We start from the raw sequence: 57,671 nt of genomic DNA, 5'->3' as shown, positions 1-57,671 counted from the left end.
GCAGCCGAAGGACGACGACGGCACCAAGGTCGAGAAGCTCAAGGACGCCGCCAACGGCGACAACGACGGCGAGCACTGGCGCGTCACCACCCCGGACGGCACCCGATACTACTTCGGCCTGAACCACCTGCCCGGCTGGAGCAGCGGCAAGCCGGAGACCAACTCCACCTGGACGGTGCCGGTCTTCGGCAACGACGACGGCGAGCCGTGCCACCAGGGCACCTTCTCCGACTCCTGGTGCAAACAGGCCTGGCGGTGGAACCTCGACTACGTCGTGGACCCGCACGGCACGGTCAGCACCTTCTGGTACACCAAGGAGACCAACCACTACCGGCGTGACGTCACCACGCTGACCGACGGCGTCCCGAACGGCACCCCGACGGCCTACGACCGCGGCGGCTACCTCGACCGCATCGACTACGGGCAGCGCTCGGACGCCGTCTACTCCTCCTCCGCGCCCGCCCGGGTCGTCTTCGACACCAAGGAACGCTGCGTCCCGACGTCGAGCTTCGACTGCGCGGCGAGCAAGTTCACCAAGGACAACGCCAAGTACTGGCCCGACGTCCCGTACGACCAGAACTGCGACGCCGGCGAGAAGTGCATCGACATCTACGCGCCGACCTTCTGGACGCGCAAGCGGCTCGGCGCCGTCACCACCCAGGTCCTGACCTCCGGCAGCACCTACAAGGACGTCGACACCTGGACGCTCGACCAGGAGATGCGCGACCCCGGCGACGGCACGGCGGCCACGGTGTGGCTGGCCGGCATCCGGCACACCGGCAAGGTCGGCGGATCCGCTTCGCTGCCGTCCGTGCGGTTCGCGGGCGTACAGAAACCCAACCGCGTCGACGCGCTCGAAGGACGCCCGCCGCTCACCAAGTGGCGCGTTTCTGCGATCGACAACGAGACCGGCGGGTCCCTGTCGGTGGCCTACTCCGACGAGGACTGCGTAGCGGCCGACAAGCCGGATATCGGCACCAACACCCGCCGCTGCTATCCGCAGTACTGGTCGCCCGAGGGCGCGACCACGCCGAAGCTCGACTGGTTCCACAAGTACGTCGTCACCCAGGTGAGGGCGATCGACCGCACCGGCGGCGCGCCCGACGAGGTGACCAGCTACGAGTACCTCGGGGGCGGCGCCTGGCACCACGATGACGACGACGGTCTGACCAAGGAGAAGTACAAGACCTGGTCGCAGTGGCGCGGCTACGGCAAGGTGCGGGTCATTCACGGCGAGGCGCCCGAGCAGCGTTCGCAGTCCGAGTACACCTACTTCCGCGGCATGGACGGCGACGAGCTGCCCGGCGGCGGCATCCGCCAGGTGAAGGTCACCGACTCCGACGGCACGGCGCTGGACGACTCCGAGGCCTTGCAGGGGCGGCCCCGCGAGGAGATCCACTACGACGGCCCCGGCGGCCCCGCCATGAGCGGCACCGTCACCGGCTACTGGACCAGGCAGACCGCCAAGCGGGTGCGCTCCTGGGGGACGACCACCGCGCACCTCGTCGAGGTCGACAAGGTGCGCACCCGCACCGCCCTGGCGTCCGGCGGATGGCGGTACACCACGACCGACACCGACTACAACGCCGACGGCCTGCCCACCCAGGTCGACGACCTCGGCGACGAGTCGACCGCGAGCGACGACCAGTGCGTGCGCACCACCTACGCCCGCGACGACGCCAAATGGATGATCTCGTACGTATCCCGGGTGGAGACGGTCACCAAGGCGTGCGCGGCCACGCCCAACCGGCCGGACGACGTGGCCTCCGACGTGCGCAAGTCCTACGACAACCAGGCCTGGGGAGTCGCGCCGACCAAGGGAGACGTCACCAGGACGGAGAAGCTCGGCTCCTGGGACGGCGGGCCGAAGTACGTCACCGTCGGCACCACCACCTTCGACGTGTACGGCAGGCCGCAGGTCGTGACCGACGCCTCGGGCGGCAGGACCACGACCAAGTACCTTCCCGCGACCGGCCTGGTCACCGGCACGGAGGCGACCAACCCGGCAGGCCACGTCACGAAGACCGAGGTCGAGACGGCGTGGGGACTCCCCGTCGCCACTGTCGACGTCAACGGCAAACGCACCGACCTGGCCTACGACCCGCTCGGCCGGCTGACCGGCGTGTGGCTTCCAGGACGGGCCAGGACGACGTACGGCTCCGCACCGAACATGAAGTTCGGCTACCAGGTCCGCGCGGACGGGCCGACCACGGTGTCCACCTCCACGATCCGCAACGACGGGACGAACTACACCACCGGATACGCCCTCTACGACGGCCTGCTGCGCGCCCGCCAGACCCAGCAGCCGGCCCCCGGCGGAGGCCGCGTCGTCAACGACACGCTCTACGACACGCGCGGCCTGGCCGCCAAGGACAACCAGGAGTACTACGCCGAAGGGTCACCCGGCTCCACACTGTGGACTCCCGCCAGTGACGACGACGTCCCAGGCCAGAACGTCACTGTCTTCAACGGCATGGAGTGGCCGACCGCGCAGATCTTCCGCAAGCGCGGGACCGAGCAGTGGCGCACGAGCACCACCTACGGCGGCGACCGCATCAGCGTCGACCCGCCCGCCGGGTCCACGCCGATAACGAAGATCACGAACGCCCGTGGCCAGCTGGTCGAGGTCAGGCAGTACAAGGGTGACGGCCCGAGCGGGGACTACGACGCCACCGCCTACACCTACACGCCCACCGGGCAGCCCGCGTCCATCAAGGACGCCGACGGCAACGCGTGGACGTACAAATATGACCTGCGCGGCCGGGTCGTCCAGGTCGACGACCCCGACAAGGGCACCTCGAAGCTCACCTACGACGACAAGACCGACCGGCTGCTGACCACCACCGACGCGCGCGGCAAGAGCATCTTCCTCACCTACGACGTGCTCGGCCGCAAGACCGCGGAGTACGAGGGCACTTCGGCGAGCGGCACCAAGCTCGCCGAGTGGAGATACGACGCCCTGCTCGACGGCACCGTCGTCAAGGGACAGCCGACCGCCTCGACCCGGTACGTCAAGAACGCCACCACCGGCGCCATGGACGCCTACACCAGCGCGGTCACCCGCCTCGACGACGTCTACCGGCCCCTCGAGACGCAGACCGTCATCCCGTCCGCCGAGGGCGCCCTGGCAGGCACCTACACCACGAGCACCGAGTACAACCTCGACGGCACCGTACGCCGCGCCGTGCTCCCGGCCGCCGGGGGACTGCTCGGCGAGACGATGCTCTACGACTACGACGAGCTCGGCAATCCCACCAGCACGCGTGGCCTGACCCCGTACGTCACCTCCAGTACGTACTCCAAGCTCGGCCAACTGCTCGACATCACGCTGTCGACCGGCGGCAAGCGGGTCAAGGAGACCAACTTCTACGAGGAGGGCACCAACCGGCTCACCCGCTCCCTGTACGAGCGTGAGACCGCGCCCATCTCCGTCGCCGACACCAACTACAGCTACGACGCGTCCGGCAACATCACCAAGATCGCGGACACGCCGTCCGGGCAGACGCCCGACGTGCAGTGCTTCCGGCAGGACTACCTGCAACGTCTGACGGAGGCCTGGACGGCCACCGACGGCTGCGCCGCCGAACCTTCGCCGAGCATCGTCGGCGGAGCAGCGCCGTACTGGCAGTCCTTCAGCTACGACAAGGTCGGCAACCGCACCAAGGAGGTCGACCACCAGGCGGCGGGCGACGTCACCAAGACCTACACCTACGCGGGAGCCGGCAAGCCGCAGCCGCACACGCTGACCTCCGTCGGCTACCAGGGCGGGGACCGCGACGGCCAGATCGACTCCTACACCTACGACGCCGCCGGCGACACCACCGAGCGCGGCTCCGGCCGGACCCTGGAATGGGACGTCGAAGGCCGTCTCGCCAAGTCGACCGACCCCTCAGGCGTCAGCACGTACGTCTACGACGCCAACGGCGAACGGCTGATCCGCCGCGACCCCACTGCCACCACCCTGTACGTGGCGGGCATGGAGATCCGGCTCGACAAGGCCACCAACGCCAAGTCGGCGACCCGTTACTACAGCCACGGCGGGCAACTCGTCGCCGCCCGTACCAGCAAGGGCGTGACCTGGCTCGCCTCCGACAACCACGGCACCACCGACGCCTCCGTCACCGACGACGACGCGCAGACGCCCACCCGCCGCCGCTTCACCCCCTTCGGGCAATTACGCGGCTCGCCACCGGTGTACTGGCCGGGGGAGAAGGGCTTCGTCGGCGGCACCATCGACGCCAGCACCGCGCTGACGAACCTCGGCGCTCGCGAGTACGACGCCGAGACCGGCCGGTTCATCTCCGTCGACCCCGTCTTCGACGCCGCCGACCCGCAGAGCTGGAACGGCTACGCCTACGCCGGCAACAACCCGGTGAACTCTTCCGACCCGACGGGCCTGACACGCGACGGCGGGCAGTGCGGCATCATCCCGAGCAACCCCTGCAACTCCTCCGGCCCGAGTAACAGCGGTGGAGGCGGGAACTCCAATTCCTCCCCGCCTCCACCGATCAACAGGCCGCACTGCGGGACCTGGGACTTCGGCTGCAAGGCCAGGAATTTCTGGAACCAGCACAAGGCCACCATCGTCAACGTCACCGTCTCGATCGTGGTGACCGTCGGATGCGAGGCGGCCACAGCCGGCGCCGGGAGTATCGGCTGCGCCGCCGCCGGTGGAGCCGCGGGCAACCTCGCGGGCTACCTGGTCTCGACACCACGCGACCAGTGGAGCTTAGGGGGCGCCTTCAACGCGGCGGCAGTCGGAGCGGTATCCGGCGCGGCGGGCGGAGTCCTGGGCAAGTTCGCCGCCGCGGCCCTCGGCAAGGTCGCCACCACGGCCGCGGGCAAGGCCGTCACCAGCGCCATCGGCAAGGCGGCCGGCAAGGCGAGAGCCGCACTCGGCAAACTCGGCGGCGGCGCCGCGGAGGACGCGGCAGCCGCAAGCGAAGGCGCGGCCGCCAAGGCGGCGGCGAGGCCCCGGGCCTCCTCGGGAGCGCGCTCCGGCTGCAACAGCTTCGCGGCCGGCACCAAGGTCAAGATGGCCGACGGCACCTACAAGTCCATCGAGAAGATCAAGCCGGGTGACAAGGTCATCGCCACCGACCCGGTGACCGGTAAGACGGACCCGAAGCTGGTCCTGGCCGCCTTCTCGGGGGTCGGCTACCTCAGCCTCGTCCAGATCACGGTCGACACCGACGGCAAGAAGGGCGACGCCACCGGCGCCATCCTCGCCACCGAACACCACCTCTTCTGGGACGCCGAGGACCACTCCTGGGTCCGCGCCGACCACCTCACCAACGCCGATCACCTCCGCACCCCCGACGGCGCCACCGTCCAGGTCGTCGGCACCACGGCGAAGCAGGACCACCCCACCGTCTACGACCTCACCGTCGCCGATGCCCACACCTTCTACGCGTCGGCCGGATCCGTCCCGGTGCTGGTTCACAACTGCGGCGAGGAGCTTGATTTCGCTCACGGAACGACAGCTGCCCATGCCGCTAACATCGAGGCCCATGGACTGAGCCCCGAGGCCGCGCGAGCGGCTACACACCGTGGGCAGCTTGCACAGCCTGGAAAACTGTTTACATATCGCGTTTCCGGTAGCGGAGATCCGAACCTCGGCGATGCCGCACAATGGGGTGTCGACAGAAACGGGGGAGTGAGGAATGGGGCAGCAATTTCCATCTTCCGGATGTGCAGATGCACTTATGATCGTCTCGTGGAAGAGGGGCACATCATCACTCGAACAACGGGTGAAGGCATGCCGGAAGAGGTGATCTTCGGGCCCGGGGCGATGCCCTTCCTGCGGCACTTGGACACCTTGCATCTCTGATTTCGAGTTCTAGGGTGGTCAGGATATGTCGATGAGCTCTGGCGGGAAGAACTACGGCAACGTACGAATCGCCGTCACGTCCTGGCCACCTGTAGAACGTGTCGGTTCCGGACTGGTTCGAACACGGTGGAATATCGAGACTCTAGGCGAGATGTCCGAGGATGGTTTGCGCCGGCTTGCGAGCATGAGCCTCGATCGGATCTCCGGAGAGACGTCCCTCAGTGTTGAGGTCTCAGGACCTCGGTCTATTTCCATGACGTCTGTCTGTGACGAGAGTGTTCCAGTTCCACTGAGGTTCGGTACGGCGTCCATGGTCTGGCGACTTATCGATGAGACAGTATGTCGGATTTGGATGATCGAAGGCGAGCCAAGAGTGTTGTATCCCGAGTTCATGCGCCAGAGGCGACGCCTGGTGGAGCGCCTGAGCGTACCCCGTCGCCGGTTGTGGATGTGGCTCTCCTTGGTTCGCGCTACGCCGATATTGGCCACGATGGTGGGTGAGTCGGACAGGGTGGAGCTAATCTTCTCGGCTCTGTCGCAGTCGCGCACGAATGAAGCGGCTCTGAGGAGCATCTTCATTGGCCTGTCAAAGCGCATTGGTGCGGGTACGGTGGAGCGTGTCGCCGGAGATCTGGAGCTGAAAGACATAGGGTGGCTCTGGGCGCAGGCGGTGGAATCCGCGGTCTGTGGGTCCCGAGCCGATTCCATAGACTCGATGTCATATGCGACCGAGCGGATATTCGACGGCCTGCTCGTGGTGGACACCGCATTTGGTGTGCCCTTGGTCGATGGCTTGGCGATGGCTGAAGACATTGCTTGGTTCGAAGACTCTGTTCAGTTTGCGGAGTTGGGCGACGAGGCTCGAGTGCTGGCTCTCGACCGTTGCCGCGCCGGCTTCAACTCGGTGATGGACCTCTGTGCTCGATCTGAGGTACGGCTGGCGTTGGAGAATGCTGTGCAAACTCGATGAACCCAACGCGCCCGCGCCGTCTTAGCGGCATGACATTTTTCGTGAACTTCTTCGCGACTCTCGTAGTCAATTATATCGAGACACCAACGAAGGAGGATGGAATGCAGAAGCTCCTGATCGCCACCGCTGTCGCCGGGCTGGCGTTTACTACGGTCGGCGCCAGCACTGCTTGGGCCGCTACCGCGTCCAACACACCCGAGGCCTATCTCACCGACGAGAATGGCGGCACCCTGGCCGAGGTCGCGTTGGAGGGCGGCAACAGGATTCTGATCTGCGACCGCAGCACCGACCACCGTTACGCGATGGCCAGGGTTCATCACAACGGCCACTGGTACCAGTACATGAATTTCTACAAGAACCAGGACTGTGTCGAACAGAAGACCAGGGATATGTCCGCCGGCAAAATCGAGTTCTGGGCCTGCGTGAGCAAGCCGTACAAGCTCAAGTTCGACTACTGCGGGGACAAGCAGACCGTGTACCGGCCCTAGTCGGGGCTTGAGTCTCCAGTAAGGGGAGACGCGAGAGCGGGGGCATGAACGGCGGCACGCTCTATTCGATCGGTGATCTGGCCAGGCGGACCGGGCTGACGGGCAAGGCCATCAGGTTCTACTCCGATCTCGGGATCGTGTCGCCGGTCGACCGCAGCCCGGCGCCGGCTACCGCCGCTACGACATCGACGCCGTGGCCCGCCTGGATCTCGTGCGGACGCTGCGTGACCTGGGGCTGGATCTCGCGACGATCAGGCAGATCGTGGACAGGGAGATCTCGCTGCCCGAGGTCGCCGCGGCGCACGCTGAAGCACTGGCGGTGCCGATCCGCACGCTGCGCCTGCGGCGGGCGGTGCTGACGGCGGTGGCCAGGCGCGGGTCCACCCCTGAGGAGATGGATCTCATGCACAAGCCGGCCGAGCTTTCTGGGGAGGAGCGTCGCCGGCTGATCGGCGACTTCCTGGACGACGCCTTCGGCGGTCTCGACCTGGAGGGCTTCAAGAGCTCGATGACCCCTGAACTGCCCGACGACCCCGACCCCGAGCAGATCGAGGCGTGGGTGGAGCTGGCCGAATTGTCCCAGGACCCGGACTTCCGTACCGGCGTGAGGCGGCTGGCCGGGCAGCACGAGGCCGGGGGATGGGGGCGGTCTTTGCGAGGGTGCCTATGAAACCGCGCAATGCAGGTCATAGACGGAGGGGGTCTCGTTGCCGTTGGCGAAGTTGTGTTCGTTGGTCCACATGTATTCGGGGCGGCAGGTGTCCATCCACACCGACGCGCTGGCGGAAAACCACTTCTTGGTCTGGTCGGGAGCCACGTCAATGCTCAGCGACCCCGTGGAGACCTTCGAGCCGTCAGAGGGCGCAGAGCGGGCGACCGCGCCGTCCGACCACCGCTCGATAATGGCGGTGACCTCGTGCAGGACGGGATAGATGTTCGCGCCGTCGGCGGTGAAGTCGGCGCGGACCGTGCGCGCGCCGTAGCAGTACACCATCGACAGATAGCCGACGTAGACGCTCCCGTAGTAAAGGCGGGAAGGCTTCCCGACATTGATGCAGGTGTCGGAGGCGCGCGCGGCGGTCATCGGATCGGCGACCACGGCGCCGAGGGCGGCGATCGTGGAGATCGCGACGGCGGCCGTTGTTCTGCGGGCGAGAGTTGGGAAGTGCACAGGACCGGACCTCTCTGGTCGGTGGGCGCAGCGAGCAGGTCCGATCATGGAAGGCGCGGCGCCCGGAAGCCAAGAGATTCGACCACGTTCGATGCGATACATCGCATCCTCGAGAGGGCGGCCGGACCGGCGCCACGCATGAGGTATACGCGTAGCACTCCCGGCCGGTGGTTCAGCGTCGCTGGTATCGGACCTCGAGCGAGTGACGGGTGCGCTGGAGGAGGCCGGCGCGGTGCAGGATCTGCAGGTGATAGGAGACGGTCGAGGGGCTGAGGTGCAGCCGGCGGGCGACTTCGCCGGTGGTGCTCGGCCGGCCGAGCTCGGCCAGGATGCGGCTCCTGGTGTCGCCGATCAGCTCGCCTGTCAGCGAAGCGGAGGCGCCGATGGACGCCGGATAGATGATCACTGGGACCCGGGGGGCCGGAGCCTCCCCGAACTCGTCGGCGCAGATGCTCACCCGGCGAGTAAACGGGCTTGGGACGAAGACCACGGTGTCGGCGTCGATCTTCCGCTCGCGGGTAGGCGAGATGAACGGCAGCTCGAGACCGCCGTCGCGCCAGTACAGGCTCGGGCCGAGCCGGTCGAAGGTGCCGATCGCGCCGTGCCTGGCCAGGGTGGTGCCGCGAGCCTCCACATCGCCGTACAGGTCGGCCTCCAGCCGTGGCCACTGCCGCGCCAGGACCTCCCGCCAGAACTTGTCGAGCTGGTCGGCCGCCCGGCGCGCGAGCCGGTCCTCCCCCTGCCGGAGCGTCTCCTGCAGGAGCCGGGCGCCCGGGTCGACGCGCAGTGGATCCCAGGAGCGGCCGCCGAGCGCGCCGGTAACCTCGTAACGGACCCGCTCGGCCGGGGTGGTGGCGACCTGGTGCAGTTCCGCATCCAGGGTGGGATCGAAGGTGAGCGGTACCGGCCGCACGAAATCAGGCGCGTACCCGTACGGCCCGCCGCCGCCCAGCACCGCGAGCAGTTCGAGCCCGTGCTCGCGCAGCGCTTCCCTGGCCCGGGCCCGCCACGCGACCTCGACCGACCGAGGGTCGTACACCAGTGCGTGCAGCAGGTTGGCCGCGACCATGAGCGGCGACACCGCCAGCCGCGCTCGCCCCAGCCCTTCCGGTCCCAACTCGATCCGGATCACGCCGCCCCCCATGATCGTCGTCGAGGCTCATCGAATCACTCGACGTGTGCGCTGTCAGCCCCCAAGATCCAGATGCACGGACGTCAGGGCGCCGCTGACTGCAACGGCAAACCCTCCCTCCGCTCACGATCGAAGCCGCAAATTCGAGAGACAGGGAGCACAGCAGTTCGGGTCAGGAAATGCGGTCCCTTAGGAGGCGAATGGCCATCCGACTGACAGCTCTCATCCTTGGACTGGCGGGCGGCGTCGCCGTTCTGACGGCGTCCGCCCATGCCCAGGTTGCCGGCAGACCGTCGGAGCCATCAAGACCGTCAAAGAATGATGATCAGCACGGAGTCGCCCTGACCCACGTTGAGCTGGTGTATCTCCAAACGCGCGCTCGGCATCGGCTGCCTCTCGCCCCTGGTGATCGTTTGGTTCACCGTACGTCGGTCGTCAGAACCTGGCCAGACGGAACCCGTGTGACAGGGTGATGCCCCGCTGCCTGGATCTGACGGCTGTCCGTCTGTGCGATGTCGACGAGCTCGTGAAGGTCCGCGGCCTGCTCCTGAACGGCCGCGACCGTGAGCAGCAGCCCGGCGACAGCGAGGGCGATTTCGGGCCGCCTCCTGTGCGGCGGTGGCTTCAGCAGTGCCTGGACCCGGCGCGGGACCGGGCCGGGCCGTTTGCGGCCCCAGGAGCCGAATCCCAGAGCGGCGGGGTAAGCCCTGTCGAAGCGACCGGCGATGGCGGCCTTGGCGATGGCGTGGGCGACGCAGTGCCGGTCCCCGACCGTCGACGCGGCGCGTTCATCGGCCCACCGTTCGCTGGCGAAGACCACCGCAGGCCGCAGCGGCCACAGCAGGGGGTTGGCCGCCGACGCCACCCGCACCGCCGCGCGGAACAGATGGTGACGGCAGTCCAGATGCGCCCGTTCATGAGCGATCAGCGCCTCACGCTCCCTCTGCTCAAGTACGGCCAGCATCCCCGCGGAGACCACGATCCGGCCCGGACGGCCAGGCAGCGCGAAGGCGTCGATCGTCTCGTCGTCCTCGATCAGCGAAACCAGGCCGGAGCCGGGCAGCTCATCGGCGGTGCGAGCCGCCGCGCGCAGTGCGAGCACCTGCCGCACCAGCACGTACACCGCCCCGCACACCGAGGCCACCAGGACCGCCCCGGCCGCCTCCGCCACGCTCTCGGGCGGCTGCATCCTGCGGAGAAATCGGACCGACACATGCGCCAGTGCCGCGACCCTCGGCGACTCGAGGACGCCGCCGGTCGCCAGCAGTGCCAGCGTCGCCATGCCCGTCGTGGCGAGCACCACACCGGCGATGGTGATCGTCCAGGTGGCCGCGCGAGGCGGCAGCCGTCGCGACAAGGGCGCAGCCGCGCCGGCCGCGACGATGGATGCGGCCAATGAGACGCAGGCGTCGATGTTCATCCCGGCATTGCCCCCGATATCCGCGCTCAGTCGTCGCGGCCGTCCAGCAGGTCGCGCAGTAGCCGCTCGTCGTGGTCCGACAGCGAATCGACGAACCGGGCGAGCAGGCTGCGCCGGTCCGATTCACCCGCCATCACCTGGTGCATGCGCCGCGCTGCCAGCCCCGGTTCATCGCTCACCGGGGCGTAGCAGAAGGCGCGACCCGACTTGACCCGCGTGAGCAACCCCTTGCCGTGCATCCGCGACAGGATCGTCACCACCGTGGTGTACGCCAGGTCGTCGCCCAACCGATCCCGTACCTGCATGGTGTTCAACGGGCCGTCCGCCCGTTGCAGCACCGCCATGACCTCCGCCTCCAGCGCGCCCGCGGCGCGACGCTCGCCACCGCCCACCAGACCGGCCCTTTCGACTTCCGCAAATCGATGGAAGCAAGTCTGCCACGCGTCAGTATGAACGGACGGCCGTCGGTGACGCTGGGAGACATTCCGATCGCGTAGCGCGACTCGCCGATGCCGCCGACTCCCCACATCCAACATCTACAGGCATGTAGATTTTGGCCTGGCCGCGCGGGGGACGGCTGTTCACCGATCACATGAGGGGGCCAGCAGTGACAAAACGCGACGTCGTCACCGAGGCGGACATCGCCGGCGCAGGCAGGTACGTGATGAAGAAGCTGCCTGAGGTCACGCTGGCCTTCTGGATCATGAAGGTCGCCGCCACCACGCTCGGCGAGACCGCCGGCGACCTGTTCGCCCAGACGATGAAGCTCGGCTACTTCCTCACCACGATCGGGCTGTTCCTGATCTTCGTTGTCACCTTGGTGATCCAGCTCGCCGCCAAGCGGTACAACCCGTTCTTCTACTGGACGGTCATCCTGTCGACCAGCATGGCCGGCACCACGATGTCGGACTTCATGAACCGCGACGCCAGCGCCGAATACCTCTCCGGTGGGGCGACGTCGCTGGGCTGGGGTCCGCAGGGTCTCGGCCTGGGCTATCCCGTCGGCGCGTCGATCCTGATCTCGATCCTGATCGCCATCTTCGTCATCTGGAAGTTCACCGGGCTGACCTTCGCGATCGGCGACATCGACACCTTCCGCGGCGAAACCCTCTTCTGGTCGGCGATCCTCGTCTCCAACACGCTCGGCACCTCCATGGGCGACTTCCTCTCCGACAGCTCAGGCCTCGGCTACGGCGGAGGGGTGGCACTCGTCACCGCTCTGCTGGTCCTGCTCCTGGCCCTGAAGTACGTCCCCGCCGTGCCCAACGTGCTGCTGTTCTGGCTCGCGTTCGTCCTGACGCGGCCCTTCGGCGCCACCGCCGGTGACCTCCTCACCAAGCCGACCGCCAAGGGCGGCCTCGACCTTGGCACCGCCGGCTCCTCCGCTGTCCTGCTCGCCGTCCTGTTCGGCCTCATGGGCTGGGCCCACCTCCGGGAACGCCGCAACAACCTCCAGCCAACCGCGGTACGCATCCCCTGACCCGCACACGCCCGCCGTACGCAGAGCACGCACGAGCGCGGCCGCGTCGGCGTCGAGCCTGGACACCACATCTGCCGCGTGGCAGATGTGGTGGGCGCCGCGATCCGGTTAGACCCTAAGGTCCCCGACCACAGCCCTTGATCGGGGTTGTCACACAGGCACTTCGCCGGACCTGCCCGTGCCCCCGACATTCGCGTCCGTCGGGGGCACGGGCAGAGGAGGTCGCTATTCGGCGGGCAGGTCGTCGGTCCATTCGGTGTCGATGGTCACGTTGCCGTCGCTGGACATGATTCCTCCGGTAAGTGGCACCCAGGACGACGTGTTGTGGACATGCGCGGTGTTCGGGTCGACGACTATGGTGTCGGTGCCGTCGGTGACCTGCACCTGCAGGCGTCGTCCGCCGTCGGCATCGCCGAGGTCCTGGACGCCCGGTCGTGCGGCAAGCGCCCGGTAGGCACCGGCACGGACCTCGGGGGATACGGGCGCCTCACTGATCAACGAGATCAGCGTTTCCGTGGCGGCGCCGTCCTCTTGGGCGTCGCTCAGCGGGCCCGCGCTCGTGCGCAGGTGGCTGTCGGCGACCGCCGAGCGCAGCTGGGTATACAGGGCGTTCTCGTCTGCGGGCAACTGCCGTAGTTCGTCGAACGTCATCCGCAGCGGCCCGATGGCGAACGGCTCAGGCTTGCTGATGAGCTTGGTGAGCTTGCCCTCACCCTTCAGCCCTTCGCCCTTGATCCACAACTGACCGTCACGCTGGTACCAGTATTCCTCGCGCTGCTGTCCATTCTGAGTGACGGTGACGTGCCAGTACTTTCCCGGCTCTTCGTGAGTGCGTGCCGCGGTGGTGGCGGCGACCAGCAGGACGTCGCGGGCGCTCGTCATCGGTGGTGGGGCGTTCCCGAACCGGCCGGGCGCGATCACCAGGCCGGCGGCAACGGCCGCGACCGCGGCAGGGACCAGGATCCACGGGGCCTTTCGCCGGAAAGGACGCTGCCCCATGCTGTTGCGGAGCTGCCGGCGGCGCCGGGTGACGACGTCGGGCGACGGCGCCGGCTTGGCGAGCAAGGTACGGATCTCGTCCAGGTCATTCATGCCTGTTGTCCCATCATCTCGTGGATCTTCTTGCGCGCGCGGCTCAGGCGGGAGCCGACGGTGCCATAGGAGATGCCGAGCGCCTCGGCCACCTCTTGGTGGGTCAGGTCGGCCAGGCTGACCAGTGTCACCACGTCGCGCTCGCCCTGGTTTAGCGCGGCCAGGGCACTGGCCAACCCGGGGCGCATGCCGCGCGCCGCCACCACGTCGACCACCCTGCCCTCGTGGCTGTCGGCAGGCGGCTCGGCGCCCGCCCTGGCCAGCGCCCGATAGTGGCGCGCCTCCTTGCGCCGGTGGCGGGCCACCAGGTTCGTCGCGATCCCGAACAACCACGGCCGCAGCCCGCCACGGGCGGGGTCGAAGCGGTCACGGTCGCGGAAGGCCAGGCAGAACGTCTCCGCCGCGATGTCTTCGCCCGCCTGAACGTCCAGCCGTCCGGCCGCGTACGTGTACACCTGCTGGAAGTAGCGGTCGTAGACGGCCGTGAACTCCTCCGCATCCAGCCGGAATCGGGCGACGAGCTCGTGATCACCCGCCTGTCCGCGCGTCTCGGTCGTCACGTTTGGTCACCTTCCTGCGATCGGCCTTTGTCCGTCCTTCGCCGCATCCGCGCTGAGCTTTCCCGCCCTTGGGGTGTACGGCAGGCACTGTCCCTTGTCTCTGGTTCACGCACGGGGCTGCTTCTTGGTCGCGTATGGACAGGTGAGCAGCGCCTGAGTCCACAGCGGCCGCAGACCAGTCGAGCAGCCACCGGCTTCGTGGCGTGCGACCGGCGCTGACCGAGCGACTGTTCCGGGGGTGTGCACCCTGCGGTTCTACCTACCTCCTGCACCGGTCCGCAGGTGCGGGAGCGGCGAGCCGACGAGCGCGATGAGGACGCGGTCGTTCCCCCGCCGGGGGAACGGCGCCCACGCCGCAGAGTTGGAGGGCCGTCTCGCCCAGTGGTCCGGCCGTACGGGGGATCGCCGTTGAGACCTGGGCGCTTCTCATAGGAGATGCCGTACTTGCCGTCTTCGATGAAGCACTGCTCAACGTCGAGCGCCACAGCAGTGCGGACACCGTTACGGCAGTGATCCCCGTCCGACCACCGGGCACGTGAGATCCGGAGTGATCCGGGTGTTGAAGAGGGTGCGTTCCGCGGCGTTGCGGGTGAGGCGGGCAGCCTCGGCGAACGCTTCGCGCGCCTCGTCCCGCCGTCCGAGCTTCTCCAGCAGATCACCCTGTACGGCGGGCAACTGCGGATACCCCTTCAACGCCCCGCTCCCGGCCAGGAGGTCGACCAGTTCCAGGCCCTTGGCCGGGCCGTACGCCATGGCGACCGCGACCGCCCGGTTCAGCTCCACCACCGGGGACGGTGCGATCTCCACGAGCACCTGATAGAGCGCCGCGATCCTGGGCCAGTCGGTCTCGTCGTAGCGGCGTGCGCGAGCGTGGCAGGAGGCGATGGCGGCCTGGACCGCGTACGGGCCGACGGCCTCGACCCGGTCGAGCGCGGCCAGGCCGCGGCGGACCAGGAGCCGGTCCCACCGCCTGCGGTCCTGCTCGGCAAGGAGAACGGGCTCGCCGGCGGGGCCGGTCCTGGCCCTGATCCTGGAGGCCTGGATCTCCATGAGCGCGGCCAGGCCGTGCACTTCGGACTCACCCGGCATGAGCCCTTGCAGGATCCGTCCCAGCCGCAACGCCTCCTCACACAGCGGCGGCCGGATCCAGTCCTCGCCGGCGGTGGCCGAGTAGCCCTCGTTGAAGATCAGATAGATGACCTCGAGCACGGACGCCAGCTGTACCCGCATCTCGCCCGGGACAGGGAGCTCGATCGGCACGCCGGCCAGTGACCGCTTCGCCCGCACGATCCGCTGGGCCACGGCCGGCTCGGCGGCCAGGAACGCCCGCGCGATCTCGGCCGTCGTCAGGCCGCCGAACAGCCGCAGCGTGAGCGCCACGCACGACTCGGTGGACAGCACAGGATGGCAGGCCATGAAGATCAGGCGGAGCAGGTCGTCGCCGATGCGGTCGTCGAGCTCCGCGTCCAGATCCGGCTCGGGCCTGGTCTCCAGCTCGCGGCCGACCTGGGCGAGCTTGCGCTCATAGGTGGTACGGCGGCGCAGCAGGTCGACGGCGCGGTGCTTGGCGGTCAGCATGAGCCACCCGCCGGGGTTGTCCGGCACGCCGTCGCGCGGCCACTGCTCGAGCGCGGCCACCAGGGCGTCCTGGGCGAGCTCCTCGGCGGTGCCGACGTCGCCGACCATCCTGGTGAGCCCGGCGACGATCCATGCCGACTCGATCCGCCACACCGCCTCCACCACACGGGTCGGATCGGTGGCGGCCACGGGTATCAAGCGGTGAAGATCTGCAGGACCTCACCTTCACCTTCCCACTCGGGCCACAGGTCCCTGTGCAGCTTCATGAACCGCGACGACCACTCCACCACCTCCTCCTTGGACCGGACCTCGTAGATCGCATAGCTGATCATTTCCTTGGTCTCGGTGAACGGGCCATCGGTGACCGTGAGCTTGCCTTCGGTGACGGCCATCCGCGCGCCGTACTCGCTCGGCGCCAGGCCACCGGTGTCCAGCAGGACGCCCGCCTCGGCGGCCTGCTCACCCAGCTTCATGATCTCCTTCATGAGCTCGGGCGGCGGTGGAGTGGTGGCGCGCCGGGACTTGAGCAGTGACAGGTAACGCATCGTGATCTCCCATCGGGTCGAGGTTTTCTACCGCGTGCGATACAGGTGCAGCGCCAGGGCGGACATCCAGGTCCAGGCGAGCAGGATCGCCGCGGTGAACCCCAGGTTCAGCGCGACGCTCCCACTGCCGGAGGCGATCCCCGCGAACCCGGCGAGGAAGGCGATCCCGGTGACGAGCGAGAAGACCGTCCATCCCCGCCGGCCTCCGCGCCCGAACCGTCGCGCGACCACCAAGCAGGCCGCGACGAGGCTCAGGAACCCGATTCCACCGGTCACCATGTGCAGCACGCCATGCCACGAAAGCGACCCTTCGGGAGTCCCCATGGGGAACCCCAGTCGCGGATCGGCCACGAAGATCCCCGCCGCGACCATCCCCACTCCGTACGCGCCGAGGAAGGCCGGCCCCCAGGTGGCCGCCCAGGCCCGCCGTACTCCGATCGCGAAGGCGACGACCATCGCCCCAGTGAGCGCGAGGTTGCCCGTCTGGATCCACCCGAGATCCCCGTTGGCGAGCAGGCTCCACTCGTGCCGAGCCAGGTCGAACCCCTTCCGGGTCAGCGCCTGCGTGAGCGACAACACCACATAGAACGGCCCGGCGACCACTCCCCACACCAGCAACTTCTTGGTGGTCATGACCATCTCCCTTCGTTCCGCCCTCTCAGCACCTCCTCGAATGACCCCCGCCGCTTTCGACATCCGCCGGAAGAAATTTCCCGTACGGCATGCCTCATCCCTGTGAGTAGTCCTTTCTCCCCTGCCGCCAGGCGAGTACGGCCAGGTAGGTGAAGCCGGTCAGCATGGCCAGGCGCTGGAACAGCCCGGCGGGCGCGGGTGACCATACCCCCGCGTAGTCCAGACCGTTGAGCACGCCCGCGACCACCCAGAACACGATCACTCCGATCCCGCTGGCCAGGCCGTGGACGCGGTGGAACCGCCGAGAGAGGGCGAGTGCGGCCGCCGCGACGGACAACACCGCGATCGGACCGAGAATGTTGTGCAGGATGCCGTGCCAGGTGCTGCCTGCCGTTGTTCCCTCGGGGTTGTACAGACCCGGATCGATCACGAAGACGCCCGCCAGGACCAGCGCTGCTCCGGCGACCGTGATCAGCCGCGGACCCCAGCCTCCGACCGTACGGCGCAGCGCCTGGCCGAACGCGGCGATCAGCAGCCCGCTGAGCACGAAGCTCGCGATCTGGATCCAGCCCCGGCTGGATAAGGCCAGTTCGCTGATCCAGTCGCGCATCGGGTCGTACCCCGGCCTGATCGCGCCTTCGACGAGCCAGACGAGGGTGAACAGCGCGGTTCCGGTGATTCCGAGGAGACGAGTCGTCATCCATCTTCCCCTCTCAGAATCTGCATCATGCAGATAGTGTTTTGGGAAGATTATGAGCACGTAAGACAGATCCATGTCAACACCTGCCCGTCAGTCGGGCTGCAACAGGCGGGATCCTGCTCCAGCAGGGCCTGAGCGACTTCAAATGCCTGACCGCGCTGGACGGGGCTGACCGGGCTTCAAGTAGAGGTCGCCCCGTGCCCGTTCAGCCGTGGAGCGGGCAGTGAATCTGCCCCAGCCAGGCCGTCGGCGTACGGCCGGTGAGCGCCCGCGTCTCCCGGATGAAGTGTGCGTGATCGCTGTACCCGGCTTCCGCGGCCGCCGCGCTTCCCGGCCGGCCGCGGTCCAGCAAGGCCACGGCTTGCTTCATCCGGAGGATTCGGCCGGCCAGTTTGGGCGTCATGCCGATGTGTTCGGTGAACTGACGGACCAGGTGTCTACGTGTCCATCCGACGGTGCGCGCCAGATCCTCGATGCGTAAGCGACCACCGCTCGCACACAGTGTCCGCCATGCGTGCTCGGCGGTGGCTTCGCCGTTCAGCCTGGGTTGTGCGGCCAGCAGTCCGGCGAGCGCCTCGGGTACCGCCCGCCGCCAATCGTCGCGACGGCTGGCATCCGTCAGTTTGCTGGTGTCGCGCCCGAGCAGGTCGCTGATCCCGATCACGGGCTGACCGGTCAGCCCGTGCATGCCGATTCCCCTGAACAGGCGACGGGCCACCATCGGCGGCACGGAGACGGCGACCAGGGACGCTCCGTAACTGGTGGCCGTCGCCAAGACCATGCGCTCACGCGGCCCGCTCACCCACGCCTGCGGCGTGGACTGGCCCTCCAGCGCGATCGCACGCTCATCCCGGTTGAAAATGAGCGTCACCAGAGTTGTTGGGAAATGCCAGCGTTCCGGCTCGGGCTGGTCCTCAGGAGCAACATACAGCCCGGCATCGCGAATCACGTCCCCCGCTCGCGTCACATCCAGACAATATGTCCCCTACGGGGGCATTCGCCAGTGTGACAAGTCCTTTCGTTCGCGGCGAGGGGTGAGGAGCGTGCCGGTGGCTCGAGCATGTCCCTTTTCTTCAATACGGCACGCCTGGTCAACCTTCAGAATGGTGATCATTGAACGGGCGCGAAAGGGCATGCATGAAACCTCGCAGTGTTGTGGCTGCCGCAATCGTCTCCGCAGCCGCCCTTATGGTCTCCCCGGCACCAGCACAGGCGGGCCCCGATCTGCCGTATTGCAAATCCGGCTTCTGGTGCGCTTACAACTGGGGGTACGGCACCGGCCCCGTGAGTGAAGGCGACTGGCAAGGCGACGTCGAGTTCACCGGGATCATCAACAACGGTAACTATGACCCCGGGCAGGACCATATTCAGGTCGTTTACGTTTATAACGGCTCATGGCACAGCCGCTGCCTGCACTACAACCCTGGCCCCGGCGAATGGCGGTTCGAGCCGGGCATCGCCAGGTTGAGATCGGTGACATGGCGCGGTGAATGTTGACGAGCCCGACCGCCGGATCCTCTGCATTCTTCGCCTCGAAAGGACTTCGAATGCGTCTCCTCACCTCTGCTGTCATGGCCGCCGTGTCGGCCGCCGCCGTCATCTCGGCCGCGGCTCCTGCGTCGGCGAGCGGCAGCGTGCAGAACTGCCCGGCCGGGTACTGGTGCGCCTATGAGGATCCTTCTACTGTCGTGCTCAAGAGAGAGGGAAACTGGTCGGGAGCCCAACGTTTCCGCTACCTGGTCAACAACGGTAACCCCGACCCCGGGCAGGACCATATTCAGGTGGTGTGGTACACGGGTAGTGTTCGGCACAGCGACTGTCTGCACTACTTCTACAACGGCAGCCAGGAGCGCTTCTTGCTCGATACTGAGGTGCCGAATGGCGGCGCGTGGGTGCAGAGCGTGACGTGGCGCGGCGAATGCTGGTAAAGCCTGCACGGCGGGTGAACGCGCGCATGCGCGATCGAAAGCCTGTTTGATCGGTGCTCGCGTGTGAGATAACAGGTTCATGACAGCGCCCTGATGGCGGGTGACGAAGCGGTCACGCTTAAGGGGTGGGATCACCTTCTGACCGATCGTCCCGGCGTGGACGGCGTTGGCCGCGCGCAGTGGTGGGTCTGGTTCTCGTGATCTCATTGGTGCTCGCAGCCGGTGGGCTGATCGGCTTCCTGATCGATCCGCTGCACGTGCCGTACGCGCTGCTGGATGTACTCGACAAACGGGCCAGCGTGGTCAGCATGGGGATGGGCATGCTCGGCCTGCTGGTGGCCGGGCTCGCTCTGTGGTTCCAGGTCCGCACCGATTCCGGTTCCGGCGCTCCTGCGGGCTCGGTGTCGACAGGTCCCCGATCGCCGGCGATCAGCGGTGGTGATTCCCTCGGCCACCTCCATCACGGGCCACATCCGAATCAGGTCGGGCGTCCGGTACGGCTGGCGTCCCGGCCGCCGCACCTGGCGGGCCGTACGGAGGTCCTGGCTGAACTGCAGCATCGCCTGACCGCGGCGAGGACGCTGCCGGCGGTGGTGGCCGTGCACGGACTGGGCGGGGTGGGCAAGACCAGCTTGGTACTCGAGTACGCTCACCGGCACCTGGCCGACTACGACCTGGTGTGGCAGATACCCGCCGAGGACCTGGCGATCGCCTCGGCGGCGCTGGCCGCTCTCACGTCCTTGCTCGATCCGCACGAACTGGCCGATGCCGCCGACCCGGTCGACAAACTCCACGCCGTCCTGGCGGCGCGAACCACTCCGTGGCTGCTGATCTTCGACGACGTCCCTGATCCGGCTGCGGTGCAGGCACTGTTGCCGCCCGCCGGCCATGGTCATGTGCTGATCACCAGCCGAGCCAGCGCCTGGCCGGCTCAGCAGAGCCTTGAGCTGCCGGTACTCGAGCCGGACCAGGCGATGGCGTTCCTGCTGGAACGCACCGGCTATGACGACCCGGAAACCGCTGCTGCGATCGTGACCGAGTTGGGCGCGCTGCCCTTGGCGCTCGAGCAGGCCGGCGCCTATGTGACAGAAACCGGTACCAGCCTGGTCGCCTATCTGAAACTGCTACGCACTCAGCGCGTCAGCGCCCTGGCGGAGGGCCAGGCCTGGGGGTATCGCGAGCGGGTGGCCTCCACCTGGCACCTGTCCTTCACCCACCTCGCCGACACCGCCCCAGATGCCAGCGCCCTGCTGCGGTTACTGGCCTGCTACGCCCCGGACGCCATCCCCTATCAGCTCCTCCTGTCCCAGCCGGCTCCGCGGACCTCACCCCTGCTCCCGTACGGTGACCTGGCCGTCAACGCGGCGGTGGCAGCGCTGCGCCGCTACAGCCTCATCAGCCAACCCGCCGACGGTACGACTTCCCTGCACCGCCTCGTCCAGGCCGTCACCGTCGACCAGCTGCCCCCGGGAGAACGCACCCGATGGCACCGCACCGCGGCCGACCTGCTGGAAAGTGCTGTTCCCAAGGATCCGAAGTCCGTGCCCGACTGGCCGCGCTTCGCGCAACTCGTGCCTCATGCCCGTGCCGTCCTGCCGCCGGACTCGGAGAGCTTGGCACGTACTGCGACCTACCTGGGCGAAAGCGGCGACTACCGCACCGCTGCGCTCCTGTACAAGGAGATCACCAGCCATCGCATAGCCGTCCTGGGCGCCGATCACCCCAATACGCTGACCACCCGCGACGACCTCGCCCGCTGGACAGGTGAGGCGGGCGGCGCGTCCGTCGCCCGCGATGCCCTTGCCGCGCTGCTGCCTATCCGCGAGCGGGTGTTGGGCGCCGATCACCCCAACACGCTGACCACCCGCCACAACCTCGCCCGCTGGACAGGTGAGGCAGGCGACGCGTCCGCCGCCCGCGACGCCTTCGCCGCGCTCCTGCCTGACATGGCACGAGTGCTGGGCGCCCACCACCCCGACACCCTGACCACCCGCCACAACCTGGCCCACTGGACAGGCGAAGCAGGGGACGCCGCCGCGGCCCGCGACGCTCTCGCCGTACTCCTCCCCATCCGTGAGCAGGCGCTGGGCGCTCACCACCCCGACACCCTGACCACCCGCCACAATCTCGCCCGCTGGACAGGCGAAGCAGGAGAGGCCGCCGCGGCTCGCGACGCTCTCACCACGCTCCTCCCCATCCGCGAACAGATGCTGGGCACCGACCACCCCGACACCCTCTCCACCCGCGCCAATCTCGCCCACTGGAACGGGGCGGTTGGAGATACCGCCGTCGCTCGCGATGCTCTCGCCGCGCTCCTGCCGGACATGGCACGAGTGCTGGGCACCCACCACCCCCAAACGCTGACGACCCGCGCCACCTTGGCCCACTGGACGGAGGAGGCCGGAGACGCCGTCGCGGCTCGTGATGTCTTCGCCGTCCTCCTCTCCACCGAGATCCGCACGCTGGGCACCGACCACCCCGACACCCTGACCACCCGTGCGTACCTGGCCCACTGGATGGGGTGGGCGGGCGATACGGCCGGCGCCCGCGACCAACTCGCCGCGCTCCTGCCTGACATGGCACGAGTGCTGGGCGCCCACCACCCCGACACACTGACCGCACGCCACAACCTCGCCCAGTGGACGGGAGCGGCAGGTGACGCGACCGCGGCCCGTGATGCCTTCGCCGTCCTCCTCTCCATCGAGGAACGCATCCTCGGCACCGACCACCCCGACACCCTGGCCACCCGGGACAACCTCGCCCGCTGGACGCGCCGGGCACGGCGATCCTGGAGCCACCTGATCCGCAGCTTCCGGCTTTGAGACCAGAGGCCACGCGGCACCACACCGCAGGTGCGGGAGGTGGAGATAACTACAGGGTGAGTGGAGAGCCAACCGCAATGGCGGCCGCCGCGTGATCCAGGAGGCTCCAATGCATGGCAAACACACACTTCGCCACCGGTTGGCGGAAATACGCGTGGTTGGCGGCTGGAATAGCCATCGGGCTGTTCGGCACGAACAGCGAATGGTCGATTCCGATCGCCGGCTGGCTGTTCTCCATCGGCCTGATGCGCTTCACCCGAAGCTCCGGTGTGCTCGCCGGACTCGCGTGCGTCCTCCTGTCGTCGGCGGCGACGACGGTCGTGTACGTCGCGGCCGCAGGCCAGCTCAACGTCCTGCCGATCCTGATCGGCTGTCTGGTGCTGAGCCTGATCCTGAGTACTCCGCTCCTGCTCGACCGGCTGCTCTTCCGGCGGCTGAATCCTCTTCTGGCCACACTGGTCTTCCCGGCGGCCCGGGTGGCGGTCGAATTCCTGGTCGCGACGATCAGCCCGCTCGGGACGATCTTCGGGCCGCTGGCCGCGACGCAGTCGACGAACCTGCCGCTGCTCCAGACGGTGTCCGTCACCGGCATCTACGGGATCAGCTTTCTGATGGCGTGGGTCGCGCCGGTCGTCAACGTCGCGCTGGAACGACGGCTGGACTGGCCGTCGATCCGGACCCTCACGCTGGCGTACGTCTCGGTGCTCGTTCTCGTCCTCATCGGCGGTGGCCTACGGCTGGCCATGGCGCCGACGGCGCCGAGTCTGGTGCGCGTCGCCGGCATCAGCGCGTCGCTCACGGCAGAGAACCGGATGCGACAGATCAACAACTTCCACACGCCGCAGGTCCTGCCCGAGCAGAAGCCGACGTTGCGCAAGGCGTTCGCGGTGCTCAACGACGACCTGTTCGCCCACACCCGGATCGAGGCCGACGGCGGCGCGAAAATCGTGGCGTGGCCGGAGACCGCCGCGGTCGTGCTCAACGAGGACTACGCCGGATTCCTGCGGAAAGCCCAGGACCTGGCCAGAGAGAAGCAGATCTATCTCGACATGGGGATAGCCGTCATCCTCGACGGGCAGCCGCACTCACGCGACATCGCCGTGCTCGTGGCACCCGACGGCCGGGTGCTGTCCACCTTCGACAAGGCGCATCCGGTGCCCGGCATGGAAAGCCTGCGGCCTGGCGATGGAGTCGTGCCGGTGTCCGCGACGCCGTACGGCGGCCTGGCCAACGTCATCTGCTTCGACGCCGATTTCCCCAGCACGCTACGCACCCGCGCCGACATCATGTTCGTTCCCGCCAACGACTGGAAGGGCATCGAGCGGACGCACGCGGCGAACGCGGTGTTCCGCGCCGTCGAGAACGGATATGCCCTCGTCCGGCAGACCAGCAACGGCATCGCGATCACCGTCGACGCCTACGGTGCGAGCCTGGCCAGGACGAACTACTTCAGCACCGCGCAGCAGAGCATGGTCGTGTCCGTGCCGACGCGAGGCACCTGGACGGTCTACGGCCTGGTCGGCGACCTGTTCGCGTGGCTCTGCGTCGCGGGCGTCGCCGGGCTGGCGGCGCTGGCCGTACTGCGACGAATCGGGCATCAGGGCTGACCATGGGCTTTCGGGGTGAGAATGCGATGATGCCAGCAGCGCGGAACGGGGAGACAAACGGATGAGGGCTAGGCTTGCGGCACCGGTGCGCGCGCTGGCCATGATCGGCCTGTCGGTCGCGGGCATCGGCGCCGCCGTCCTGGTCGTGCTGAGCGCGGCACTGATGGTGGTCGGCGTCGGCCGGTACGTGTTCCCGCCGGCGGTGTCGCTGCTGCGTACGGTCGCGAACGCGGCCCGGCGGCTGGCAGGCCGGCTCGGCGTGGACATCGAACGCCCCTACGGTCCCCAGACGGATGCGGTCGCCCTGCTGAAGGAACGTGCGACCTGGCGGGACGTGCTCTGGGCGGTCCTCGACCCGATCATCGGCACGTGGGCGGCCGCGTTGGCGCTCGGCATGCCGCTCTACGGGTTGTACGGCGCGGCGGTGCAGCCGTTCGTGTGGCAGGCCAACGCCCGGGCCGGCGGCACCAACTCCTACGGCGTCATCCACGTGACCTCGACGGCCGGCGCGCTGGCGGCGATCCCGGTCGGGCTCGCGTTGATCGCGCTCGGCCTGTACATCGGGCCGAAGGTGCTGCAGGTGCGCGCCCGGTGGACGCGCGGGCTGCTCGGGCCGTCGCGGACGACCGAGTTGGAGCAACGGGTCGAGACGTTGGTGGAGACGCGCGCGGACAGTGCCGACGCGCAGGCCTCAGAACTGCGCCGGATCGAACGCGACCTGCACGACGGCGCGCAGGCACGGCTGGTCGCGCTGGGCATGGGGCTCGGCAATGCCGAGCGGCTGTTCGACGAGGATCCGGAGGCGGCCCGCGCCCTGCTGGTCACGGCGCGGGAGGCGTCGTCGAAGGCCTTGGACGAGCTGCGTGACCTGGTGCGGGGCGTCCATCCGCCGGTCCTGGCCGACCGGGGCCTCGCCGACGCCATCCGCGCCCTGGCGCTGGACTGCCTGCTCGATGTCGAGGTGTCATCCGATCTGACCGGACGGCCGGCGCCACCGGTCGAGTCGGCCGTCTACTTCGCCGTCAACGAACTGCTCGCCAACACGAGCAAACACGCGGGTGCGGCGCTGGTACGCATCACGCTCCACTACCGACACGGCGTGCTCAGCTGCGAGGTCGTCGACGACGGCGGCGGTGGCGTCGATCCGGACAACGGCACCGGGCTGCGTGGCATCCGGAGCCGGCTGGCCGTCTTCGACGGAACGATCGCCGTCGACAGCCCGCCCGGCGGACCTACTCGGGTGCGTCTGGAGGTGCCGTGCGCGATCAGGTCCGAGTAGTCGTCGCCGAGGACCTGTTCCTCATCCGGGACGCGCTGGTCCGCATGCTCATCGAGCACGGCTTCACGGTCGTGGCCGCCGTCGACAACGGCCCGTCCCTGCGCAAGGCGTTGGCCGAGGAGCGGCCCGACGTGGCGGTCGTCGACGTACGGCTGCCGCCGTCGTTCACCGACGAGGGCTTGCAGGCCGCGATCCAGGTGCGCCGCGAACGGCCCGGCTTCCCGGTGCTGGTGCTGTCGCAGTACGTGGAGCAGCTCTACGCCCGCGAACTGCTCGCGGACGGAGCCGGGGCGGTCGGCTATCTGCTGAAGGACAGGGTGTCCAACACCGAGCAGTTCATCGACGCGGTCGCATCGGTGGCCCGTGGTGGCACGGCGATGGATCCGCAGGTCGTCGCCAGACTGCTGACCCGAGGGGACGCGCGCGGCCGTACAGGCGAACTGAGCCCCCGCGAACGCGAGGTGCTGAGCCTGATCGCCGCGGGGCGCTCCAACGCGGCGATAGCTCATCAGCTCACGATCTCCGCCAGCGCGGTCACCAAACACATCGCGAGCATCTTCGGCAAGCTCCAGCTGCCGGAGTCCGAGGACGACAACCGCCGCGTCCTGGCCGTACTCGCCTACCTCAACCGCTGACCGACCGGCGCCGCACTGGTTCATTTCTTGTGGTGGCCGTGGTGTGGGCTTTTGCGGTGGTGTTTTGTGCGGCCTTTCCCATGAGGTGACTTGGGATGGTGGCGTGTCTGTGTTCTCGTCATGGAAATCGCGCCGGTGGAGGCGGCCAGGTGGACGATCGTCGCCGTGGTGGGGTGGGGCCGGAGGATGGCGGGCCGCATGGCGGTGACCGCTGGTTCGTCGGGGATGGCGAGGGTGCCGAGGGTGGTGTCCGAGCGGGCGTCGTCGACGAGTGCGGCGGCGGTGCCGAGGAGCGCCGCTCCGGCGAAGATCGCGGCGAGCTTGACGAGTCGCTGGCGGTTCCACCTCATGCACGGCTCCCGTCGTTGTCGGGCGACATCGATCTAGACATGGATCATGACGACCGTCAAGTACTCATTGATGTTTTTGCTGGTCAGATGGCTATCGACGGCCAGGCGGGCGCTGACGGTTTTCTGTGAGTTCGCTGCGAAGTCAGGGGCGACCCGAGATATGCGCACTCCTCTTGAGGGAGGGACAGCGGCGTCGAGGGACCCTGCTCCCAGGGTGGACTCGGTATCGGGGAGGAGGAAACGGGCGGATCGGGTTCCTAGATTCAACGTGTGACGACTGAAGCACGAGCCGCTCCAAGGCGGCGGTGGTGGCGGCGGGTTGCCGCCTGGAGCTTGGGCCTGATCGTCGTGCTGTCTGGCGTGGGATTCGGCTACGAGTCCGTGGCCGGGCGGAATGACGCCGAACGCTTTCCCGTGCCAGGGCGGCTGGTCAGTGTGGGTGACCATCAACTGCACGTGTATTGCACGGGGAGCGGGGCTCCCACGGTGGTTCTGGAAGCAGGATTGGCGGAGTCGAGCGCGAGCTGGGAAGGGATCCAGCGCGGGCTTTCCGGCGGCAATCGTGTTTGCTCCTATGACCGGGCCGGATATGCCTGGAGCCAGGACGGCCCGTCGCCGCGCACAGCCGAGCGCGAAGCCGGGGAATTGCGCACGCTGCTGGCCAACGCCGGAGAGGGTGGACCGTACGTCCTGGTCGGGCATTCCTATGGCGGCAACATCGTCCGCGTCTTCGCCCACCGATGGCCGACCCTGACCGTCGGCCTCGTGCTGATCGACGTCACCGACGAGAGCGCTGTCACTGCCCTCCAGATCTCCCGGCCGCTGCTCGCCCTGCAGTTCACCGTCGATCAGTTCCTCGTGCGCGTCGGCCTGCTGAGGCTATGGAGCGATGCCTTGGTGCCGGCCGAAGCCACCACGGCGGCTCGTGCTCAGGCTCTTGTCGTCTACGGCTCCAGGAGCATGGCTGCCGCGCGGGCTGAGGCCTGGGCCGCGGTCGACAGCGCCGCTCAGGTCCGCGCGACGGCCGGTCCCGGGGCGCTGGGCAATCTGCCCGTGGTGGTCATCGTCCCGGGTGGCCAGCCTGCCGACGCTGTCGAGCAGGCCAGGCGCCTTGCGGCGCTGTCGGCCCGTGGCCGCCTGGTGGTGGCCACGACAACCGAGCACTACGTGCAGCGATTCCAGCCCGATCTTGTCCTCAAGGCGGTCCACGAGGTCATGCCGGCGGTCAGTGGCGGGTTCGGGCGATGAGGGAGGTGGCCAGGGCGGCGGCTACCGGTAGCACGGTGAGACCGATGAGGTACATGAGGCCGATCGGCCACAGCCCCTGGTCACCTCGGTTCCTGATGACCCCGGCGGCGAAGTGGACGAGGAATGGGGCGGCGGCGAGCACGCCGTACAGGAGTCCCATCCGCGGCGCCTGCCAGCCTGCCAGGCCCGCCAGCCCGGCCAGGAACAGGAACGAGGGGATCAGGAATGGTGAGTCGAAGACCTCGCGCGCGGCGTCGGGGGCCACGTCGGAGCCGGTGGCCAGGCAGAGCAGCAGCAGCCCGGCCCCGGCCACCACTATGGCAAAAGCCCAAAAAACACCAGAAAGAGGCATGAAACTCCTTAAAACGACAGGCTACTTAGCTTGACCTAGGGAGAAAGCGCCGCCCCCTCCCGGCGTGCCCGCTCCGCCGCTGTCTGATCCCCGGCCGCCGCGTACGCCTCCGCGAGGCTCCCCAGCGCCCCGGCCAGGAACTCCGTCCAGCCCCGCGTCCGCCACAGCCGCACCGACTCCTCCAGGTGGCTCACCGCCTCCTCGATCCGCCCCTCGGCCAGGTCCACCTCGCCCAGCACCCACAGCGCGTCGGCCCGGTGGTGGGCCAGCCGGTGGGAGCGGCTGAGCGCCTCGGCCGCCTCGGCGGCCGCCCGGGCCCGCGGGTCGTGGTGCACGGCGTAGAGCCTGGCCAGTGCCACCAGCCCCATGGCCTCCAGGAGCGGATCGCGGATCTGCCGGTAGATGGCCAGCGCACGCACCATGTACTCCAGCCCCGCCTCGAACTCCCTGGCATGCCCGTGCGCCAGCCCCAGGAACTGCAGCGTGGTGGCCTCGAAGCGCGGGTTGCCCAGCTTCTCTGCCAGCTCCAGCCCGAGCAGCAGGTGCTCGATCGCCATGTTGATGCGCCGCGTGCCGTACGCGACCGCCATGCAGACGTGCGCCCTGGCCTGCCCGCCCAGGTGCCCGGTCTCCTCGGCCAGGCTCAGCGCGGTCCGCCCCGACTCCAGGCCCTGCGCCATCTCGCCCCTGGCCGCCTGGCCCCAGGCGCGCAGCACGTAGGCGTCGCACAGCCCGCGCTGCTCGCCGAGCTCGGCGAACATCTCGATCAGCCGGCCCGCGCCGTCGTACTGGGCGGCCATCGCCTCGCCGCCCGACTCCATCCACGTGGTGGCGTGCATGAGGCCCCGCCGTACCACCGCCTCGCCCAGCCGGTCGCCTGCCGCGAGACAGGCGTCGAGGACGCGCTCGTGCAGCGAGCGCCAGTCGTCGAACAGTCCGCAGACGTCGAAGTAACGTTCCACGCAGCAGGCCGCGTCCCAGGCGAGCGCGCTCAGGCCGAGCGCGCACGCCTGACGGATCGCGGCGATCAGGGCGGCGCGCTCGGCGTCGAACCAGGCGATCGGGTCACGCTCGGCGGGGTACTTCCACGCGGCGCCGTCGGGGGAGTCCCAGCGGGGAGCAGGCCCGTGGATGATGGCCGAGGTGGTGCCGGGCAGCTTCGCGGTGGCGAGCTCGGCCAGCGCGAGCCACGCCCCGAAGACCCTGCTCAGGGCCTGGGTCGTCGCGTGGGGGTCGTCTTCGGTGCCGCCGAGCTCGCGGGCGTACAGGCGCACCAGGTCGTGGAAGCGGTAGCGGAGCTGCCCGGCCGGGTCCACGCCCGCGATCAGCACCAGCTGGGCGTCCACCAGCGCCTCGACCAGCTCCTCGCCGGCCGCCACCGGCAGGTCGAGCAGCGCGGCGGCCACCCACCCGGCGAAGTCGGGCACGTCCAGCGTGCCGAGCAGCCGGAAGGCCCGGCGCGCCCGGTGGTCCAGCCCCACGTAGCTGAGCGCCAGGCTGGCCCGCACCGCGAGGTCGCCCGCGCTGAACTGGTCGAGCCGCCGCCGCTCGTCGGTGAGCTGCCCGGCCAGCCGGCTCAGCGACCAGTGCGGCCGTGCCGCCAGCCGCGCGCCGGCCACCCGTACGGCCAGCGGGATGTGGTCGCTCAGCCGCACGATCTCGGCCGCCGCCTCCGGCTCGGCGCGCACCCGCTCGGAGCCCGCGATCCTGGACAGCAGCTGCACGGCCTGCCCGCGCGGCAGCACCGACAGCTCGATCAGCGCCGCCCCCGACAGCCCGGCCAGCCGCGCCCTGCTGGTGACCAGTACGGCGCAGCCGCCCGTGCCCGGCAGCAGCGGGCGCACCTGCTGCTCGGAGGCGGCGTTGTCGAGCACCACGAGCATCCGCCGCTCGGCCAGCCGGCTGCGGAAGAACGCGGCCCGCTCCTCGGCCGTCTCGGGCAGCGTCGAGCGCGGCACCCCGAGCGCGGTCAGGAAGGCGGCCAGCACCTGGGATGGGTCGGCGGGCGTGGCCTCGGCGCCGTGCAGATTCGCGTGGAGCTGGCCGTCGGGGTAGTGGGAGGCGATCCGGTGGGCGGCGTGGACGGCAAGAGTGGTCTTGCCCACCCCGCCCATCCCGGTGATCACGCACACGCGCACCGGGCCGGGCCCGGGCGGAGGGTCGACGGCGAGCTGGTCCACGAGCTCGGCGAGCTCCTCGGTGCGCCCGGTGAAGTCGGAGATGTCGGCCGGCAGCTGGGCCGGGGCGGATTCGGCGGCGGGGACAGTGGCGGTGTCGGCGGGCAGAGTGCCGGTCAGGATGGCCTGGTGCAGGTGACGCAGCTCGGCGCCGGGATCGAGTCCCAGCTCGGCCGCGAAGACCCGGCGGGCGTCCTGGTAGGTGGCCAGCGCCTCGGCCTGCCGTCCCGATCGGGCCAGGGCCAGCATGAGCTGGGTGCGGGGCCGCTCGCGCAGCGGGTGCTCGGCCACCAGGTGGCTGAGTTCGGCGATGAGGGCGGCGTGCCGGCCGCGGGCGAGGTCGGCCTCGATCCGGTTCTCCAGCGTGGCCAGGCGTTCCTCCTCCAGCCGGTGGGCGTGGTCGCGCAATCCCTGGGTGAGGTCGAGCCCGGCGTAGGCGGGGCCGCGCCAGAGCGCGAGCGCCTGCCTGAGCAGCGCGGCCGCCCGCTCGTGGTCCCCGGCGGCCAGTGCCGTGCCGCCCTGCTCGGCAAGGGATTCGAAGCGGGCGGCGTCCAGCTCGCCCGGCTCGACGACCAGGACGTAGCCGGCGCTGGTGCGGATGATCCGGTCGCGGCCCAGCGTCCTGCGCAACTGGTGGACGTAGAGGCGGAGGTTGTCGGTGGCGGTGCGGGGCGGTCGGCGGCCCCACAGCGCCTCGATGAGTTCGGCGGGGGAGACGGCGCGCCCTGCTCGGCAGATGAGCTCTGCGAGCAGGGCGCGTGGCTTTCCTGCACCCAGCGGGAGCTGCCGGGTATCGGCTGAGACTTGAAGCGGGCCTAAGACGGCGTACTCCATCGCGTCCCCTGCACAAAGAAGATCAAATTCGCTTCAATGTGCATGATGGTTTGACTCCCGTCAAGACATGCCGTGGGAACACCGGCGGGCGGGTGCCCGCCGGTGTCCAGGTCAGCCGAAGTACCAGACGGCCAGGTAGTACTTGTAGGCGATCCCCCTGCAGAAGGACTTGAAGAAGTAGTGCGGGCAGACGCCGTAGTACAGGACGTAGTAGAAGACGTCGTCCGCCTGGTGCCTGCTGGAGATGTAACCCATCCCGCGCAGGGCGTATCCGTAGTCGTGCATCATGCACGCCGCACGGAAGTCGTAGCCGAACGGTTTGTCGGGCGAGCTGGTGCAGTAGTCGTAGAACACGCCGCGGACCCACCAGCCGGCGGGGGTCTTCACCCAGTACACGTAGCGCCAGGCGCTGTGGTACCAGACGTAGTTGATCCCGCAGTGGTAGAAGGCGAAGTGCCAGAAGTTCGTGCACCAGTACCACTTCTTGCCGTCCAGGTCCGCGTTGGAGGTCGGTGCCTGGTTGGCGTAGTCGTAGGCGTTGGCGCTGCCGCCGGCCACCGGGTCGGTCTGCAGGAACCGTCCCAGCTTGGGCTGGTAGAGCCGCACGCCCATGAGGATGGAGCCGTCGGGGGTGTCCGAGGCGCGCTCGGCCGCGCCGTGCCAGCCGTACCGGGTGGTGGGCTGGCCGGGCCGCGGGTTGCCGAACTCGTCGAAGTCCAGCGCCAGCGGGACCCCGTCGGCGAGGTTGTACACCACGTTGATGTCGTCGTGCAGGTTGGTCAGCTGCAGGCGGACGTCCCCGGTCGCCGAGGTGACGGCCGCCAGGCCGCCGGAGATCGAGTGGACGTTCCTGGTGACCGTCCCGCCCTCGACGATCCAGGCGGGAGTGTCGTCGTCGGCGTCGAAGTGCTCGACGCGCTGGCCGACGACCCCGCCGGGAAGCTGCTCCACCGTGGTGGTGTTGCGGCGCAGCTGCGGGTCCAGGGTGTAGGACTGCCGCAGCGAGCCCGAGGTGATGGACTTGACCAGGTCGGTGTTGTAGTAGTCGACCGTCAGCCCGGCGGGCGTGGCGGTGGTGCGCCCGTAGGCGTCGTAGGTGTATCCGGAGTCGGCCAGCCGGTCCCCGCCGTCGTAGGCGTGGTTCTCGGTGACCGCGCCGGAGCCGTCGCAGCCGCTCCTGGTGAGCGAGGTCCTGTTGGAGTCGGCGTCGTAGCCGTAGCCGCGGCGCGCGCAGGTCCCGTTCACGGTGTCGTCGACCCCGGTCAGCCGCCCCAGCTTGTCGTAGCCGAACACCTGGCTGGACAGGCCGTTGTGGGTGAGCTGCTGGCCGTGGATCGACCAGGTCACCGAGTCGTCCAGGAGCTTGACCCCGGCGGCGTTCTGGTAGCCGCGCCAGGTCGGCGCCCCCAACGGGTCCCTGGTGACGCCGTAGCTGATCCCGCCGGGCATGGTCTCCTTGATGAGTGACCCGTCCGGGGTGTAGGTGGCGGTGAAGGTGCCCGCGACCGAGTCGGTCAGCGTGGTGAGCAGGCCGGTGGTGGCGTCGTAGCCGTAGGTCACGGTGGACGGCGCGCCGTCGGTCTTCTTGGTGATGCGGTCGAGGGCGTCGTACTCCACGCTGGTCGTGCCGCCGTCGGAGTCGGTGTAGGACATCTGGCGGCCCAGCACGTCGTAGGTCCTGGTGATGGTGGCGCCGCCGGTGGCCGCGGTCTGCACCACGTGGCCGGCCGCGTCGTAGGTGGTGGTCACCTCGGGCACCGCCGTACCGACCCCGCCGGTGACGGTGGTCTTCACGATCTCGCCCGCCGGGTTGTAGGAGGTCGTGGTGGTCCTGGTGACGCCGTTGGCGTTCTCGGCCACGCCGGTGACGCGCCCGCCCGCCTCGTAGGTGTAGACCTTGCTGACCAGCTCGGTGGGGTTCGTCCCGCCGTCGGTGATCGTGGACTTGGCCTTGGTACGGCACAGCAGCCCCGCCCACTCCGGCTTGGCGCCGCAGGTGCCGGTGCCGTCGGCCGTGTAGTACTCGTTGGTCTGGGTGCCCGTGTCGGTGCCCTTGGGCGAGGTGGTGGCGATCACCCGGCCCTCGGTGTCGTAGGTGGTGGTCTTGGTGATGGCCAGCCCGCCGGGATCGTCGACGGTCTTGACCTTCTTGCCGCTGTTCCAGTCGTAGTAGGTCTTACTGGCCCGCTGGTCGCCGTCGGTGGACCGGCCCTGCACCCAGGCGCCGACCGTGACGGTGGTGACGAGGTTGGCGACCTTGGCGTCGCTCGGCCTGCCCTCGTCGTAGGCGTTGACGGTGTGCTTCCTGGCCGCGACCGTCGCGCCGTCCAGCCTGACCAGGTGGAGGGATCCGTACTCGGCCAGCGTGCGCTGCCCGTCGGCGCTGAACTCGCTCTGCTCCGACAGCAGCCGCGCCCGCTCGGCGGTCGTGGTGTTGAGCAGTCCGAGCTGGGCCAGGTCGGCGGCGGCGGTGGCGCCCTGCCCGAGTGCGAGAGCCCGGTTGCCCGGCGACAGGGTCAGCACGGTGTTGCCCTGCCCGTCGTACTGGCTGGTGGAGACGGCGCCGCCCGGCTCGGCCCGGTTGACCACCTGGCCGGAGGCGTTCAGGTAGGTGATCGTGGCCCGGCCGTAGTCGGAGGCGGCCAGCCCGCCGCGCCCGGTGTGGTTGGCGGGCACCTGGTCGGCGGGGAAGACGGCGGTCGCGTCGACCGGGGGATCGTTCTGGCCCCAGGTGGCGGCCGTCGCCGGGTCCAGCGGGTACGGCGTGCCCGCGCCGCTGATCGGCACGTCGTAGACGACCGAGGTGGTGGCGGTGCCGTTGGTCTCGCTCGGCGTACCGGGCCGCAGCGTCGGCCTGGAGGCGGTGAGCAGCATCCCGTCGGAGGCGATGTCGGGGTTGCCGGCCTTGCCGTACGTCAGCGTCCACGGCAGCTCGCCGGGCGGGGAGTAGCGGTTGACCCGCCCGTTGAGGTCGTAGTCGTAGCGGGTCTTGACGGTGGGTGCGTTCGGGTTCCAGGTCTCGCGGAGCCGGCCCAGGTCGTCGTAGAGATACTCCGACAGGCCCTGCGGCGCGCTCGTCCCGCCCTCCCAGAGGCTGATGGTCTTGACCTGCCCGGCCACGTCACCCAGCTGGGCGCCCGCGGTGGTCGTGGTGGCGTAGTCGATCTTGATCAGCCGGCAGCCCTTGGGCAGCGCGGCCAGGGTGTCGACGTCGCAGTCGGACTGCGCGGCGACCGCCCACGTCGGTGCGATGATCTTGATGGGCCTGGCCAGCGAGGTGCCGGTGACGGGCTCCCACACGAACACGGTGCTGCCCTGGCCGATCGACGGGTACACCGCGCGGACCAGGTAGGCCGTGGCCGACGGGTCCACCTTGGCGAAGACCGTCCGCTCGGCGGAGTTGGAGTCGGTCAGCGTGTAGCGGTCGGCTGCCGCGTCGTAGGTCAGCTTCATGTTGGTCGCGTCCGGCTGCGCGGTGAAGGAGCCGTCGGCGTTCTTGGTGAAGGCCACCGAGGTGTCCTCACCGGTCAGCTCGATCGAGGTGGCCGAGGTGGCGTGGAGCTGCACGAACGTGCCCTGCCCCGCTTGGGCCAGGCCGTTCGGGGTCCACTCGCTGCCGAAGATGGCCGCCACGCCCTGCAGGGAGGAACCCCGGCGCGGGTCGCGCGAGGAGAACGAGCGCATGAGCCCGACCCCGAACACGTTGGCGTCGGTGGCCGCCATCCTGAAGTCGCCGGTGAGCATGTTGACCGAGCCGGGACCGACCGGCTGGGTGGTCGCGCCCTCGGCGTCGCGGTCCACCACCAGGTCCACGCTGCGCGAGGCCGCCGTGCCCGAGGAGGTGGTGAACTCCGCGCGCACCTGGATGACCCCGTCCTCGGCCAGCGTGTGCGTGGTGTCCCACACCAGGTCGGGCGAGAGGCCCGAGCTCATGGTCACCGGCCAGGTGACGGCCGAGCCGTCCGAGCGCTTGCGCACGTCCGCGGCGGGCACCTGATGCCAGGTGTCGGCCTCGCCGCGCCGGTAGGCGAAGGTGACCGCGGTCAGCCCCGGGCTGCCACTGGCCGACAGCACCGTGCGGCGGGCCGTGGTCTGCCCGTCCGTCGGCGAGGTCACCGCCGACGTGCCGGCGTTGAAGGTGTACGCGGTCGCCGCCGACACGCTGCCCGCGGTGTTGCGCACCCACGCCTGCAGCGTGTGCGGGCCGTCCGCGGTCGGCGTCCAGCTCAGCGTGTACGGCGAGCCGGTGGTCGCCGCCGACTGCTGGGCGCCGCCGTCGAAGGCCCACAGCACGGCCGCCACACCGGAGCCGGAGGGCGTGATGGTGAACTGGCCCGCCTGGCCGGCGCCCTTGGCCCAGTCGCCCTCCGGGTAGTCGGTGGAGGAGACCGCGGGGGCGGCCGGGGGAGTGGCGTTCACGGTGAAGCCGAACCAGCCCGACCAGGCGCTGTAGTCGGTGCCGTCGTAGGAGCGCACCCGCCAGCCGTAGGTGCCGTTGGCCAGCGCCGAGGCCGCCTTCCACGAGCCGGTGCCGCCGGAGGCGACGCCGGAGACCGAGCCGCCGCTCAGCTTGGTGACGTGGTCGGAGGTCCAGATCTCGAAATCGGCGCGGAGCGCCTGCCCGTCGGCGTCGCTCACCTTGGCCGACAGCGTCGGCTGGGTGGCGTTCGTGGTGGCCGGGTTGGTGCAGGTCGAGCAGGGGGCCAGCGCCAGGCTCGTGGGCGTGGCCGGGACCGTGTTGTAGGTGATGGAGATGTGGGGGTTGTTGTCGAAGCGCTTCCAGTAGTAGTTGTCGGTCTCGCTGCCGGCCTGGACCTTGAACGTGATCGACGTGCCGCCGGCGTTCATGATGTCCTGCAGCGCGCTGGCCACGTCCCAGCCGACCCAGCTGGACGGGCAGCTCGACGGGCCGCCGCTGCCGCTGGAGGACCAGCCGTAGGCCACGTTCTTGGAGCCGATGGTCAGGTTGGAGGCGGGCTGGTTGCTCCAGTTGGTCGAGGAGGTGATCGCCGCGGTCCTGTACAGCCCGACGTTCCTGGCCGAGCAGGACCATGCCCAGGTCTCGTAGATCTGGAAGGTGGCCGAGACGATGTGCTTGCCGGTGCCCATGCCCGACAGGCCCATGTTGAAGAACGAGCGCCGCTTGTAGCCGCCGGAGTTGGAGGTGCCGGCGGTGGCGTCGTTGGAGGAGTTGTAGTACGTGCTGCTCGGGTAGGCCGAGTCGACGTAGGTCCAGCTGGAGCGGGCCGCGGTGAAGCTCGGGTCGATCGTCACCGGATAGACGGTGCTGGGATTCGTCAGCAGCGCCGCGTCCGGGGTGACCTTGAGCTTGCCGCCGGACAGCTTGATCCCCATCCTGGCGCGCCTGCCGGGGACGCCGGTGTTCCTGAGGGTCGCGGCCTCTTCCGCGGCGTCCCACATCTCGGGCGCCGCGCCGGTGAACACCGGGTCGCCGTCGCCGTCGACCACCTGCACGTTGCCGTGCTTGTCGGCCTTCAGCACGCCCTTCTTGGCCTGGGCGGGGAAGGCCAGCTCGGCCAGGCGCGGGTCCGCGGCGGCCTGGCGGTTCTTGACCACCAGGTGCTCGGCGAAGCCGTCCACGTCGGCGGTGAGCACCAGGTCCACCCCGGGGATCACGTCGGGGTAGGTGGCGCGGGAGCCGTCCAGCACCGGCTTGGGCAGCGCCCCGACCGGCGAGCCCAGGCTGACCTGGGTTCCCTTGGCCTCGGCGGTGACCATCGGGCCCTCGCCGCCGCCGGAGAAGCGGTAGGTCGCCGCGGCGGCCTTGGGAGCGACCGAGCCGTCGGCGCTGACCGCCAGCGTCGCGTCGGCGGGGACCCACTCCGCCCCGCGCTTGACGCGCACCGGCCGGTAGCGGTGCTCCAGCGTCATGGTGCCGTCGGGGTTGACGTAGTACTCGTCGGTCTGCGTGGTCATGGCGGCCGTCTTGATTCGCTTGCCGCACACCTTGGCGGCGAGCTCAGCGGCGATCTGGGTGGGCATCTCGTCGGGGCAGCCGGCCGGGGCCGGCGCCTGGGTCTTGATCGGGATCGTCGTCGCGCCGGCCTGGTTCGGTACGAGCGCCCAGGACACCAGCGCCAGGACGACGACGGACGGTAACGCGGCACGCCGCGTTAATCGCTTGAACACCGTCAGCCTCCACTGAACGCGAATCGGACAACGCGCTCAGGGTGATCAGCGTCCGTATAGGCGCCGTATAGATCCCGTAGGAGCCCGGTTCCTCAGTCCCGCTTGGGCATCTGCTGGGTCGAGCAGTGGATGCCGCCGCCGCCCTCGCCGAGCGTGTCGACGGGCACCTGCACGACCTCGCGCCCGGGGTAGAGCTCGCGGATGATGGCGGCGGCATCCTTGTCGGCCCTCTTGTCGCCGAACCGGGGCAGGACGACCCCGTCGTTGACCACGTAGTAGTTCACGTAGGTGGCCAGGAAGCCCTCGCCGCGGCGGCCGATGTCCACCGGTTCCGGCAGCTCGACCAGTTCGAGCCGCTTGCCGCGGGCGTCCACGGCCGTCTTCATCACCTTGCGCGCCTGGTCGTAGGCCGCGGTCCAGACGTCCTGGGGGGCATCCTCCGGCGGGGTGCTGATCACCACGACGCCGGGTTCGGAGAAGCGGGCCAGCGCGTCGATGTGGTAGTCGGTGATGTCCTTGCCCTTGACGCCTTTGACCCAGATGAAGGTGGTCGCGCCGAGGGTTTCCCTCAGTCCCCGTTCGATGTCGGCGCGGGTCTTGCCGGGGTTGCGGTTGTCGTTGATCAGGGAGCTTTCGGTCGCCATGAGCGTGCCCACGCCGTCGACCTCGATCGAGCCGCCTTCGGCGACGATCGGCGCCTTGATCCTGGTGACGTGTTCCATGGCCAGGATCTCGCGGGCGACGTCCTTGTCGCGGGAGTGCACCTGCTTGCCGCCCCAGCCGTTGAAGTTGAAGTCGACCCCGGCGATGTTCTTCCCGCCGAGCACGAAGGTCGGCCCGCTGTCGCGCATCCACAGGTCGTCGACCGGCATCGGCACGACCTCGACCTGAGAGCCGCAGGCGCGCCGCGCGGCCTTGACGTCCTGGGGATTGGCGAGCAGCACCACCGGTTCGAAGTCGGCGATCGCGCGGGCGATGCCGGCGATGTCATCGCGTACCCCCGCGATGTCGGACTTCCAGATCAGCTCGGTCGGCCACGCCATGAAGGTCAGCTGGTGCGGATGCGTCTCTTCGGGCATCAGCCACCCGCTCTTCTCCACGGCGGTCGTCACCCCGCTCGCCGTCGAGGACGAGCCGCAGGCGCTCAGCGCGCCTCCGAAAGCCGCCAAGACCGCGGCTTGGAGCGTCTGACGTCGCGATATCCGCACAACATTCCCCCTGACTGAAATTTCCGTCAGGAATGAGCCTACCTTGCCGGTCCGCTCACGGCTCCCCGCCCGGGCGGCGCGGCCACGATCGGGCGTCGGCAGACGTACGTGCGCGCGGGCGGCAGATTGCGCCAGATGGTCCTGGTCGTGAGCACCTCGTCGAAGGCCGCGCCCAGCCGCCCGCGGAACCGCCTGCCCGGGCCGAGACGGGTGCCGGTCAGGTAGGCGATCGTGGTGAAACTGCCGCCGGGCGCCAGGACCCGCGAGACCGCCTCCAGGATGCGCCCCTGGGCCCGTTCCGGGATGAGCGTCCACGGCAGCGCGCTCACCACGGCGTCCACCTCGCCCTCGCCGATGCGCGAACCCAGGTCGGCGGCGTCCATGTGGAGCACCTCCAACCACGGACGGGTCTGCGCCAGATGGTCGACCATCGCGCGGTCGGTCTCCACCGCCACGAACCGCGCTCGGGCCGGTAGCCGCGATCTGATCAGCCCGCTGATGGCGCCGGTCCCCGGCCCCAGCTCCAGCACGGTCGGCGCTCCCCGCTTCGGCACCACCTCGACCAGTTGCGCGGCCAGCGGTTCCGAAGTGGGGGCGAACGCGCCGATCACCAAGGGTCTGCGCACAGCCGCTTTCAGGAAGGCGCCAAGATCAGATCGCATGTCTCGACGCTAGTGACGCTGCGGTCCGGCCGACTCCTGCCTGACGGCGATCTCCCGCCTCCGCCCATGAGCCGGGCCCGGCGGCCGACAGGCCGGACCGCTCCTCCGCCGGGAGGACCCGCCCACGCCCGCGGTAGGCGGTCCTTCCTAGTGCCTCCGGCTCGTAGGCGTCAGCCGTCGTGGGTGGTGGCCGTGGCGACCACGCCGGAGTCAGGCAGCTGTGCGGCCCATTCCAGCCAGCGCTCCCTGGTCGTGCGGTTCGTCTCGGCGTGGGCGCGCCGTCCGGTGCCGCCCCCCTGCCAGGGGCGCGGACCTTCCAGCGGCCGGTACTCGCATCCGGCCGCGTCCAGCCTGGCCAGGTGCCCATCGCGCAGCCGCTCGACCAGGGACGGGTAGTCGGCCGGCGCGCCGGACCACACCGTTTCCGCGATGGCGCAGGCGCGCGGGAACACCATGTAGTCCAGGTGCCGCTCGTGCGGAATGTACTCGCTCCACGCCTGGAACTGCCCGCCGAGCACCCTGGCCCGCTCCTGATCCGTCCACGACTCGGGCAGCGGCGCGAACGAGGCCGAGTCCTCCAAGGTGATCGGCCCGCCGATGGACAGCGGCTCCTCGGGCAGGTCCGACTGGTCGTAGTCGAGGTAGGTGGGGTAGACCGGCGCGCGCACCACGTCGTGCCCCGCGGCGGCCGCCTGCCGGGAGATGGCGTCGCCACGCCAGCACATCACGATCGTGTCGGCCAGCACGCCTCCGGTCTGGAACGCCTCGTCCCAGACCACCATGCGCTTGCCGCGCCCGGCGAGATACGTGCCGACCTCGCGCAGGAACCAGCCGTGCAGCTCGCCGGGCCGCTCGGCGCCGATGGCCGCCATGTGCGCGGCCACCTCGGGATCGCCCGGCCAGTCCTTGGTCACGCACTCGTCGCCGCCCAGATGCACGTACGGGGTGTCGATGGCGGTGAGCAACTCGTCGATGAGCTCGCACACCAGCTTGACCGCGGCGGGGATCGGCTTGAGCACGCCGGCCGAGATGCCCCAGCCGCGCAGCACCTCGTCGGCGCCGGTGCCTAGCTCGGGGAAGGCGGTCAGCAACGCGGAGGCGTGCCCGGGCAGGTCGATCTCGGGGACTATGGTGATCCCTCGCTCGGCGGCGTAGGCAGAGACCTCGGCCAGGTCGTCGAGGGTGTAGTAGCCGCCGTGCGGCGTGCCGTCGAAGGCGGGCTCGGCACGCTCACGGCCGACCAGGGTTTCGCGGCGGTGCGTGGCCAGCTCGTTGATCTCCGGATATTTCCTGCTCTCGATGCGCCAGCCCTGGTCGTCGGTGAGGTGCAGGTGGAGGCGATTCATGCGATGCATGGCGAGCAGGTCGACATAGCGCAGCAAAGTGCGCTTGTTCATGAAATGTCGGGCGATGTCCAGCATGCCGCCACGCCAGCTCAGCGCGGGCTCGTCCTCGACCTCGCCACACGGCACCACGCCACCCGGGCGCCAGGCGGCTCGATACGCGTCCGGGCCGAGCAACTGCTTCAGTGTCTGTACGGCATGCCGTACGCCCGCAAGATCCGCACCGATGATCTCGGCCCCGTCGCCGGAGATCCGCAGCCGGTAGGACTCCGGCGCGCCCGCCCCCAGGCGCACAGACAGCGCGCCCTCGGGCCCGGAGGCCGCGGGCAGCGGGCCGAGCAGCAGTCGCACCGCCTCGACCAGGGCAGGATCACCGTGCACGCTGCCGAGCGTGAAGGTCCCCTCGGCGCTCGCCGCGTGGCGGGGAGCGGGCAGCAGGGTGCGATAGGGATCGGTCATGCCACTACCTTTCGTGAGCTTCTGGTACGGAGATAGAGCGTGAGAGGCACCACGGCGCCCGAGGAGACCGCCACGGTCGTGAGCGCGCCCGGCAGCCCGACGTGGTCGGCGAGGAACCCGATCAGCGGCGGCCCGCCCAGCATCCCCGCGTGCCCGATGCCGGCGGCCAGACCCACGCCCGCCGGGCCGCCGAGCGCCCCCGCCTGCGCGATGGCCAGCGGGAACACGTTGGCCAGCCCCACGCCGACCGCGACGAACCCGCCGAAGGCCACCGCCACGGAGCCCGTCCACGACGCGGTGAGGACGCCGCCCGCCGCCAGCAGGGCACCGATCACCAGGACGGCGGTCTGGCCGTAGCGCCGCACCAGGCGGCTGCCCGCCAGCCGGGCCAGAGCGACCGCCACCGAGTACGCGGAGAAGCCGTAGGCGGCCAGGCTCGCCCCGGCGTGCAGGGAGTCGCGCAGGTGCAGCACGCTCCAGTCGGCCACCGCCCCCTCGCCGAACGCCGTGCACACGGCCAGCACCCCGCACAGCGCCACGCCCAGGCCGAACGACCCCCGCCCGCCCTGCGTGGCGATCACCGCGGGGACCCTGCCGCGCAGCAGCGGCCTGGCGAACGCGGCGGTGCAGCCGAGCGCGAGGGCGGACACCAGCAGGAAGTGCTGCCAGGTGGTCAGCCGGGCAGCGACGAGGCCGCCGAGCAGCGCCCCGGCCAGGCCGCCCGCGCTCCACAAGCCGTGCAGCACCGACATGACCGGCCGCTGCGTGGCCTTCTCGACCTCGACGGCCGCGCTGTTCAGCCCGATGTTGAGGGCGCCGTAGCAGAGCCCGGTCACCGCGAGCATCATGCACAGCGCCGCCATCGTGTCCGCGAGCGCGACCACCGGCAGCATCAGGCCGACCAGCGCGAGGGCGACGAGGATGACAGGCCGCGTGCCGTACCGCACGCACAGGCGCCCGCTCACGGTCATGGCCAGCACTGTGCCGACAGACATGCACATGAGCGCGACGCCGAGCCCGCCCGTGGTGACACCCAGATGGTCCTTGACCGAGGGGATGCGCACCACCCAGGTGGCGATGACGACGCCGTCCAGGAGGAAGAACAGCGACAGGGGCATACGTCGCAAATTAACAGGATGGTATCCAGAAAAAAAGAGGCTGTGATAAACAATCGCCATGCCCCGCACCGCCTCCCCGCACACCGCGCGTCTGATCAACGACAGGACGGCGTACGACCTGCTGCTGGCCCACGGCCCCCTGTCCAGAGCGGAACTGCAACAGCGCACCGGCCTGTCCAGGGCGACGGTCGGCGACCTGGTCGACCGCATGGAGGAGCAGGGCCTGATCTCTCAGGTCGGCCAGTCGCAGACCCGGCGGCGTGGCCCGAACGCGCTGCTCTACGGCGTCGTCGCCGACCGGGCGCACGTGGCGGGCGTGGAGGTCCGCCCCGACCAGGTGCTCGCCACGGTCAACGACCTCACAGGACGCCAGGTCGGCGCCGCCGCGCTTCCCCAGGATCGGCACGCGGCGCCCGACAAGCTCGTGTACGACACCATCGCCGCCGCGCTGGCCGACGCCAAGGTCGCCCGCCTGGACGGCGTCGTCATCGGCACACTCGGCGTGGTCGATCCGGTCACCGGCGACGTGGCCTTCATCTTCGCGCTGCCCACCTGGCACGCCAACCTGCTGCCGGGCCTGCGCGACCGGCTCGGCGACGTACCCGTCCTCGTGGAGAACGAGGTCAACCTGATCGGCCTGGCCGAGCAGCGGCTGGGCGCGGCCCGCGGGCACGACACGTTCGCGCTGCTGTCGCTCGGCGAGGGCATCGGCGTGGCGGTGATCCTGGACGGCCGCCTGCACCGCGGCAGGTCCGGCGGCGCCGGTGAGATCGCCCACGTGCCCACCACTCTCGGCGGCAGCACGCTGCAGCGTCTCGTCGGTGGCCCCGCCGTACGCGAGCTCGCCCGTCAGTACGGCCTGCCCGCCGACGACGCCGTTTCAGCCGTACGGCGGGCCACACCCGACTTCCTGGACGCGCTCGCGGACCGGGTCGCGATCGCGGCGATGGGAGTCTGCGCCGTCCTCGACCCCGGCTTCGTGGTCCTGGCAGGAGAGATCGGCAGGGCGGCGGGCGCACCGCTGGCCGCCAGGGTGGAGGAGCGGCTCCAGCGCGAAACCCCGCTGCCCACCCAGGTCGCCGTCGGCACCGTGGCGGGCGACCCCGTGGTGCGCGGCGCGGTGGTCATCGCCCTGGAACGCCTGCACCGCCAGACGTTCGGCGAGCCCGAGTCCTGACGGGCCCCGCTGAATGATATTGGGCGATATAGACCACTTTAACCAACCTTGCACTTACTTGGTCAGTTTTTGTCAATCAAACGATTGACTGGGCGATTTGGGGTATTTACGGTCCCCTTCATGAGTACAGGTGAAAGCGGCCAGCGGGAGATGATCCTCCAGGTCGCGACCAGGCTGTTCGCCGCCCTTGGCTACGACGGCACCTCGACCAGGCAGATCGCGGAGGCGGCGGGACTCAACATCGCCACCATCAACTATCACGTCGGCAGCAAGCGCGAGCTCTATCTCGCGGTCATGGAGCGGGCCCACGTGGATCACGCGGCCGTCATGGAGAAGGCGGTCAAGGACCTGTGGTCCGCTCCGCCCGACCAGAAGATCGTCGCCCTGCACCGGCTCATCGACGACTACATCGACTTCTGCGTCGAGCATCCCGAGGTCCCGGCGCTGTGGATGCACCGGTGGCTCTCCGACGCCAGCGACGTCACCGAACTGGAGCCACGGTACGTCCAGCCCCTGGCCCAGTTCGTCATCGACTCCATCACCCCGCTCGTCACCGCGGATGACGTGGACGTGGACTACACGATCAACTCGGTGATCTGGTGCATCCACAGCTTCGTGCAGAGCGGGGTGTTCGACAAGAGCGGCGAGCGGCGCGCTCCTGACGACCCTCGCGTACTGAAGCGCTTCCGCAGGCACATGCACCAGATGGTCCACCGCACCCTCGGACTTCCCGGATCCGCTCCCTGATCACACGACCAGGGCCTGACGAACGTTTCTGTCACCCCGTGAGATATTTCCCCAGGTCGATGTTTATTTTTGATGTCAGCGGCAAGCAACGCGCCTGCTGATAAACATTTCCCTTTCCTCCGGAGCTCGGGGCAGAAAGGAGAGCCGACGGGCTTGCCGTCGGCTCTCTTGGGTTTGTCTACCACCACCAGCGCCTACGGCGGCAGCCGCCGCCGCAGCCGCCGCCCCAGCCGCCGCCGCCCCACCAGCGGCGGCGCCAGCCGCAGCCGCGTCTTGGCCACAGCCAGTTCGGACCTGGGCCCCAGCCGCCCCACGCAGGGAAGCCGAAACGTGCCATGTTCCCCCCAATGAGCTGACTCTCGATGCGAGAGCCGTCCTATGTTGACAAACGGACAATAACACTCGAAATGGGGGCATATCGGGACATAGGGGGAAGGCTTTGAGAATGCTTTGTGTGGTGTTCGAGGGAAGTGTGGCGGTGGTCGGTCGGTTGAATGTGCGGCGCTTCCACAATGGTGGGGGTTGAGCGCGAGCGCGCTTTGTTCGATTCCTTGGGGAAAATGCACCATACAATGACGAAATCTGATGTTTCCCAATCCTGTGAGGCGCCGCCGCGTGACGGATATGCAGGGTTCTATGAGCGGGTCGCCTCGTAGTCGGGGAGCGCGGCGGGGGTGGTCGCCGGGCGCATGGTCAGTGTCAGTACGGCCAGCCCGGCGAAGATGATCGCGGCGATGAGGCCGGTGACGTGCAGGCCGGCCGTGAACGCCTCCCGCGCGGTGTGCAGCAGATCAGCGCCCTGGGCGGCGGGAAGGTGCCGGCTGGTGGCGACCGCGCCGGCCAGCGAGTCGGACGTGCCGTCCATCCGGCTGCGGTAGACCACCGCGGCCACCACGCCGAGCAGCGCGAAGCCGAGCGAGCCGCCGAAGTAGTTGCCGGTCTCCGACATCGACGCCGCCGAGCCGGCGCGCTCCGGCGGTACGGATCCGACGATCAGCCCAGTGCCCAGCGCGAACAGCGGGCCGGTGCCCAGCGCGAGCACGGTGATGCCGATCATGACCAGGGGCAGGGCGAGCTTGCCGTCGGCGCCGACCAGCAGCAGGCTGCCCAGCGCCGACCCCGCCAGCCCGCCGGCGATGGCTGTCGTCTGCTTCATCCGCCGGGCCAGCGCCGGTGCGGCCATCGTGCCGGCCGCCGTACCCAGGCCCATGGGTGCGAACAGCAGTGCCGACGTGAACGGCGAGAAGCCCAGCACGCTCTGCAGATACTGGGTCACCAGCAGGCCCGTGCCGGCCATCGCGATGCCGGCGAAGGCCAGCGCGACGAGTACGGCCGTGAACGGACGGTTGCGGAACAGCCGCAGGTCCAGCAGCGGCGTCTCCAGCCGGAGCTGCCGGCGTACGAACAGCAATCCGAGGACCGCGCCGGCGACGAGGGCCAGCGCCGGGACGGCCGACACGCTCTCGACGGTCAGTTGCTTGATGCCGTAGACCATCAGGAGCACCGCCACGATCGACAGCCCGACGCTGGCCAGGTCCAGCCGGCCGGCCTGGTCGCTGCGGAACTCCGGCAGCAGGACCGGCCCGGCGAGCAGCAGCAACGCCATCGCCGGCACGGCGACCAGGAACACCGATCCCCACCAGAAGTGCTGGAGCAGGAATCCGGCGAGCACGGGGCCGAGCGCGCCGCCGGTGAACTGGCAGGTCGCCCAGATCGCGATGGCCGTCCCGCGCTGCCGTCCGTCGTGGAACATGTTGGTGATCAGGGCAAGTGTGGACGGCGCCAGGGTCGCCCCGGCGACGCCCAGCAGCGCACGCGCGACGATCAGCATCAGCGGGCTGTCCGCGAAGGCGGCCACGACCGACAGCACCGCGAACGCCGCTCCGCCGATCATCAGCAACCGCCGGCGGCCGATCCGGTCGCCGAGCGTGCCCATCGTGATGACCAGGCCGGCGACCATGAATCCGTAGCTGTCACTGATCCACAGCTGCTCGACGTTGGTGGCCCCCAGGCCGGCGCTCAACTGCGGGAGCGCGAGGAGCAACGCCGTCGTGTCGATGGCGACGAACAATGCCGGCAGCGCCAGGACGACCAGTCCCAGCCATGCCCGGTTGACTCGCATATCCGAAACTTCCTGTTCTCTCGACGTGTCGCCGGTTGGTCGGAGCGGTCGAGAGCTTCTTGACATCGGTACGGCGAAACTCGCGCGAAAGTTTCCGGCGGGGATGTCAAGACGACGGCGGTGGCTCCGACCAACGGGTGGAAGGGCCCAGCCAGGGCTCGTGACGACAAGGAGTACGAGATGCAGTTCCTGATCAGCATGCATATCAACCCGGCCGTGCTGGACGCGCTGACCGACGAGGAGAAGGCGGCGCTCGGCAACGGGCATGGCACGTTCATCGAGGCGCTGAAGAGGTCCGGTGAGCTGATCTCTACGCAGGCGCTGGTCGACCCGTCACAGGCAGTGGTGGTGTCCGTGCGCGACGGCCGGCCGGTGGTGACCGACGGACCTTTCCTGGAGGCCAAGGAGCATCTGGGCGGCTTCTACCTGATCGACTGCGAGAACAAGGAGCGGGCGATCGAGCTGGCGTCGCAGATCCCTGACGCCGCGATCGAGGGCCTGGGGGTCGAGGTGCGGCAGGTCATGTTCGCTGACGGGCAACTGGAGGCATGACGGCGCCGGCCGTCGAGGACCTGCTGCGTGAGCTCGCGCAGCAGGTCCTCGGCGTGTTGGTACGCCGCCACGGTCGCTTCGAGGAGTGTGAGGACGCTGTCCAGGAGGCCGTCCTCGCCGCGACCGTGCAGTGGCCGGCCGGGGGAGTGCCGGACAACCCGCGCGGCTGGCTGGTGACTGTCGCGTCCCGGCGGCTCATCGACCAGCTGCGCAGTGACCACGCGCGCCGCGAGCGGGAGTCGGCGGCGGCCACCGAGGGGGTGCCCGAGGACGTACCGGACACCGACGACACGCTCGTCCTGCTGTTCCTGTGCTGCCATCCGACGCTGACCGCGGCCTCGCAGATCGCCCTGACGCTGCGGGCGGTCGGGGGTCTGACCACCGCTGAGATCGCCCGCGCGTTCCTGGTGCCGGAGGCCACGATGGCGGCCAGGATCAGCCGGGCCAAGCAGCGCATCAAGGCCGCGGGCAGCTCGTTCAGCCTGCCGTACGGCGCGGAGCGTGAGGAGCGGCTCAGGGCCGTCCTGCACGTGCTCTACCTGATCTTCAACGAGGGCTACACCGCCTCCTCGGGCAGCGAGCTGCACCGCGCCGACCTCGCGCGCGAGGCGATTCGGCTGGCCAGGATGGTGCACGCGCAACTGCCCGAGGACGACGAGGTGACCGCGCTGCTCGCGCTGATGCTGCTGACCCACGCCCGCCGGGAGACGCGGACGACGGCCGCCGGCGACCTGGTGCCGCTGGACGAGCAGGACCGGACGAAGTGGGACCGCGAGCTGATCGACGAAGGCCTCGAGCTGGTCAAGGCGTCGCTGGCCGGCCCGGCACTGGGTCCTTACCAACTGCAGGCCGCCATCGCCGCCACGCACGCCGACGCGGCCACGGCCGAGGAGACCAACTGGCCGCAGGTGCACGCGCTCTACCTGATCCTGGAACGGATCGCGCCCAACCCCATGGTCACCCTCAACCGGGCTATCGCGCTCGCCGAGACCGAGGGCCCACTGGCCGGGCTGGCCTTGCTGACCGCATTGGATGGTGACGAGCGGATGGCCGGGCATCACCGGCTGCTATCGGTACGGGCGCATCTGCTGGAGAAGGCCGGTGACACGGTCGGGGCGTACGAGCACTACCGGCGCGCCGCGAAGGCCACCGCCAGCATCGCCGAGCAGCGCTACCTGGAGTCCCGGGCCGGCCGAGTGAGACCGCTGTGATCGACGACGTGGTCACCGCGTCAGCAGGTCGTTCAGTTCGTCCGCGATCAGGAGGTCGGGGTCGAACTCCATTCCGGCGAAGTGACCGGCGAGTTCCAGTGAGAGCACGCCGTGCAGGCGGGTCCAGAAGGACAGGGCGCGATGCAGGGTCGTGGCCGCCGCCGGGTGGTCGTCCGCCCATGCGCGGTGGGTCTCCAGGTGGGCGTCGAACGGTGTCGCCGGCCTGTCGGCCGATGGCACACCGGAGGCTTCGAGCAGCACCGTCATGACCTCGAACGAGATCGCGGTGATGTCGTCGGGTGCGTGGTAGCCGGGGACGGGCGTGCCGTAGATGAGGAAGTACCGCTGCGGATCGCTCCTGGCCCAGTCCCTGATGACCTGGGCCAGTCCGGCCAGGTCGGCACCGGAGTCGAACGCCGCTCCGACGGTGTCGGCGAGGCTGCGGTACGCGTCGCGGATGAGCGCGGTGATCAACTCGTCGCGGCCGGCGAAGTACCGGTAGAGGGCGGGGCCGCTCATGCCCATCTGTTTGGCGATCGCGTTGAGCGACAGCGCGGACACTCCCGCATCGGCGATCTGCTCCCACGCGTGTCGCTTGATCTCCGCGTGCACCTGAGCCCGGTAGCGCTCCCGCGGGCTCTGCCCTCCTGCGTCCGTCATCAGCCGCTCCTTCCTGCTCAGCGTGACAACGTCGCAGTCTAGTTAGAGGTTCTCACTTTCGCTATTGACGCTAAGACTCGGCGAGTTATAGCCTCTAACTCTCGCAAGAGGCATTAACGAGACGAGGAGAACAGTCATGATCGACACCGCACGATCCCCCCGCCGCCAGGTCCGGCTGCGCGCCGCTCTGCTCGCGATCCCGCTGGCCGCCACCGGGCTCCTGGTCGCCGCACCGGCTCATGCCGCCGCCGCTCAGAGCACGATGTACGGCGACGCCGCACTGACCTGCCGGGGCGAGGGCATCGATCCCGCCGCCAAGCTCCACCACCGAACCGAGATCCTCATCAAGGCGCCGCTGAGCACCATCTGGAAGCTGCACACCGACGTGGAAGGCTGGCCCTCCTGGCAGAAGCCCGTCACCAGCATGAAGCGGCTGGACCCGGGCCCGCTGAGGAAGGGTTCGCGGTTCCGGTGGACCACGCCGGCGCCCGCCACGCCCGCGACCCCCGCCACCACCCTGGTCATCACCTCCACCGTCCAGCAGATCAAGCACAACCGGTGCATCCGCTGGACCGGGCCCGCGATCGGCAAGGGACTGCGCATCGACCGGGGCGTCCACGTCTGGAACTTCATCAAGGTCAAGGGCGGTGTCCTCGTGCGCACCGAGGAGAGCTGGACCGGTGACCAGATCGAGGCCGACCCGGCCACCTCCATCAAGTACCTCGCACCAGGTCTCGACGCCTGGCTGGCCGCACTCAAGACCGCCGCCGAAGCCCGCCGCTGAGCCGGCGCTCGCCGTACTGGTTCACGAAGATCCGAAGAAGACGCGCAAGGCGGCGATCAGCGCGGCCGGGTTGTCCTCCTGGACGTTGTGCCCCGCGTCCGGTACGACCACGAGCTGCCCGTCCGGAATGCGCCCGACCAGGCGTTCGGCGGTCGCCTGGGGGAGCACTTTGCTGCGTTCGCCGCGCACCAGCAGCACCGGCACCCCGGTCAGCTGGGCGGCCAGCCGTTCGACTGCCTCGAGAATGGCGGAGAAGTCGGGTGGACGCGGATCGGCCTTCGGCGCCCAATCGCCATCGGGCGCACGGCGGAACATCGTGCTCATGCGGTAGGCGACACCCGCGCGGTTGGCGCGTGGATTGACCCGCATGGCGGCCTCCACCACCGTCTCGAGTTCCCGCACCGGACCGAGCCGGGCCATGAACGCCCGCATTCGCCAGGTGCTCTCGAAGTCGGCGCCGGGTGCGACGTCGACGATCGCCAGCCGCTCCACCAGGTCGGGCCGCGCATCGGCGACGTGGGCCGCGACCACGGCGCCGAGCGACATGCCGACCAGCCCGACCCGCTCGAAGCCGAGGTGGTCGGCCGCGGCGACGACATCGGCCGCCATGGTGTCGATGCGGTAGTCGTCGGACCAGTCACTGTCGCCGTGACCACGCAGATCCAGCGCGACCAGCCGGGCGGCGCCGCGCAGGCCGAGGCAGACGAAATCCCACGTGTGCGCGGTCAGTCCGCCGCCGTGCAGCAGGAGTACCGGGGATCCTGTCCCGCCCCAGTCGAGTCCGTGCAACCGGCAGCCCGCACGGGAGAAGCGGATCTCGCGGGGCGGCGCCGGATCGTGGATCGCGACGCCCAGCGTCGCGGCCAGGTCGGTCATCGCCGGAATCGTGGACATGGCGCCTCCCTTACCTTGGGCCTCCAAGGTAAGGGCGTTACCTTGGCAGGTCAAGGTAAGATGGGCGCATGGCCACCCGAGTGCGACGCAAACCCGATGACGCCAAGCGGATGATCCTCGAGGCGGCGAGCAAGCTGCTCGCCGCGGGCGGTCCGGCCGCCGTGCAGGTGCGCGCCATCGCCGCCGAGATCGGGGTGTCGGATGCCGCGGTCAACCACCACTTCGGCACGCGTGAACAACTGCTGGAGTCGCTGCTGCGATTCGGCGGGGCCAAGCTGAAGGCCGAACTGCACGGCGTGCTGGGCGCGTGGACCGACGGCCCGATCGACCTCGCCGGGTTGGTGCGCGCGCTGTCCGCGCTGTACGCCGATGGTTACGCCGCACTGGCGCTCGCGCTGCACCAGTCCGGCTGGCGGGATACCGGCAGCGGAATGCTCGATGAGGTGGTGGATCGCCTGCACGCCCATGCGCGGCAGCACTGCGCGGCCACCGGGCGAACACCGCCGTCACGCGAGGCGATCCAGCTGACGATGGCCGGATTGCACCAGGCTGTCGCGATGGAGCCGTTGTTCGGCGGCGAATTCCGCAGGAGCGTCGGACTGGACGCGGATGCGCGGGATCGCATGCTCGACTGGTGGATCGAGACCCTGCGCACGACTGTTGCCGGATCATCGGAAGTATGCGGATCCTGCTGACCGTCCTGGTCGTGGCGGTGGTGCTGATCGGGCTCCTGTGGGTGTTCCAGCGGCGCCTCATCTACCTGCCCGACAGCGGCGCCGTGCCCAGCGCGGGCGCCGTCCTGCCGGGCGGGCGCGACGTCACGCTCACCACGTCGGACGGGTTGGCGCTCGGCGCCTGGTACTTCCCCGGCACCCGCGACATCACCGTGCTGGTCGCGGGCGGCAACGCGGGCAACAGGAGCTCCCGCGCGCCGCTGGCCGCCGCGCTGGTCCGTGAAGGCTTCCCCGTGCTGCTCATGGACTACCGCGGCTACGGCGGCAATCCGGGCAGCCCGTCCGAGGAAGGGCTGGCCAGGGACGTCCGCGCGGCGCGCGCCTTCCTGTCCGGCAAGGTCATCTACTTCGGCGAGAGCCTCGGCGCCGCCGTGGTCACCGCGCTGGCCGTCGAGCGGCCGCCGTCCGCCCTGCTGCTGCGCTCCCCGTTCACCGACCTGGCCGACGCGGGCCGGCACGCCTACCCGTTCCTGCCGGTACGCCTCCTGCTGCGCGACCGCTTCCCGCTCGCCGAGCAGCTCGCCTCCGTGCGGGTGCCCACGACCATCGTGTACGGCTCCCGCGACACGATCGTCCCGCCTGAGCTGAGCCGTACCGTGGCCGCGTCGGCGGGCGGCCCGGTGACGCTGGTCGAGGTGCCCGGCGCCGACCACAACGACCAGGTGCTCCTGGACGGTGCCGCGCTCGTCGCGGCCGTGGTGAAGCTGGCCCGGAGCGTGTAATCAGGTACCGGCGAGTCGCTCCACGATCGGGGCGAACTGCTCGATGAACTGCGCGCTGACCGAGACGTAGGAGATGCCGAGCCGGTCCCTGCGGGCGCGCAGCGTGTCCGCCATCTGGTCGACGGTGCCGGTGAGGATGCCGTAGCCGCCCTTCGCCACGACCTCGCGCGGGTCCGTGCCGAGCTGCTGTGACAGCCAGGCGGGCAGCTCGTCGCCCACGGCCGCCAGGTTCGTGTTGATCTCCAGCTCGTCGAAGCGGTCGCCGGCCAGCTCGTAGAGCTCGTCCAGCTTGGCCGCAAGATCGTCCTCGGTCGCGGTGGCGGGCAGGCCGAGCGCGACGATGTCGGCCTTCTCCGCGGCCAGCCGTAGCAGCCTGGTGCCCGAGGCGGCGATGAGGACGGGCATGTCCTTGACCGCGTCGACGGTCTGCGCGACGCGGTCGATCCGCTGCGCGGGCGTGCCGAACTCGGCGCCGAGCGCGGCCGTCTCCTGCTCCGCGCCCGGACGTCCGGCGCCGAGCCCGAGCTCGAACCGGCCGCCGGAGAGCTCGTGCAGCGTCGTCGCCTCCCACGCCACCATGGCGGGCGTCCGGTAGGGGGAACTGGCCACGTACGTGCCGACGTGCAGGGTCGTCGTCACCGCGGCGGCGGCCGCCGTGGCGGCGAACGGGGAGAAGGTGTTGAGCGTGTCGGGGACCAGCAGGGTCGCGTAGCCCAGCTCTTCCGCGCGGCGGGCCAGCCCGGCCCAGGCCGCCGCACTGGGAGCACGACCTGCGACGGTACCGAATCTGAACGGGTGCGTCATACCTCCACCCTCCCGCGAACCGACCCCCGCGACATCGTCCGCGGGTACGTTGCCCTCATACCGCCACCGACGCAAAACCCCCACACCCACCTACTCCCACAGCGGTACACCCTCGCGCTCCCAGACAATTCGCACCCGGCACGGCGGTCAGTTCAGGTCCAGGGCGACGTCCAGGCGTAGGTAGGCGTCGATCCAGGCCTGCTCGGCCGTCTCGTCGGAGGCGTGGGTCCGCGTCTCTGCGAAGGTCGTGACGGCCTGCGCGGTGCGGTGCAGGCCGAGCACGGTCAACCGCCGCGCCGCGGTGGCGAGCCGGTCGTCGTAGGTCGGCGGCAGGTGAGACAAGCCGTGATGGGCAACTTCGGCGAGCAGTCCCCGGGTGTCGATCAGAGCCGCAGTCAGCGGTTCGTGCCGGTCGTCCTCCGCGACCATCAGCCTGCCCGTGGAAGCGGCAGGCTGCAGGTCGGGGACGACGACTCGCCCGCCGACCGCCAGACCGACCGGTTCGATGACGACGCCGCCCGCGGTCCGCCCGACCACGCCGCTGACGAACCGCAGCTCGCCCTCCTCACCGGCGAGCACGGCGGCCAGCGAGTCGAGGCGTCCGGGGGCGGCGCCGATGTGAGTGGCCCTGACGGTGGCGGTGTTGCCCGCCTGGTCGACGATGACGGCGTCGAGGCGCTGGTCTCCGGGGGCGTAGGTGACGGCCTCCACCTCGGCGACGGCGACGACCCGGACCAGTTCCGCTTCGACCCGGGGGCGGACGGGCCGGAGCGTGAGGGCGTCGAGTTCACGGCTGAGCGCGGCGAAGTCGGTCACGACCAGGGACTGCGGCAGTTCACCCCAGTCGCCCTGTGACGGGCTGACCGTCGTCTTGGAGATCCGCCCGGTGGCCAGCCGCACCGTACGGCTGGCGCTGCGGACGGCGGACTCCGTGACCAGGTTGCCGGTGGCCAGAGCGTCCAGCGTGGACGTGGCGATCCGCCGCCGCGCCAGCGCCGCCCCGTCGTCGTCGCCGTCCCACTGACGGCGCAGGACCAGCACCATGGCACTGTCGCTGTGGACCAGGTAGACCTCGGCGATCCGCTGGTCGCCGAGACCGCGGATCCGGCAGCCGAGGCTCTTCAGCCGGGCCCGGCGCAACGGCGTCTCGGCGGCTTCGGCGGTGCCGAGCACGCTGCTACGCAGTGTGGCGTCCGGCCGCGTCACCGCCCGGTGCCGGGCGTGCAGTTCGGCGACGTGGCTCGCGAGCAGCTCGGGACGGTAGTGGGAGCTGCGGTCGCGATAGGAGGCCAGTTGCTCGGCGAGGTCGCCGACGGCCAGCAGCGGCCAGCGCAGCCCGGCGGCGTCCAGGTGGCGCTGCACGTCGGCGATGGCGGCCTCGAGGCCCTGACCGAGATGCGCCGCCCCCTCGCGCAGGACCGTGCCGGCCAGCCCCAGCGCCCGCTCCAGCCCGGACCCGGTACCGGCTTCGGCCACGCCACCGACGTCGACCCGCACCTCGGGGACGCCGGGGTGCAGCTCGTCGGCGACCCGGAACGCCCACACCGCCAGCGCGATGACGTCATCGCGACTACCTGCGACGGCGTCGGTGTGGACGAACCCGAGGTCGCCGGGGACCAGGAAGCGCACGGTCGCGGTGGCCAGCTCGACCTGCGGTACCGGGTCGGCAGAGGTCGCGCGGCTGACCCGCGCCGTGAATCCGGTCCTTTCCGTACGGCGAGCGGCCGCCATCAGCCGGGCACCGATCTTGGCGGTCAGCTCATCGTCGGACACCTGCCCCGGAGACCAGGGCACGAGCTCCGGGTCGGCGTCAGCGGGCGCCGGGGCAGCCTCGGCGGGCAGGCGCTGGTAGGCGAGGATCACCCCGATGACGTGCCGGCAGACGCCGCCGGCACCGCAGGTGCAGCGGGCCAGGTCGAGGCCGCCGGGAGGCAGGCTCGTGGTCAGGCCGTCAGGGAAGCTGCCGTGCACGGTGCCGTCAGCGTCGGTCCGAAGCTCCGGCGCGGCTTCCTTGCCGGCACGCTTGACCAGACCGCGGTTGGTGAGCGCGGCGAGGGAGTCCGTCGTGAGCCCGAGCAGATCTGTCCTCATCGGCCCACGTGCTCCGCGACGAAGGACGCCAGCTCGCCGGGTGTCATCGCACCCACGTAGGCTCCGGCATCGGCCAGGCGCTGCGCCAGCTCCCGGTCGTAGGCGGGATTGGCCTGCTCGTCGAGGGCGGCCAGGCCCAGCACCTTGCTGCCCTGCGCCACCAGGTCGCGCACGACGCGCACCAAGCGGTGCTGATCGCCGCCCTCGTAGAAGTCGGAGATCAGCACGACGATCGCCCGGCGCGGCTGATCCACCAGGCCCGCGCCGTAGGCGGCAGCGCGGGCGATGTCGGTGCCGCCGCCCAGCTGGACCTTCATCAGCAATTCCACCGGATCGTCCACGTCGGCGGTCAGGTCCACCACTGCGGTGTCGAAGGCGACCAGGTGCGTGCGTACCCCGGGCAACCCCCACAGGCAGGCCGCGGTGACCGCCGAGTGGATCACCGAGTCGACCATCGAGCCGGACTGGTCGACGAGCAGGATCACCTGCCACTGCTCGAGGTGGCGGCGGGTGCGGGAGAAGAAGAACGGGGTCTCGATCACCACCTTGCCGGTCTCGGGCTGGTAGCGGCCCAGGTTGGCGCGCAGGGTCCTGACCATGTCGAAATTGCGGGCCAGCCGCATCTGTCCGGGCCGTCGTACCTTGGTGCCGGAGAACGCGCTGCGAACCTCGGTGGCGAGCTTGTCCATCAGCTGCCGGACGACCTGCTCCACGATCCGTCTGGCCAGCCGCAGCACCTGCGGGTTCATCAGGTGCTTGGTCCGCAGCACCGCCTTGAGCAGCGCGGGATTGGGTTCGATGCGCGCCAGCACGGCCGGGTCGGTCACCACGTCATGGATCTCGTAACGCTCGATCGCGTCACGTTGCAGCCGTTCGACGGTCTCCTTGGGGAACAGCCGGGTGATGTCGTCGAGCCAGTCGAAGGTGGTCAGCGTTGACTCGCCTGTCGCGCACTGCCGTCGTACACCACGTCGGCGCAGTTCCTCGTCGCGGCCGTAGAGCCAGTCCATGGCCGCGTCACGGGCCGCGGCCCGCGCGTCGAGCCGCTGCCCGCCGAGGCATGCGCTGCCGGCCTCGCCGAGCAGCAGACGCCACCGTTCCAGGGTGGGGTCGGTCATGATGTGATCAGTCCCTCCCGGCGCAGGGCCGCCTCGACGCGTTCGTCCAGTGCCATTCCCGCGGCCACCAGCTCCGGTGCCGCGTCCAAGCGCATCAGGTCCCATCCGGATGCGCCGCCGGCGCGCCGCTCGACCAGACGAGTGGCGATGAGGTGCCGTTCGCGGGGCGGGAAGAAGCCGAACGCCTGGCGCAGCGCGGGCAGGGCCACCAGGAAGTCGTCATCGGTCATCCCCCCGACCAGCTCGTCGAGCAGTTCCAGCATGCCGTCGGTGTGCAGCACCTCCTCGCGGGCGAGCGCGAACAACCCGGCCAGCCAGTCCCCGGCCGACGCCGGGACGAACGCGCCGCGCAACGCTCGGGCGGGATCCGCGGCAGCCGTACCACGCAACGACCAGCCCAGCCCCAACGACGCTCCGCGCAGGTCGGGCGGCGCCTCCCGGCAGGCGGCGAGCCGGTCCGCGACGCCCAGCGCCGCGTTGGTGTCCAGGCCGAGCGCCGGGCCGGCGTGTCTGAGGGCGTCGCGGACGGCGGTCACGGCGTGGATGCGCTGGAGGTCGGCCGGTGCGGGGCCGCCGCGCACGCCTTCGGCCAGCCACAGCGCCCGGCGGGTGGCAGCCTTGACGACCGTGCCCAAGGTGACGCTGCCGCTGGTGCTGAACAGGCCGTCGTGGCGCCACATCGCCAGGGCGACGGTGAGGGTCCGGCCCAACGGTCCCAGACCGGCCGCCGCGCCGACGGCCCGTGCCAGGTCGTCCAGCACCTGTGCGGCCAGCTCGCCGATGCCGCACAGCGCCGTGTCGAACAGGACGTCGGCCAGCTGGTCCAGGTCCGCGCCAGTGATCCGTTCGGCGAGGGCGGAGGCCGCCGCCTCCTGCGGGTCCACGCCATATCCACCGGCCTCGATCAGTGCGGGCAGCCGGTCGTCGGACTCGGTCAGCGCCCATCGTTCGACCAGCTCCGTACCGCCGGCCGGGCGGGGTCCCGAGGTGCGCTCCACGCCGGGGATCCGCAGCACCCGCAGCCGGTGCAGCAGGCGGCTGCGCTCGCGGTCGGCTTCCCTGCCGAGGTCGAGCCGTTCCTCACCCGGACCGCCCAACACCGCGAGAACCGCGTGGACCAGCGGTGGCAGCGGAGTCGAGTGATGCAGGCGGCCCACCCGGTCACCGCTGAGGGCCGCGATCATCTCCACGATCACCGGATGGCTGCCGGCCTGCAGCGGGCCGCGGGCCGACCAGGGCAGCGGTGCCTCGATCGCCTCGCTGACGAGCGCGCCGGCCAGGCCGTCCAGCACATCGACGCGGGCCGGATGCGGATGACCACGCATCAGCGCGATCCCGTCCGCGGTGGCCCGAGCGGCGATCAGGTCCGCGGTGGACACCGGCTGGCGCCGGGCGCGCAGCCGGGCCGTCACCGCCTCGGTGAGCCTGCGGGCGGCGTCGGCGGGACCGGACTCCCACAGGTCCTGGTAGTAGCCCGGCGACGGCATGCCCGACTGGTAGCCGTCGAAGGCGTCCAGCCGCCGGAACGAGTACGGCACCAGGTAGCTGCCGACGACCGCGTCCGCGGGCGGCTGCGGCACCTCCGGCCGGCTCCGGTCACCCTGCTCGGCCAGCCGGATCAGCGCGGGGCGGTGGAAGCCGCCCGTGACCACGACCACCGGCCTGTCGCCCGCGTCGGCGACGGCGGCTCGGACCCACTGCGCCATGTACGCCTCGCGGGCCATGCCGTCCGGCCCGGCCTGCGTCTCGCCGCGCACCAGGTCGAAGTAGGTCGCCAGCCGTTCGGCCAGCCCGTCGGCCGGCTCGATCTCGAACAGGTGGTCCCACAACGCGTCCACGTTGTCCACGGCGAAGGTACGGCACAGCCGTCCGGTCACCTCGCTGTAGCGGGCCTCGGCGTCGGCGTAACGGTTGCGGACGTCGGCCAGCGCCGGATGCCAGGCGGGCAGGTCGATGAAACGCAGCTCGGAGCCGACGTCACGGCCCGCGGTCAGCGCCGCCCACTCCGGGGAGTAGTCGCACAGCGGCGTCCATGAGCCGTGCCGTCGTTCCGGATCCCGGTAGCTGGTGTAGACCGCGATCGGCAGCTCATGACCCAGCAGAAGCTCATCCATCCGGTGGTTCATGTCGGCCGGGCCCTCGACCAGCACGTATGCCGGCCGTACGGAATGAATGGTGTCGGCGACCAGCCGGGCGCAGGCGGGGCTGTGGTGCCGCACTCCGATGAACGTGACCGTCATCGTCAGCCCGGCAGGAGATGACGGGCCTCGTACAAGGCCTTCCA

The 57,671-nt window shown here is 69.7% G+C and carries 46 protein-coding genes (2 of these 46 only partly in view); 19 read left to right on the top strand and 27 right to left on the bottom strand.

Features of this window, described 5'->3' with window-relative positions; all coding sequences use genetic code 11:
- The 4 genes from KIK09_RS60350 to KIK09_RS45580 all read left to right on the top strand — a co-directional run.
- Nucleotides 1–5,830: the 3' portion of a polymorphic toxin-type HINT domain-containing protein gene (locus KIK09_RS60350; RefSeq protein ID WP_214325786.1), read on the top strand. Its footprint begins 1,094 nt before the window's first position; the window shows 5,830 of its 6,924 coding nt (coding positions 1,095–6,924); its start codon lies beyond the left edge, outside the window; it ends in the stop codon at nt 5,828–5,830.
- Between the two features lie 352 nt (nt 5,831–6,182).
- A complete protein-coding gene (locus KIK09_RS45590) occupies nt 6,183–6,800 on the top strand; it encodes a hypothetical protein (RefSeq protein ID WP_214325785.1) in 618 nt (205 codons plus the stop codon).
- Nucleotides 6,801–6,901: 101 nt separating this feature from the next.
- Nucleotides 6,902–7,288: a hypothetical protein gene (locus KIK09_RS45585; protein WP_214325784.1), complete on the top strand. Its 387-nt coding sequence runs from the start codon at nt 6,902–6,904 to the stop codon at nt 7,286–7,288.
- A 193-nt stretch (nt 7,289–7,481) separates the two neighbouring features.
- On the top strand, nt 7,482–7,958 hold the full coding sequence (locus tag KIK09_RS45580; RefSeq protein ID WP_308164695.1) for a hypothetical protein: 477 nt from the start codon (nt 7,482–7,484) through the stop codon (nt 7,956–7,958).
- On the opposite strand, the gene KIK09_RS45575 is transcribed toward KIK09_RS45580, so the two are convergent.
- The 4 genes from KIK09_RS45575 to KIK09_RS58560 form a co-directional block, all read right to left on the bottom strand.
- Nucleotides 7,953–8,459: a hypothetical protein gene (locus tag KIK09_RS45575; RefSeq protein ID WP_214325783.1), complete on the bottom strand. Its 507-nt coding sequence runs from the start codon at nt 8,457–8,459 to the stop codon at nt 7,953–7,955. The genes KIK09_RS45580 and KIK09_RS45575 overlap by 6 nt on opposite strands.
- Nucleotides 8,460–8,631: 172 nt before the next feature.
- Nucleotides 8,632–9,591, bottom strand: coding sequence for an ArsR/SmtB family transcription factor (locus KIK09_RS45570; protein ID WP_214325782.1), 960 nt, complete (start codon nt 9,589–9,591; stop codon nt 8,632–8,634).
- Between the two features lie 418 nt (nt 9,592–10,009).
- On the bottom strand, nt 10,010–11,011 hold the full coding sequence (locus tag KIK09_RS45565) for a M56 family metallopeptidase (RefSeq protein ID WP_214325781.1): 1,002 nt from the start codon (nt 11,009–11,011) through the stop codon (nt 10,010–10,012).
- A 26-nt stretch (nt 11,012–11,037) separates the two neighbouring features.
- Nucleotides 11,038–11,403 (bottom strand): BlaI/MecI/CopY family transcriptional regulator, encoded by a 366-nt coding sequence (locus KIK09_RS58560; protein WP_308164694.1) that lies wholly within the window; start codon nt 11,401–11,403, stop codon nt 11,038–11,040.
- A 215-nt stretch (nt 11,404–11,618) separates the two neighbouring features.
- Here KIK09_RS58560 and KIK09_RS45555 point away from each other — a divergent pair, with 215 nt between their 5' ends.
- Nucleotides 11,619–12,491: a COG4705 family protein gene (locus tag KIK09_RS45555; RefSeq protein ID WP_214325779.1), complete on the top strand. Its 873-nt coding sequence runs from the start codon at nt 11,619–11,621 to the stop codon at nt 12,489–12,491.
- Between the two features lie 225 nt (nt 12,492–12,716).
- On the opposite strand, the gene KIK09_RS45550 is transcribed toward KIK09_RS45555, so the two are convergent.
- From KIK09_RS45550 to KIK09_RS60345, 7 genes are all read right to left on the bottom strand, one after another.
- On the bottom strand, nt 12,717–13,556 hold the full coding sequence (locus tag KIK09_RS45550; RefSeq protein WP_214325778.1) for a CU044_5270 family protein: 840 nt from the start codon (nt 13,554–13,556) through the stop codon (nt 12,717–12,719).
- Between the two features lie 23 nt (nt 13,557–13,579).
- Entirely contained in the window at nt 13,580–14,143 is a 564-nt protein-coding gene (locus tag KIK09_RS45545; RefSeq protein ID WP_214325777.1) for an RNA polymerase sigma factor, read from the bottom strand.
- A 501-nt stretch (nt 14,144–14,644) separates the two neighbouring features.
- The gene (locus KIK09_RS45540; protein WP_214325776.1) at nt 14,645–15,910 is read right to left on the bottom strand and encodes an RNA polymerase sigma factor; all 1,266 of its coding nucleotides are present in this window, start codon (nt 15,908–15,910) and stop codon (nt 14,645–14,647) included.
- Between the two features lie 5 nt (nt 15,911–15,915).
- A complete protein-coding gene (locus KIK09_RS45535) occupies nt 15,916–16,266 on the bottom strand; it encodes a YciI family protein (protein WP_214325775.1) in 351 nt (116 codons plus the stop codon).
- 27 nt (nt 16,267–16,293) lie between these two features.
- Nucleotides 16,294–16,899 (bottom strand): DUF998 domain-containing protein, encoded by a 606-nt coding sequence (locus KIK09_RS45530; protein ID WP_250574782.1) that lies wholly within the window; start codon nt 16,897–16,899, stop codon nt 16,294–16,296.
- 94 nt (nt 16,900–16,993) lie between these two features.
- On the bottom strand, nt 16,994–17,599 hold the full coding sequence (locus KIK09_RS45525) for a DUF998 domain-containing protein (RefSeq protein WP_214325773.1): 606 nt from the start codon (nt 17,597–17,599) through the stop codon (nt 16,994–16,996).
- 205 nt (nt 17,600–17,804) lie between these two features.
- Nucleotides 17,805–18,548, bottom strand: a complete 744-nt coding sequence (locus KIK09_RS60345) for a helix-turn-helix domain-containing protein (RefSeq protein ID WP_214325772.1) — start codon at nt 18,546–18,548, stop codon at nt 17,805–17,807.
- Between the two features lie 188 nt (nt 18,549–18,736).
- On the opposite strand from KIK09_RS60345, the gene KIK09_RS45515 reads away from it, so the two are divergent.
- From KIK09_RS45515 to KIK09_RS45490, 6 genes are all read left to right on the top strand, one after another.
- Nucleotides 18,737–19,096: a hypothetical protein gene (locus KIK09_RS45515; protein ID WP_214325771.1), complete on the top strand. Its 360-nt coding sequence runs from the start codon at nt 18,737–18,739 to the stop codon at nt 19,094–19,096.
- 50 nt (nt 19,097–19,146) lie between these two features.
- On the top strand, nt 19,147–19,527 hold the full coding sequence (locus tag KIK09_RS45510) for a hypothetical protein (protein ID WP_214325770.1): 381 nt from the start codon (nt 19,147–19,149) through the stop codon (nt 19,525–19,527).
- 209 nt (nt 19,528–19,736) lie between these two features.
- On the top strand, nt 19,737–22,349 hold the full coding sequence (gene fxsT / locus KIK09_RS45505) for an FxSxx-COOH system tetratricopeptide repeat protein (RefSeq protein ID WP_214325769.1): 2,613 nt from the start codon (nt 19,737–19,739) through the stop codon (nt 22,347–22,349).
- 113 nt (nt 22,350–22,462) lie between these two features.
- Entirely contained in the window at nt 22,463–23,956 is a 1,494-nt protein-coding gene (locus KIK09_RS45500; RefSeq protein ID WP_214325768.1) for a nitrilase-related carbon-nitrogen hydrolase, read from the top strand.
- Between the two features lie 61 nt (nt 23,957–24,017).
- The gene (locus tag KIK09_RS45495; protein WP_214325767.1) at nt 24,018–25,235 is read left to right on the top strand and encodes a sensor histidine kinase; all 1,218 of its coding nucleotides are present in this window, start codon (nt 24,018–24,020) and stop codon (nt 25,233–25,235) included.
- Between the two features lie 44 nt (nt 25,236–25,279).
- Entirely contained in the window at nt 25,280–25,870 is a 591-nt protein-coding gene (locus KIK09_RS45490; protein WP_250574843.1) for a LuxR C-terminal-related transcriptional regulator, read from the top strand.
- A 20-nt stretch (nt 25,871–25,890) separates the two neighbouring features.
- On the opposite strand, the gene KIK09_RS45485 is transcribed toward KIK09_RS45490, so the two are convergent.
- On the bottom strand, nt 25,891–26,220 hold the full coding sequence (locus tag KIK09_RS45485) for a hypothetical protein (protein WP_214325766.1): 330 nt from the start codon (nt 26,218–26,220) through the stop codon (nt 25,891–25,893).
- Between the two features lie 333 nt (nt 26,221–26,553).
- Here KIK09_RS45485 and KIK09_RS45480 point away from each other — a divergent pair, with 333 nt between their 5' ends.
- Entirely contained in the window at nt 26,554–27,468 is a 915-nt protein-coding gene (locus KIK09_RS45480; RefSeq protein WP_214325765.1) for an alpha/beta fold hydrolase, read from the top strand.
- On the opposite strand, the gene KIK09_RS45475 is transcribed toward KIK09_RS45480, so the two are convergent.
- The 7 genes from KIK09_RS45475 to KIK09_RS45445 all read right to left on the bottom strand — a co-directional run bounded on the left by KIK09_RS45475 (nt 27,446) and on the right by KIK09_RS45445 (nt 41,771).
- Nucleotides 27,446–27,781 carry a hypothetical protein gene (locus tag KIK09_RS45475; protein ID WP_214325764.1) on the bottom strand — a complete coding sequence of 112 codons (336 nt, stop codon included), beginning with the start codon at nt 27,779–27,781 and terminating at the stop codon, nt 27,446–27,448. The two genes, KIK09_RS45480 and KIK09_RS45475, sit on opposite strands and share 23 nt — an antisense overlap.
- A 74-nt stretch (nt 27,782–27,855) precedes the next feature.
- Nucleotides 27,856–30,831 (bottom strand): AfsR/SARP family transcriptional regulator, encoded by a 2,976-nt coding sequence (locus KIK09_RS45470; RefSeq protein WP_214325763.1) that lies wholly within the window; start codon nt 30,829–30,831, stop codon nt 27,856–27,858.
- A 111-nt stretch (nt 30,832–30,942) separates the two neighbouring features.
- Nucleotides 30,943–36,981, bottom strand: a complete 6,039-nt coding sequence (locus tag KIK09_RS45465; RefSeq protein WP_214325762.1) for a phospholipase A2 — start codon at nt 36,979–36,981, stop codon at nt 30,943–30,945.
- Nucleotides 36,982–37,073: 92 nt separating this feature from the next.
- Nucleotides 37,074–38,150: an agmatine deiminase family protein gene (locus tag KIK09_RS45460; protein ID WP_214325761.1), complete on the bottom strand. Its 1,077-nt coding sequence runs from the start codon at nt 38,148–38,150 to the stop codon at nt 37,074–37,076.
- A 77-nt stretch (nt 38,151–38,227) separates the two neighbouring features.
- The gene (locus KIK09_RS45455; RefSeq protein WP_214325760.1) at nt 38,228–38,851 is read right to left on the bottom strand and encodes a class I SAM-dependent methyltransferase; all 624 of its coding nucleotides are present in this window, start codon (nt 38,849–38,851) and stop codon (nt 38,228–38,230) included.
- Between the two features lie 170 nt (nt 38,852–39,021).
- On the bottom strand, nt 39,022–40,653 hold the full coding sequence (locus tag KIK09_RS45450; RefSeq protein WP_214325759.1) for a beta-N-acetylhexosaminidase: 1,632 nt from the start codon (nt 40,651–40,653) through the stop codon (nt 39,022–39,024).
- Nucleotides 40,650–41,771 carry an MFS transporter gene (locus tag KIK09_RS45445; RefSeq protein ID WP_250574841.1) on the bottom strand — a complete coding sequence of 374 codons (1,122 nt, stop codon included), beginning with the start codon at nt 41,769–41,771 and terminating at the stop codon, nt 40,650–40,652. Before KIK09_RS45445 ends, KIK09_RS45450 begins: the two co-directional genes overlap by 4 nt.
- A gap of 58 nt (nt 41,772–41,829) precedes the next feature.
- On the opposite strand from KIK09_RS45445, the gene KIK09_RS45440 reads away from it, so the two are divergent.
- Together KIK09_RS45440 and KIK09_RS59690 are read left to right on the top strand one after the other, a co-directional pair.
- Nucleotides 41,830–42,948, top strand: a complete 1,119-nt coding sequence (locus KIK09_RS45440; RefSeq protein ID WP_214325757.1) for an ROK family transcriptional regulator — start codon at nt 41,830–41,832, stop codon at nt 42,946–42,948.
- Between the two features lie 120 nt (nt 42,949–43,068).
- The gene (locus tag KIK09_RS59690; protein WP_214325756.1) at nt 43,069–43,695 is read left to right on the top strand and encodes a TetR/AcrR family transcriptional regulator; all 627 of its coding nucleotides are present in this window, start codon (nt 43,069–43,071) and stop codon (nt 43,693–43,695) included.
- Between the two features lie 634 nt (nt 43,696–44,329).
- Here KIK09_RS59690 and KIK09_RS45430 read toward each other — a convergent pair.
- The gene (locus KIK09_RS45430; protein WP_214325755.1) at nt 44,330–45,817 is read right to left on the bottom strand and encodes an MFS transporter; all 1,488 of its coding nucleotides are present in this window, start codon (nt 45,815–45,817) and stop codon (nt 44,330–44,332) included.
- A gap of 180 nt (nt 45,818–45,997) precedes the next feature.
- Between KIK09_RS45430 and KIK09_RS45425 the strand changes: the two genes are divergently transcribed.
- Both KIK09_RS45425 and KIK09_RS45420 read left to right on the top strand, forming a co-directional pair.
- A complete protein-coding gene (locus KIK09_RS45425; protein ID WP_214325754.1) occupies nt 45,998–46,369 on the top strand; it encodes a YciI family protein in 372 nt (123 codons plus the stop codon).
- Complete coding sequence (locus KIK09_RS45420; RefSeq protein WP_214325753.1) at nt 46,366–47,580, top strand: RNA polymerase sigma factor; 1,215 nt, start codon at nt 46,366–46,368, stop codon at nt 47,578–47,580. Before KIK09_RS45425 ends, KIK09_RS45420 begins: the two co-directional genes overlap by 4 nt.
- A 12-nt stretch (nt 47,581–47,592) precedes the next feature.
- Here the strand turns inward: KIK09_RS45420 and KIK09_RS45415 are convergent, their stop codons facing one another.
- Nucleotides 47,593–48,240 (bottom strand): TetR/AcrR family transcriptional regulator, encoded by a 648-nt coding sequence (locus tag KIK09_RS45415; protein ID WP_214325752.1) that lies wholly within the window; start codon nt 48,238–48,240, stop codon nt 47,593–47,595.
- Nucleotides 48,241–48,376: 136 nt separating this feature from the next.
- Between KIK09_RS45415 and KIK09_RS45410 the strand changes: the two genes are divergently transcribed.
- On the top strand, nt 48,377–49,024 hold the full coding sequence (locus tag KIK09_RS45410; protein ID WP_214325751.1) for an SRPBCC family protein: 648 nt from the start codon (nt 48,377–48,379) through the stop codon (nt 49,022–49,024).
- Between the two features lie 21 nt (nt 49,025–49,045).
- Here the strand turns inward: KIK09_RS45410 and KIK09_RS45405 are convergent, their stop codons facing one another.
- Nucleotides 49,046–49,900: an alpha/beta fold hydrolase gene (locus KIK09_RS45405; RefSeq protein ID WP_214325750.1), complete on the bottom strand. Its 855-nt coding sequence runs from the start codon at nt 49,898–49,900 to the stop codon at nt 49,046–49,048.
- Nucleotides 49,901–49,986: 86 nt separating this feature from the next.
- Between KIK09_RS45405 and KIK09_RS45400 the strand changes: the two genes are divergently transcribed.
- Both KIK09_RS45400 and KIK09_RS45395 read left to right on the top strand, forming a co-directional pair.
- Nucleotides 49,987–50,613: a TetR/AcrR family transcriptional regulator gene (locus KIK09_RS45400; protein ID WP_214325749.1), complete on the top strand. Its 627-nt coding sequence runs from the start codon at nt 49,987–49,989 to the stop codon at nt 50,611–50,613.
- Nucleotides 50,598–51,374, top strand: coding sequence for an alpha/beta hydrolase (locus KIK09_RS45395; protein WP_214325748.1), 777 nt, complete (start codon nt 50,598–50,600; stop codon nt 51,372–51,374). Before KIK09_RS45400 ends, KIK09_RS45395 begins: the two co-directional genes overlap by 16 nt.
- Here KIK09_RS45395 and KIK09_RS45390 read toward each other — a convergent pair whose 3' ends face one another.
- The 5 genes from KIK09_RS45390 to KIK09_RS45370 all read right to left on the bottom strand — a co-directional run.
- A complete protein-coding gene (locus KIK09_RS45390) occupies nt 51,375–52,178 on the bottom strand; it encodes an LLM class flavin-dependent oxidoreductase (protein WP_214325747.1) in 804 nt (267 codons plus the stop codon).
- Between the two features lie 147 nt (nt 52,179–52,325).
- Nucleotides 52,326–54,269, bottom strand: a complete 1,944-nt coding sequence (locus tag KIK09_RS45385) for a YehQ family protein (RefSeq protein WP_214325746.1) — start codon at nt 54,267–54,269, stop codon at nt 52,326–52,328.
- Complete coding sequence (locus KIK09_RS45380; RefSeq protein WP_214325745.1) at nt 54,266–55,387, bottom strand: VWA domain-containing protein; 1,122 nt, start codon at nt 55,385–55,387, stop codon at nt 54,266–54,268. The genes KIK09_RS45385 and KIK09_RS45380 overlap by 4 nt, the downstream gene beginning before the upstream one ends.
- Nucleotides 55,384–57,627, bottom strand: a complete 2,244-nt coding sequence (locus tag KIK09_RS45375) for a DUF5682 family protein (RefSeq protein WP_214325744.1) — start codon at nt 57,625–57,627, stop codon at nt 55,384–55,386. The genes KIK09_RS45380 and KIK09_RS45375 overlap by 4 nt, the downstream gene beginning before the upstream one ends.
- 2 nt (nt 57,628–57,629) lie before the next feature.
- On the bottom strand, nt 57,630–57,671 hold the 3' portion of the coding sequence (locus tag KIK09_RS45370) for an ATP-binding protein (RefSeq protein ID WP_214325743.1). 1,035 nt of this gene lie beyond the right edge of the window; only the last 42 of its 1,077 coding nucleotides appear in the window; its start codon lies beyond the right edge, outside the window; its stop codon occupies nt 57,630–57,632.

Origin of the sequence: Nonomuraea sediminis (assembly GCF_018531495.1) — a bacterium.
GTDB classification, from domain to species: Bacteria; Actinomycetota; Actinomycetes; order Streptosporangiales; family Streptosporangiaceae; genus Nonomuraea; species Nonomuraea sediminis.
The sequence above is the reverse complement of the archived record's forward strand: the minus strand, read 5'-3'. Positions and strand labels throughout refer to the sequence as shown.

Coding starts and splice junctions, on each gene's coding strand:
- KIK09_RS45530 (WP_250574782.1), bottom strand. CDS start 16,899: ATGACCACCAAGAAGTTGCTGGTGTGGGGAGTGGTCGCCGGGCCGTTC.
- KIK09_RS45470 (WP_214325763.1), bottom strand. CDS start 30,831: ATGGAGTACGCCGTCTTAGGCCCGCTTCAAGTCTCAGCCGATACCCGG.
- KIK09_RS45390 (WP_214325747.1), bottom strand. CDS start 52,178: ATGACGCACCCGTTCAGATTCGGTACCGTCGCAGGTCGTGCTCCCAGT.
- KIK09_RS45400 (WP_214325749.1), top strand. CDS start 49,987: ATGGCCACCCGAGTGCGACGCAAACCCGATGACGCCAAGCGGATGATC.
- KIK09_RS45430 (WP_214325755.1), bottom strand. CDS start 45,817: ATGCGAGTCAACCGGGCATGGCTGGGACTGGTCGTCCTGGCGCTGCCG.
- KIK09_RS45440 (WP_214325757.1), top strand. CDS start 41,830: ATGCCCCGCACCGCCTCCCCGCACACCGCGCGTCTGATCAACGACAGG.
- KIK09_RS45565 (WP_214325781.1), bottom strand. CDS start 11,011: ATGAACATCGACGCCTGCGTCTCATTGGCCGCATCCATCGTCGCGGCC.
- KIK09_RS45410 (WP_214325751.1), top strand. CDS start 48,377: ATGATCGACACCGCACGATCCCCCCGCCGCCAGGTCCGGCTGCGCGCC.
- KIK09_RS45405 (WP_214325750.1), bottom strand. CDS start 49,900: ATGACCGACCTGGCCGCGACGCTGGGCGTCGCGATCCACGATCCGGCG.
- KIK09_RS45495 (WP_214325767.1), top strand. CDS start 24,018: ATGAGGGCTAGGCTTGCGGCACCGGTGCGCGCGCTGGCCATGATCGGC.
- KIK09_RS45535 (WP_214325775.1), bottom strand. CDS start 16,266: ATGCGTTACCTGTCACTGCTCAAGTCCCGGCGCGCCACCACTCCACCG.
- KIK09_RS45445 (WP_250574841.1), bottom strand. CDS start 41,771: ATGCCCCTGTCGCTGTTCTTCCTCCTGGACGGCGTCGTCATCGCCACC.
- KIK09_RS45425 (WP_214325754.1), top strand. CDS start 45,998: ATGCAGTTCCTGATCAGCATGCATATCAACCCGGCCGTGCTGGACGCG.
- KIK09_RS45380 (WP_214325745.1), bottom strand. CDS start 55,387: ATGACCGACCCCACCCTGGAACGGTGGCGTCTGCTGCTCGGCGAGGCC.
- KIK09_RS45590 (WP_214325785.1), top strand. CDS start 6,183: ATGATCGAAGGCGAGCCAAGAGTGTTGTATCCCGAGTTCATGCGCCAG.
- KIK09_RS45395 (WP_214325748.1), top strand. CDS start 50,598: ATGCGGATCCTGCTGACCGTCCTGGTCGTGGCGGTGGTGCTGATCGGG.
- KIK09_RS45450 (WP_214325759.1), bottom strand. CDS start 40,653: ATGACCGATCCCTATCGCACCCTGCTGCCCGCTCCCCGCCACGCGGCG.
- KIK09_RS45515 (WP_214325771.1), top strand. CDS start 18,737: ATGAAACCTCGCAGTGTTGTGGCTGCCGCAATCGTCTCCGCAGCCGCC.
- KIK09_RS45525 (WP_214325773.1), bottom strand. CDS start 17,599: ATGACGACTCGTCTCCTCGGAATCACCGGAACCGCGCTGTTCACCCTC.
- KIK09_RS45415 (WP_214325752.1), bottom strand. CDS start 48,240: ATGACGGACGCAGGAGGGCAGAGCCCGCGGGAGCGCTACCGGGCTCAG.
- KIK09_RS45500 (WP_214325768.1), top strand. CDS start 22,463: ATGGCAAACACACACTTCGCCACCGGTTGGCGGAAATACGCGTGGTTG.
- KIK09_RS45585 (WP_214325784.1), top strand. CDS start 6,902: ATGCAGAAGCTCCTGATCGCCACCGCTGTCGCCGGGCTGGCGTTTACT.
- KIK09_RS59690 (WP_214325756.1), top strand. CDS start 43,069: ATGAGTACAGGTGAAAGCGGCCAGCGGGAGATGATCCTCCAGGTCGCG.
- KIK09_RS45485 (WP_214325766.1), bottom strand. CDS start 26,220: ATGAGGTGGAACCGCCAGCGACTCGTCAAGCTCGCCGCGATCTTCGCC.
- KIK09_RS45375 (WP_214325744.1), bottom strand. CDS start 57,627: ATGACGGTCACGTTCATCGGAGTGCGGCACCACAGCCCCGCCTGCGCC.
- KIK09_RS45510 (WP_214325770.1), top strand. CDS start 19,147: ATGCGTCTCCTCACCTCTGCTGTCATGGCCGCCGTGTCGGCCGCCGCC.
- KIK09_RS45420 (WP_214325753.1), top strand. CDS start 46,366: ATGACGGCGCCGGCCGTCGAGGACCTGCTGCGTGAGCTCGCGCAGCAG.
- KIK09_RS45490 (WP_250574843.1), top strand. CDS start 25,280: ATGCTCATCGAGCACGGCTTCACGGTCGTGGCCGCCGTCGACAACGGC.
- KIK09_RS45455 (WP_214325760.1), bottom strand. CDS start 38,851: ATGCGATCTGATCTTGGCGCCTTCCTGAAAGCGGCTGTGCGCAGACCC.
- KIK09_RS45385 (WP_214325746.1), bottom strand. CDS start 54,269: ATGAGGACAGATCTGCTCGGGCTCACGACGGACTCCCTCGCCGCGCTC.